The organism is Alcanivorax sp. P2S70 (assembly GCF_000475295.1).
GTDB lineage: Bacteria > Pseudomonadota > Gammaproteobacteria > Pseudomonadales > Alcanivoracaceae > Alcanivorax > Alcanivorax profundi.
Genome location: NZ_AXBZ01000034.1, coordinates 343,067 through 399,688, shown reverse-complemented (window position 1 = coordinate 399,688; position 56,622 = coordinate 343,067). Strand labels below are relative to the sequence as shown.

The window sequence follows — 56,622 nt, the reverse complement described above, 5'->3', positions numbered from 1 at the left end:
ATGGTCTGGAAACCGGTGCGCTCAAGGTTCTGCCGCTCAAAGAAGGGGTCGAGCGCTTTGTGGACTTACACCTGATCTACGCAGAGGGTCAGTATGCCGGCCAGGCCGCACGCTATCTTGGGGAACAGATTCATGCCGCCGTGGCCAAACCTTGTCCAGGCGTCACCGTTTTATGACGTCATCGCCACTATACTGAATATTCTTTCGCCTGAAGGAGAAAGCCATGCGCTTTATCGCCCCCACCCTGGGCCTGCTGGTCAGCCTGCTGCTGACAGCCTGCGTCAGCCCGGTGGTCATCGACCGCCAGAGTGACACCAATCTGGCCCATCTTCAGACTTACCGCTTCGTCAGCCAGGACGAGGACAAACCCCGTGAACTGGATGACCAGCGTGCCCGCAGTGCTTTGGCGCTGGCACTGGCTGACAAGGGGCTACACCCCGATGAAAACCAACCGGACGTGGAAGTAAAACACTTCTTCAAGCGTCAGCAACGCTTCGATGGCTCCACCCTTCAGTTCGGCTTTGGCTTCACCCGCAACAATGTCGGCCTGGGTGCCAGCACTCCAACCGAAGGTGAAATCACCGAGGAATACAAACTGGTCGTGCAGCTGATCGACCCCCAGAGCAACAATGTCCTCTGGCAAGCCACCAGCCGGGATCAGCTTTATGACGAGATGAGCAGTGCACGCCGTGAAGCGCATATTCAGCGCGCAGTACAGGACATGTTCAAGAGGTTCCCGTAATGCCATTGCGTGCGTGGTTGGCCAGCCTGTTGATGCTGGCCACGTTGGGCGCCCATGCCAGCCAGGCAAACAGCGAAAGTCGCGAAGGCGCCAGCATGGATTCCTTGCTTGCACGACTGGAGAACAGCAGCTGGGTCGCAGAAGGCCCCGCGAAGCCGCAGCGGGTGGCCTATGTGTTTACCGACATGGCCTGCCCCTATTGCGCTCAGTTGTGGGAAAACATGCAGCCACTGGTGACCGATCCCGCCAACACGCTACAGGTGCGACACATCATTGTCGGCATGATCAACCCCAAGCGCAGCTTCAGCCAGGGTGGGGCCGTGCTCGCCGCCGACAACCCGGCCGCCGCCCTGGCCCTGCATGAATCCCGTTTTGAAGCCGGCGGCATTGAACCGCTGCTACCCGTACCGGCAGCGATCCGCAGCCAGATCCACAACAATACGGGCCTGATGATCGGGCTTGGCCTTGGCGGCACGCCCACCCTCGTATTCGAAGATCGACAGGGGCAGTGGCGAGTCGCACCGGGGGTGGTCAAACCCGACGCCCTGCGCGATGAAGTGTTTCAGCTGGAAAAACCGAAGCCCTGAACCCAGGCCAACAAGCGCTGCTCCAGCCAGTAGGGATTCTCCGCGCCGACAAACCCTACATGACCACCGTGATCACTGATTTCTGCCGTCACCGCGGGGCCCAGCTCCTCACGGCGAGGCAGGGTCTCTGGCGTCATGAAAGGGTCGTCCCGATTCTGCATCAACAGGGTAGGGGTGCGTATCCCTTGCAGGCGCGGCCCCGCACTGCACTGGGCGTAGTAATGACTGGCGCCGCGAAAGCCGTAAAGCGGGGCAATAATCTGATCGTCGTACCGCCAGAACGAACGGATGCCCGACATGTTCAGGCGATACAGCCGCTTGGCTTCCGCCGGATTGACCTGATCCAGATGTCGCTTCTGGTTGTCCAGGTAACCCAGCAAGGCCTTGAGCAAATGGCCGCGATACAGTCGTGACAGGCCGCGGTCCAGCCGGTTGGCGCACAGGTCCAGGCGCAACGGGGCGCATACCGTCGCCACCCCTGCCAGGCGACCGGAATCCCGATGGATCAACCAGTTGAGCAGCCGGCTGCCCCCCAGCGACACACCAATAGCGATACGATGCCCGGTGGGATCCTGGTGGAACACATGCTCAATCACGGCGTCCACATCATCGGTTTCCCCGGCGTGATAGCACAGGGCCGTGTCATTGGGGCCCTTGGCCCCGCGGCTGTTGATTGCCACCGAACGAATACCGGCGCCAGCCAGGGTTTTCTGGATACCGCGCATGTAGTGCGAGTCACTGCAACCGGATAACCCGTGCAGCAGTATCACGGTGAGGTGCCCCGGGCCATGTCGGGGACCGGCCCAGTCCAGCAGCAGAAAATCACCATCGGCCAGATCCAACCGCTCACTGTGACGCGCCACCTCCGGCAACGACCGGCCCAACGGCCCCCACAGGGTTTGCAGGTGCGCATTGCGCAGCCACAGAGGGGGCCGGAACGCAGAACGGACAATCTCGCCCATGTTTTACTCGCTTGATAGCAGCCTGTTTGACCGGCGCTATGGTAGCCTTTTGCCTTCAGCCCTGGCACCTGTTTAACGGAGAATTCATGGCCCGCCGTTTTTTTGATGATCAGCCATTCAGTCACGCTGTTGCCACCGAGCTGGGCGCCAATGCCAGTCACCATATTGGCAAGGTGCTGCGCATGGCGGTCGGTGATGCCGTGACCCTGTTCAACGGCCAAGGCGGCGAATGGTCGGCGCAGATCACCGCCATCAGCAAAAAAAGCGTGACGGTGGAACCGCAGGTTTTCACCGCCGACAACCGCACCCCGCCCCTGAACGTGACAGTAGCCCTGCCCATGATCAAGGGCGACCGGATGGATTATGCCATCCAGAAGGCCACCGAACTGGGCGCCGCCACGATCGTGGTGCTGGACACGGAACGCTGTGAAGTGCGCCTGAAAGGCGAGCGAGCCGACAAGAAAATCGCTCACTGGCAACAGGTGGCGGTCAGCGCCTGCGAACAATGCGGCCTGAATATTCCCCCGCTCATTGAGGGGACCGTGGAGCTGAAACACTGGCTGAACGGTGACTTGCCGGACCTTCGCCTGATCGCCCACCCGGGTGAACAACCCTTTGATCCCGGGGTGCTGTCCACCACCCAAAACCTGGCACTGCTCACCGGTCCGGAAGGCGGGTTTTCGGACGACGAACTGAACGCCGCCCAGGCCGCCGGCTTTACCCCCTTCGCCCTGGGTGAGCGGGTATTGCGGGCGGAAACCGCGCCCGTGGCGCTGCTGGCGGCCCTCTGGGCCTGGCGAGGATAACCCCCGTGCGCGGGCTCACCTTGCCCATCGCCCTCGGGCTGGGTATCGGCTATTTCGCCGGGCTTTACAGCATCACCCGTGAATACCACTTTTCTCCCTTTCTGCTTGTCAGCACCGGATTGATCAGCCTGTGCACCCTGATCATCTATGGTCTGGACAAGCGCGCAGCACGACGGGAGCACCAACGCACGCCGGAAAACACCCTGCATCTACTGGCACTGTTCGGGGGCTGGCCCGGCGCACTGGTGGCACGGCCATTGTTTCGTCACAAGACCCGCAAGCAGCCCTTTGTCGGCCTCTTCTGGGGGACAACAGTGGTTAGCCTGTTAATGCTTGGCGGCCTGCTCTTTAGTTCGCCACTGGCCCCCGCCAGAGACTGGCTCGATGAGAAAGCCCTGCAGTGGCCGCTGGTCATCCAGCAGCACCTCAACACTGTTAACCGTTAGCTTCGCTAGCCAATAACCGCTTTGAATGCACCTTCTGTCACTGCAACTGGCAGACGCGCCCTCTCTGCGTGATACTGAACGAAGCGCGCTGATGGCAGATCGCCACTAGCGGGTACCCTGGCCAGGAGGCCTGGGCAGTGCAGAGAGGGAAGGCATGCGACTACCGGAAGATGTGGAAACCATCTGGCAACACCACGGCAAGCTGGCGGCGATTCGCTATTTGCATTCGGAATATCAACTAGGCTGGCGCTACGCCACCCTGTGCATCACCCGACAATCCCCCCACCTTGTTCACCTTGAGCCGCTGCTGGTTGCCAACCGTTGGCACTATCTCTCGCTCACGGGAATGTTCGCTGTTGGCATCGCTCTCGGTTACTGGCTGGACCACGCGTTCTGACCCCGCCTGCACCCTGAGGTATGATCGCAATTCATAACAACGAAACGCTCAGGGAGATTTCACATGGAACCCACCAGTCCCATTCTTGCCCCCGTCGTGACACTGGTTGCCTGGTCCATGGTCATGTGGCTGTGGATGTACCTGACCCGGTTGCCGGCCATGAAAGCCGCCAACATGACCCCCGATCCCCAGGCCCCGCGCGGGGAGCAAATGAACACCCTGCCTGCCAATGTGCGCTGGAAAGCGGATAACTATAATCACCTCATGGAACAGCCCACCGTGTTCTACGCCATTGCCCTGTCGTTGGCGATGCTGGGGCAGGGCGACGGTATCAACCTGACACTGGCCTGGACCTATGTGGGCATTCGCGTCGTGCATTCCTTGCTGCAAGCGCTGGTGAACAAGATTGAAGTGCGCTTCGTGCTGTTTTTCCTGTCGTCCCTGGCGCTGATTGGCCTGACCATCAACGCCCTTCGCACCGTGTTTTGATGCCGCTTCGGCACCCCCTGGTCTTGACCGCGATCGCCATGCTGGCCTTCGCGGCCAACTCGGTATTGTGCCGGCTGGCCCTGCACGATGGCGCCATCGATGCGGCCAGCTTTACGGCGGTGCGACTGGTTACCGGTGCACTTACCCTGGTGCTGATTCTTGGCATTCGCCAGAGCACCTGGCCGCGCCCGCTTGCCCACGGCAATCACCGCTCCGCGCTGGCGTTGTTTGTCTATGCGGCAGGGTTTTCCCTCGCCTATGTGCAGCTCGCAACAGGCACTGGCGCATTGCTGCTGTTTGGCGCCGTTCAGGCCACCATGATTGGTTATGGGCGGTATCGGGGTGAACGCCTCAATCGCTGGCAATGGGTAGGGCTTGCCCTGGCACTGGCCGGGCTATTGGTCCTGTTGCTGCCCGGCGCCACGGCGCCGCCGGTCACTGCAGCCTTGCTCATGCTGCTGGCCGGCATCGGCTGGGGTGTCTATTCGCTGCGCGGCAAGGGCGCCGCCGATGCCACAGCCGAAACCACCGGCAACTTCCTGCGCTCCTTGTCCTGGCTTGCTCCGCTGTTGATTATCGCCTGGCCGCCACACCTGCCCACCGGGGAGGGGCTGCTCTATGCCCTGTTATCCGGGGCGCTGGCCTCCGGAGCGGGGTACGCCATCTGGTATCTGGCCCTGCCTGCACTTGCCACCAGTACCGCCGCCACCGTCCAGCTTAGCGTCCCGGTTCTGGCAGCCCTCGCCGGCACCCTCTGGCTGGACGAATCCGTCACCGTCAGGCTGGTGATCGCATCAGTGGCCATTCTTGGCGGCATCGCCCTGGTGATCCGCGGTCGTCTGAGCGCCGGGGAAAACACGTAATGGCTTACGACACCGATCTGGCCGATCGCACCCGTGAGGCATTACTTGCCGTGACCGGGGCCCTTCCTGATGAAAAGCGCATGTTTGGCGGGCTTTGCTTTCTGATCGCGGGCAATATGTGTTGCGGCATCCTGGCAGAGCGGCTGATGGCCCGAGTCGGGCCGCAGGCCTATGACACACTGCTTGCCAGACCCGGTGCCGCCGAAATGGATTTCACTGGACGCCCCATGCGCGGCATGATCATGCTGGAAAGCGATGCCGTAGCGGACGAGGATGCTTTACAGGAATGGCTTGGCCACTGCTTCGCTTTCGTCCGCACCCTGCCACCGAAATAATGTCACGAGAGTTGCCATGCTGCAGATTGGTATTGTGATCTATGATGAAGCAGAAGTGCTTGATTTCGCCGGTCCCTACGAGGTGTTCGCTACCGCCGCACGGTTGTGCGGTAGCAAGCCCTGGTCGGTGTCACTGATCAGTGAACGCAAAACTGTCCGCGCCAGGGGAAGCTTCCCGGTACAAAGCCATTTCACTTTGGATAATCATCCCCCGCTTGACGTCCTGCTGGTTAGCGGAGGGGTGCATACCTGGGCAATGAACAACACCGTCTTGCTGGATTCGCTTCGCCGCGCAGCTCGCTCCGCCCAATGGATTACCTCGGTCTGTACTGGTGCTTTTATATTGGCGCAGGCAGGCTTGCTGACCCATCAGAACGTGACCACCCACTGGGAGGACATCGACGAACTTGGAACACGCTTTCCTGACTTGAGCATCAAGGAGAACGTACGCTGGGTAGAAGATGGGAACCGCATAACGTCGGCAGGAATTTCGGCAGGAATAGACATGAGCCTGCATCTGGTTGAAAAGCTGCACAGCCGTGATCTCGCACTCAACACAGCGAAACAGATGGACTACTTCTGGGAATCTTGACGGGCAGAACGGAACATCTCATCGGGAAATCGCCAACCTTGACCACGAAGAAACGTTTTATTTTTTCTTCTTTTTTCCTTTGTTTTTCTTCTCTGCTTTTTTGATTTTTTTATCTTTTTTCTTGTTCTTTTCTTTCGGTTTTTTTATTTCTTTTTTGTCATTTTCGCTTTTATTTTTTGATTTTTTCTTTTTCCCTTTCTTGTCTTTCTTGTCTTTCTTGTTGTTTTTTTCTGGGACAATAACAACATCGCTAACGGAACCATTGCCTGAATCGCCATCTGGTTTTGACAACTCAAACATGGCCATTCCAACAGAACGGAAGCGACGCACACAGTATCGGACCTGACCCAGGCTCAAGCCAGATTTTTCAGCCGCTTGCGATTGTGTCGCCCCTTGATTCAAGGCCAGCAAGGCTGCTGCTCTAGGACTGTCTTTTGACGACTTTTTTTGTAACTCAAGGCAGATGTCTTTCTGCGCATCTGTAAGCAAGGCCGCCATCATGATTTCTCCCGCTGTGAGCTTGACGTAATGCCAAACCCACACCTTAAGGGAGAAGAGAAAGAAAAAGCAAAAAAGAAATTTTTTGTCAAAAAAGTGACATCAACTCTGCTGGCTCTCCAACATGTCAGCCTGAAGAATTTCGATCCAGTAGCCATCCGGGTCCTTGATAAAGGCCAGCCCTTTCATTTTTCCGTCATCCGGTCGTTTGACAAATTCCACGTTCATTTTTTCAAACCGCTCCGCCGCCGCGTACACGTCGGGTACCGTGATGCCGATGTGTCCGAACCCCTGGGGCTGCGCATTGCCATCGTGGTAACTGAAGGCCTCATCATCTTCAGTCCCCCAGTTATGGGTCAATTCCAGCATGGCCTCGCGCGCAAAAGTAAACGTCAGGCGCTTGGCATCATCTGCAGGCACCTCACCGGCGTCTTCCTCGCTCAAGTAACCGAGAAAATACAGGCTGAATTGCATCTCCGGGAAATCAATCTTGCGCACCAGTCGCATGCCGAGCACACGGGTATAAAAATCCAGGCTGCGCTTGGGCTCCTTGATACGCAGCATGGTCTGATTAAACAGGTATTCCTGCGTCACCTCGTCCGGGTGCTCGTGCAGGCCTTCGGCTTTCTCAAAATGGCGGGACATGGGAGGCTCCTGAATGCAGAAAATGGGCACTCAGAATATCGGGATGAGGGGGACGAATTACAAGGCCCTCCGCCAAGCACCGCTGATTCGCAGGCGCCAGAGAGGGACACAAAAAACCGTTCTTTTTCTCGGAGAACGCTGTGGTCTCTGCAGGAGAGAGATTTTTTCAGGTTATCGCGCCGCCACCAAAGGAGATGTACGGCGCGAATACCCGGCGCTTCAAGGGAAGGCTCAGGCCGGGGTTTTATCTACCGTCTTGAGTACTTTCTGCAAGCCAGCGACGGCACCACCAATGTCGCTGAGACCATTGGGCAACAGCATGGTGGTGGACTCCTTGGCGACTTTTTCAAAGGCAGCCACATATTGCTCCGCAATACGCAAGCTCACGGCTTCCTGGCCGCCCTCTTCCTTGACCGCAGTCGCGACCATACGCAGACCCTTGGCCGTCGCCAACGCCACCAGCTCGATCTGCTGGGCACGGCCTTCTGCCTCGTTGATCTGCTTCATCTTTTCCCCTTCGGAGATATTGATCATCTCCTGCTTTTCCCCTTCAGAACGGTTGATCGCCGCCTGACGATCCCCTTCCGAGCGGTTGATGGCGGCCTGACGCTCGCCTTCGGACTCTGCTACCACCGCACGGCGCTCCCGCTCAGCCCGCACCTGCTTCTCCATCGCATCCTTGATGGACACCGGCAGGTTGATGTCGGCCACTTCATAACGCAGAACTTTGACACCCCAGGGCTGGGCTGCCTCATCCACAGCCTTGACCACTTCCATGTTGATTTCGCCCCGCTCTTCAAAGGTCTTGTCCAGATCAATCTTACCGATCACAGAACGCAGCGTGGTCTGGGCCAATTGCTGTGCCGCCAGCACATAATCATCAACACCGTAACTGGCCGCTTTCGGGTCGATTACCTGCAAGTACATGACACCATCAATGGACACTTCGATATTGTCTTTGGTGATGCAGCTCTGGCGGGGTACGTCCCGCACGATTTCTTTCAATGAGTGCTTGTAGGCAACCCGGTCAATAAATGGCATCAGGAAATGCAGCCCTGCATCCAGGGAGGTCTGGTATTTGCCCAGTCGCTCTACTACATACACCTCCCGTTGAGGGACGATGCGGATGATCATGAACAGCAATACCACTACGCCGACAGCGATCAATCCGGAGATAATCAAACCTTCCATAAAACGTTCCTTGTGTCGTCAAAAGGGGTCAGGAAACAGATGTTGAATTCCAGGGTTCAACGGTAAGCCACAGGCCATCGTGCTTAACGATGCGCACCATTTGCCCGGGCTTGAGGGGATGAGGGCTCTGTGCCTGCCAGCGCGCACCACGGTAGTTGACGATGCCACTGCCATCGGTAAAAGGCTCCGCCACAGTGGCTCGCTGGCCAATCAAGCCGGCACTGTCTTCATTGCCACCCTGACGCTGCTCTTTGCCCATCAGTTTGTCGCTGAGAACCCGGCGGACAAAGACCAGCAACAGCACGCTGATGAGGGCGAACAGGGTGAGTTCCCAAGTGGTGTCATCGAGCAGGCCGACAAACTTGAGACTGCCGACCAGAATGGCGGCGATACCGAAAAAAATCACCACCAGACCAGAGACGGCGAACTCAGCGATGATCAGTGCCAGACCGGCGATAATCCAGTAACTGTATTCCGGCATTCCCGTGCCCTCTTTCTCATGCTTTTGGCTGAGTAAGATAGCACGAAACAACGAGGGGTAGGAGCATTGCTGGCAGCGCGATCGCCACGGCGTTAAGCCGCGACATCAGCGCCACAGAGCGCCCACGATCAGAGTGTCGCCCTTTGAGCAAGACCAATCAGTGCTGATGGCCACCCACACCGTGGGCATGCTTGTGGGCTTTCTCTTCGTCGCTGGCATCACGGATATCGGTGATATTGACCACAAAGCGTAGCGCTTTGCCGGCAAGCGGGTGGTTGGCATCCACATCGACGGTCTTCAAGCCGACTTTCAGTACGGTCAGCATACGCGGACCTTCTTCGGTACTGACGGTGACTACCTTGCCAGGGACCAGCTTGCCCGCATGCTTGAGATACTTGCGGGAGATTCGCTGGAACAGGGTACTGTCGTATTCACCATAGGCCTCCTTGGCCTCTACGGTGACGTCGACCTGTTCGCCAACTCCCTTGCCTTCCAGAGCCTTCTCCAGCCCGGCAATGATGTTGTTATAACCATGCAGGTAGGCCATGGGCTCACCGGTTTGGTTGGAGTTTTCGATCTCGCTGCCATCTTCGGCATTGAAGAGCTGATAGTGCAGGGTAACAACCTTGCCGTTTTCGATGGTCATGGGATTCTCCAGAAAAATAAGACCGAATTACGTATCCGCGTCCGGATGCAGACCCAGGGTCTTGCGATCCACACCCTGCTCGATCTGCTTGAGCAAAGGCATGGACTGACGGTACCAGTTGCGCCGCCCCCTGGGGCTCCACTTGAAACGCTTGTAGGTCCACTGGTACTGCGCCACGTTGCGATCAATACAGCGCTGCAATGCCGCATTCATTTCCGTGAGAATCGCGGTGCAATCACTGGCCTTCTCGATATCCGGAGAATGCTCGAAATGGATATGGATATCCTTCACTCCGCCCTTGCCACGCTGGCAGGACACGATGAATACATGAGGCCGGTATCGTTGAACCAGTTTGTCGATCAGGGCAGGCGTGGGCACATCATACCCAAAGAAGGGAACGCAGGGATTACTGCGGTTACCGGGATTGTGGTCAGACAGAATACCGAGGGTACCACCCGCCTTCATTGCTGCCAGCGCCTTCTTCACGCCTTGGCTGTTGGTGGGAATCAGGACCGAGCCGGTTCGCTCCCGTGCCGCTTTGACCATGGCATCCATCAGGGTTGCGGGATGCGGCTGGTACATGATCAGGGTTTTCTCCGGGTCGGTCTTGTCACCCAGGTACAGGTTACTGATTTCCCAGCTGCCCTGGTGCAAAGACAACAGCAACACCGGCCGCTCACTGGCCGTCGCATCAAGGAACGCCTGTTCGCCATGGATATGCGTGACCCGCGCCAGGGTTTCCTCTACCGGTCGATGCCAAACATGGCTGAATTCGGTCAGGGTACGTCCAAGCTCCGCCATGCTCTTGCGCCCGATTCGCCGGGCCTCTGCCAGACTCATCTCCGGATGGGTGGCCAGCAGATTAATTAACACCACCCGGTAGGCACTGGCATACCGCAATGGCACCAGCGTGATCAAGCTTGCCATCAATGCACCAAACGCGGTGACCAGCGGCAAGGGAAGCCAGGCGAGAAAACGGACCACCAGCCACAACCGGCGCCCCTTATAGAATTTACTCATTACGCTCTTCAAATAGCAGGGTCTCACCATGCTGCGCGACCCGAAATGTTCCAGGGTTAATCTGTTGTTCTTGCAGGGCTGCTGCCAGCGCTTTTGGCGGCGCATCCATGGGCTCGTCGGTCAGTACAAAGGTCCCCCAGTGCATGGCCACAGAGTGACGAGCGCGGATTTCCTGATGAATGCGTACCGCTTCTGCTGGATTGACATGCACTGGCGACATGAACCAGCGCGGTTCATAGGCACCGATGGGCAGCAATGCCAGGTCTACCGGTCCCATTACGTCACCTATCTGCGAAAACAATGGGGCGTACCCGGTGTCGCCGGCAAAATACAATGAGAAAGCGGGAAACTCCAGACGCCAGCTGCACCACAAGCTGCGATTATTGTCACCGGGACCCCGACCACTGAAATGCTGGGCAGGCAGACAGAATGCCTCTACCTGGCCATGAAAACTGCTCTCCCACCAGCCCAGCTCAGTGACCCTTTCCACGCCCAGCTTGCGCAACCAATCGGCCACCCCACTCGGCACGAACCACTGAATATCCGCGCCATACTGGGCCTGTAAGGCCGATACCGAAGCCTTGTCCAGATGGTCGTAGTGATTATGGGACACCAGCACCGCATTGATGGGCGGTAACTGGTCAAGGCTGAGAGCCGGCGGCACAGCCCGTTTCGGACCGACAAAGGAAAAGGGTGAACAGCGCTCCGAAAATACCGGGTCGGTAAGCAAATTCCAGCCGCTGTACTGAAACAGAAACGTGGAATGGCCAATCCAGGTCAGTCTTGGAGCACTGGCCGGCTGGGCCAGCAACGCCAGGTCCGGCTCTTGTAGGGGGAAAGCCTGATGACCAGGGAAGCGGCCGCGGGTATCCCATTGCCAGCGCAGAAAATCCTTAATCCCGTGCTGCGGGGTAGGGTAAAGGTTACGAAATCGCCCCTTGGCTGGCCCCTGTTGTGCCGCCAATGCCTGCAGCCGGTCACGATCAATCATGACAGACCGGCAACCGCCCCTTCGATGGCGTCCAGATCGGGAATTACCGCCAGATCTCCACCCACCTGAATGTACATGGATTCCGCCGGACCGGTTTCCACCGGTTCTTCAACCGGGTCATCTTTACCGACCTTGAGGAGACGCGGAATCCCCTGCACGATCACTGCATAAAAAGGGATCTTGCCGGCCACTGTGTTGAGCACCGCAATCCGGGCATCCTGGCCGATGGTAATCTGGCCAGACTCATTGAGCTTTTCGAAGGAGACCAGAGGGATATTCTGGTCACGCCAGCTGAGCCAACCCAGCAGCCATTCCGGCCCCTGACCGGGACGGTCTGGTTGGCGCAAGGGAATGACCTCGGCCACGACAATGTTCGGCACCAGCCAAGGGCGCCCCTGCATGGGAATCAGCAGACTGTTGATGTCGGATGGCAAACTCGCCATAAGCATTCCTCAATGGTTCGTGCCGGTTGTTATCCCGCCTGCACGTTCAGTTCTTTTCTTACCCGCTCTACCAGTTGCAGGGCAAGTTGTTCCGGGGAGCCACTAAAGCTGACACACCCGGTTTCACGCACCGAATCCGGCTGGCTACTCACCGCACAGGTGTCGGCACTCTGAGCCCAGACCGGGCACCCCATGGCTGACAGCCTTGGCGCTGCAATGGCTCCGTCATTACCCATCCCGGAAAACAGAATGGCACCACTGGCCTGGCCAAACCCTTCACCCACATGCTGAATAACCTGGTCAATCGATGGCGCATAGGGCCCTTCCCAGGGCTGTCCTGTGGACTGGATACGACCATCATGGCGAAACTGCACTGCATACTCCACCGGGGCAATCGCCAGTTCCCCATGGCGCAGGGCTTCACCGTCTCGGCCCACTTTACAGAAAATCTTGTTGTCTCGGCCCAACACCCCGCACAGAGTATCCAGAAAACTGCCATCAATGTGCTGGGCCAGCACAAACGCCACTGGCAGATTGTCTGGCAAGCAATCGAGAAACACCTTTACGGCGGCAGGGCCACCGAGACTGGCACCCAATACCCAGACCCGCTGTGGCCTGTCCGCAGGCGCAATTGCCTGAAATTCCCGTGGGGCAGGAATTTGCTGGCGCGGTGGCTTCGCCGGAATGACATCGAGGCGCTCTTCCACTGGCGGCTTGCCGATAAAGCTGACCAACTTGGTTACCAGCCGCCGCTCCCATTTGGGATAACGGGCATCGGTACGGGCCGGGGCCTGACCATCACAAAACAGGATCGGTGCACCGGCCCGCTCAAGCAGGGTGTCCAGAAAAACCTGCCAGCGATCCTCACTGGACAGATCGACCACCCACAGATCCAGCGCACCTTCCGAAAGCCAACGCGCCTCCAGAGCATCAGGCTCCGTACTGACCACCACCTGATAACCCTGGCTTTTCACCGCGCTGGAAAGCAGGTGACCCTGCAATGTGTCGTCGGCAATCACACCGACGCGGCCGGGCGCGGTCATTCGTTATGGCTTTCCTGCAGCTCACCCAGCAGCTCACGGATGGTGTTGAGCAGTTCGTTTTCCTGGAAGGGTTTACCCATGTAGCAATTCACCCCGATATCAAACGCCCGCTCGCGGTGTTTTTCACCGGTTCGCGAGGTAATCATGATGATCGGCACATCCTTCAGGCGGCTGTCATGGCGCACATGGGTTGCCACTTCAAAACCGTCCATGCGTGGCATTTCGATATCCAGCAGCATGACATCCGGTTTGACGTCTTCCAGTTTGGCGATGGCGTCCATCCCGTCTTTGGCAGTAACCACTTCGTAGCCATTGCGCTCCAGGAGACGCGTAGTCACCTTTCTCACCGTTACCGAGTCGTCCGTTACCATCACCACTGGTGTCTCGCGGGCTGGCACCGGTTCGACATCCGGCAGCGCCGGGGTTTCTTCCACCTCGACCACCGGCAGGGTCGGTACTTGAACGTGCGCGGCACGGATCAACGAATGGATATCGAGAATGATCACAACGGAGCCATCCCCAAGGATGGTGGCACCACTGATACCGGCCACACTGGCAAGTTGCGGGCCCACGGACTTCACTACCACTTCCCGGGAGCCCACCAGGTCATCTACCACAATGGCCACCGTGTGTTCGGTGCTGCGAATCAACAGTACCGGCATGGGAGTGGTCTGGTTTTCCAGATGCGGGGCGCGGTTGCCATGGACAAAGTTGCCCAGGTAGACCAATTCGTAATCCTGGCCTACGTAGGTATACACCGGATTGTCTTCTTCAAAATAATGCTGCAGCTCGAAGGGACTGATACGCACAATGCCTTCGATCTGGTTCAGCGGAACGGCATAGGTGTCTTCCGCCGCTTTCACCATCAAGGCGCGGTTCATGGCCAGGGTGAAGGGCAGGCGGATAATGAAACGCGTGCCTTGTCCCTTGCGCGAATCAATGGTGACCGAGCCACCCATCTGCTTGATTTCGCTGGCCACCACATCCATGCCCACGCCTCGCCCGGAAATCTGTGTCACGGCGGCCGCCGTCGAGAAGCCGGCATGGAAGATAAATTGCTGGATTTCCTGATCCGAGAGCTGCGCATCCGGCGCCACCAGGCCCCGCTCGATGGCTTTATTGAGTACCGCTTCGGTATCAATCCCCTTGCCGTCATCGGACAGGGTGATCACCACCTCGCCCCCTTCTCGGCCCAGTTCCAGATTGATGCGACCGGTATCATCCTTGCCGGCAGACTGACGCCCCTCGGCGGTTTCGATACCGTGGTCCACGGCGTTACGCAGCATGTGTTCCAGTGGCGCGACCACACGCTCCATCAGCGAGCGGTCCAGTTCGCCTTCCGGGTTAAGCACATCGAAGTCCACGCGCTTGCCCACTTCACCGGAAATCTGACGCACGATACGGCGCAGACGCGGCACCAGTCGGGTAAACGGCACCATGCGCGTGCGCATGAGTTTTTCCTGCAGCTCGGTGTTGATGCGTGATTGCTGCAGCAGCAGGGTTTCGGTGTCTTTGGTGCGGTCGAGCAGGGTATTACGCAAATCCAGCAAGTCAGAGGCGGATTCCGACAACTGCTTGGTAATCTGATGCAGCTCGGAGTACTGGTCCATTTCCAGAGGATCGAAGTCCTCGTCGAATTCACCGCGGTCCACGCCCTTCTGATAGTTGGACATGATCTGCGCTTCGGTTTCTGAATCCAGGCGCCGCAGCTGCTCGTAGAGACGGTTAACGGTATTGCCCATCTCTTCAAGGTTGAAGGTGAATTCGGAAATCCCCTGTTCCACCCGGCCACGGTTAATGGAAGTCTCACCGGCCAGGTTAACCAGCGCTTCCAGCACATCCGCGCCCACCCGAACCATTTCCTGTGGCTGAGCCTGGGTCTGGCGCTGGCGGCGATCATCCGGTTTCGGTTGTTGCGGCTGCGGACTGGCAGCGGGGATCACTTCCGTGGCGGGGGCCGCTTCTGGCTCCGCCTTCACCTCTGGCAAGTCGGCGCTTCGAGCCACACTTTCCATACCGCGGCTGATTTGATCATGCCAGGCCAGCATGGGTTTGAAGTCGTCCTGGCTGGGCGCACCGGTGCGCTTGTCCAGTTCCAGCAGATAGGTTTCAAAATCGTGGCTGATATCGCCCAGCTCTTTCAGGCCAGCCAGACGCGCACCGCCTTTCAGGGTATGCAGAGCGCGTTTGAGATCATCCACAAAGTCGTTACTTTCCGGATGATCCTTCCAGCTGCTCAGGCAGCCATCAATGATTTCTGACAGCTCCTCCGATTCTTCCAGGAAAATCGCGAGAATTTCCGGGTCGGTATCCGGCTGCCAGGTTTCGCCAAGCATTACCGGCTGCGGGGAGTCCGACGCAGGCGGGGCGGTCACTTGATCAGATGTTTGCTCATCCGTGACGGGTTGCACCGGCGACTCCGGGGTGGCCGTCACGGTATCCATTGCCGGCAGGACAAACCCTGCCGGATCGGCCACATAATCATGGATCGCGACCATCAGCACATCGCCGGTTGGCAAGGCGCGATTGGCTTTCAAGGCCTCGACCATTTCGGCCAACCGATCGTGACAACGGTGGAGAAGATCAATCAGTGAGGGTTCTACCGCCAGCTGGCTCTGCGCCAAACCTTCATACAGGGTTTCCAGCTCGTGCCCCAGATCCCCCAATTCCGGGACCTCGGCCATCCGTGCGCCCCCTTTGAGGGTATGCAAGTCCCGCTGCAAAGACTGCAGTTCGATCAGGTTATCCTGCTGCTCGACCCAGGTCTCCAGGCTGGTACCCGCAGACTCAAGGATTTCATCGGCCTCTTCCAGGAAGATCTCAACCAGCTCCGGGTCACGCTCCGGTTGGGGCAGCACCGCATCCTGATGGGCATCCTCAACCACAACGGACTCGGCTGGCGGTTCAGGCGCCACATCGCTGAACCCAGGTGCACTCTCCGGCAGGCTGGCTTGCGGCACTGAAGAGGCATCAACGGTATCTATCGGTTCACCTGACATGAAGGCTCGAATATCAGCCTCCAGCTCGGGGGAACCGCCAGGGGTCCCGCCACGTTTGAGACTGTCGATCATATCCGCCAGGCGATCATGGCAGCGGTGAAGAAGCGCAAACAGGGACGCTGTTACGTTCAGTTGACCTGCGTTATAGCCCTCGTAAAGGTTTTCCAATTCGTGGGAAAGGTCACCAACCGGAGCAATCCCGGCCATCCGCGCGCCGCCTTTCAGGGTATGCAGATCGCGCTGCAGGGCACTGACATTACCGCTATCGCCGTTTTCCCACTGGTCGAGAATGTTGCTCGCCGATTCGAGAATTTCTTCCGCTTCTTCAAGGAATAACTCAACCAACTCCGGATCAAGATGAGCCTGGTACTGACTGCTTATCGCATCGGCGTCGCGAGGCATTTCCAGATTCATCGTCGCCGGATCATCACTGGCGAATTCTGTCGCTTCGGTAATTTCGTCGCCATGAGCTCCAGGCCCAGGTCCATCGTCATCGGGGCCACCCTCGTGAGAGGCTAACTCTCTCAAGGCATCAACCAGCCCGAGTTCCGCACGCACCGTTTGCCCAGCTGCCAGGCAGTCCATCATGTTCATCAGGGCATCCTGCCCCTCTGCAGCCTGCGTGTGCAGCTCTTCACTGAACGGCAAGCGGCCTTCTTCTACCGCGCTGTAGCAATCAGCCAGTGCCGCGGCCAACTCCTGAATCTCAGCGAGACCTGCTGTACTGGCACTGTTGGCCAACAGGTTGAGTTCGTCCCTCAGTCTTACCAGCTCTTCGGTCTGTTGCGGATGCTGCGCCCATTGTTCCAGCAATTGCTCAGCGTCGACGATCAGATCCATGCCTTCGGAGAGGAATACTGCAAGAATATGCGGGTCTGCCTGGCTCGCCGTCGCGCCGGAGGCATTCTCCTGACGCTGTTGCAGCAAGGCGGCTATCAGTGTTTCTGCCCCCGGCAGATGCTCCTGATGCAAACCATGGTCAAGGTTATCGGCAATCAGCTCTCCAACCTGACGCACCAGCGCCACCTGCTCATTGGTCGCCCTGCGATTGTTGCTGATCAGATCGCGCACCAACTTTTCTGCTGGCTCCGCCACTTCTGCCACCGCTTCAATCTCGGCCATACGCGCACTGCCCTTGAGCGTGTGCAGAGCACGATGGACCTCGTCGTCGACGGCATGTTCAGACAGATCGCTGTCCAGACTGAATAACCAGCGGGTTACCAATGCCAGGTTACGGCGTGCCTCGCTGGCAAAGATCTCAAGAAGAACCGGATCCTTGTCACCAATGGCCAGGGCCTGCCCGGACACGTCAGCCTTATCAGCCATGTCAGGAATATCGTCCAGGGAATCGGTGGCGGTGTAATCCGGTTCCCGTTCTGGCAAGCCCAGCTCAATGGTGTCATCAAATTCGCTCGTGACATCCCCATCATCACTGCCGAGATCAATATCAATGGCATCACCCAGCGCACCATCGTCACCGGACTCAATCGCCCAGGGATCTTGTTTGGGCGCATCGCTCACTGCGTCCTGAAAGGCAGAGACATCATCCTCAGAGAGGGAGAGATCTCCGGACTGCGTACCGTCTTCCGCGTTTTCATCAGCCGTATCGGTGGTTTCTGCGCCGGTCTGGGAGGACGCCAAATCCGTTAAAGTCAGCTCAATGTTTTCGCCACTGTCTTCACTGTCCCCGACATCTTCTGCTTGCGCGTTTTCCGCTACACCGGCATCTACCTCAGGAACAACGTCAATCTGTCCACCCGCGGCAAGCGTATCGGCGGCATCAGCGAGAGGCTGCACGTCATAGGGATCAGGCTCACGCCGGGTAAACGCCGTTACCAGCGCAGGGATCCGCTCACGTACTTGCTGTACCAGTTCAATCAAGGTCGGGGTCGGCTCAATGGTCTTGTCGATCACCCGGTTCATCATGTTTTCCACCGACCAGGCCAACTCACCTACCGTGGCGGCGCCCACCATACGGCCAGAGCCTTTCAGGGTATGGAAGGCACGGCGAAATTCCACCAGCGACTCTTCGTCGCTGGTGTTGGCGACCCAGCGGGGGAAATATTCGTCCAGGGCTTCCAGCACTTCGCTGGCTTCTTCCTGGAAAATTTCAATGATCTCATCGTCGATCAGATCATCGCTGTCATCACCGGCTTCAGAACCCTCCGCCGCGGCCGGGTCCAGGGTTGTAACCGGTTCATCCGTCTCATGACTGTCATCGACATCTGGCGCGATGGCTTCGACTACGTCGTTTTCCGCCGGGCCCTGCGGCAGGGTCAGCTCGATGGTGTCGTCCTGCTCTTCACTGACGACAGCCTCGTCATCGTCAAACGCCAGTGGTTCGCCATCCTGCTCCAACGTCTCAGAGGCACTCTCGTCACTGGCAGGTAATGCTTCCACCTCGGTAACGGCGGCGGTATCCAGTTCGATGCGCTCTACATCGACGGCATTACTATCAAATTCGGTTTCTTCTGCGAGCGGATACCCCAACGCATCCACACTGGCACGGGCCAGATGCAGAATGTCATCGGTTGTCTCGGGGTCATCACTGAGACGCTCCAGGTAATACTCGACGGATGTGATGGCATCGGCCAGCGTGTCCATGCTGCGCCAGTCCGGCTTGGGCTTGTCGCTTGCCAGCAACTGCTCTTCGATAAAGCTGACACACTGGCGCAGTATTGCGCCCGGCCGAGCAAGCTGAATCAGTTCCAGCCCTCCGCGTACCGCGTTTAAACGATCAGGAACCGGAACCAGATGCTCGGTATTCCACTGGGAAGCAATAAATTCCACAATGCCATCTTTGGCTTCTTCCAGACCTGCACGGCATTCGCGCAGCACTGCATCCATGGCCTGCCCGACGTGACCCGGCATGTCACCCAGCTCACCACCGGCCTGGCCACGACGATCACCGCCGCTGATACCTGCCAGAGTCGCTTCCACATACAGCAAGGCACCGGCAATATCCATCAAGGCTTCACGCTCAGCAGGATGCTTACCCGCGACGATGTCCTCCATGGCACGTAATTGCTCTTCTACCAGGGTGCGCGGCTGGCCCAGGCCGAGCACGGCCACCGTATCGGCCACTTGTTTCAGCGTGACGGTCTGGGGCTGCAGGGTAGAGGCATCGGTGTTGCCGTTATGAACGAATGACTCCAGTGCATCCTTGACGGTGGTCAGCTCTTCAGAAAGTGCCTGCACCACAGAGCTCATGGCCTCCGCATCCGGGCCGGTCATTCGTGCCCGTTCGGCATTGACCAGGTCGTCTGAAGGCAGGGCATCGTCAAGGCGATAACGTGCCTTGATATCGCGGATACGGGCGCTGGCGGCTTCCGCCTTGGCCACGTAATAAAGCAGGTTTTTTAGCAGATCGGTCGGCGCGGGTTGATTGAGGCTAGCAGCCCCGTCAGTCACCAGCGCACGCATGGTGCGATCGATCTGACCCAACATCATCTTGACAGAGGTACCCAGCACGATGGCGTCTTCGGACAGACCATCCACCAGCGCGTGGCTGATTGACCACAGAGGCGCCCGCGGCGCATCACCTGTCACTTGCTCCAGCTTGGTGAAAACCTTGGCCATGTAACCCAGGTTTTCGCCCATGCGATCGTTACGCAGCACCCCCAGCAGTGCAATCTGGAACATCTGGCGAATTTTTTTCGCCAGTGCCACAAAACGTGGATCATCCAGCAACGCCTGAGGTACCTGGCCCCGGCCAGTCGCCTCACTCAGGTCAGGCTTGAACAGTGCGGTTTCAGAAAGCAGGGATTCTCCACGGGCAGCACGCAGATCATTAAGCAACGGCAGCAGGACAACCGGAAGATCGCGACGATTGCTGGCCACCCGATCCAGATAGGGGGGCAGCTGCAGGATTGCCCGCATCAGGGTTTCCTGACCGTCGGCAACGTTGCCCACGCGTCCTTCGAGCAACGCCTGGGCCAGCTTTTCCATTTCTTCGGCCAGCAAGGCAGCGCCGTAGAACTCGACCATCTGCAGGGTGCCGAACACCTGATGCAGATGAGCCTGGCAAAAACGCATACGGGTGGCGTCGTCCGGGTTTTCCACGAACGCTTCCAGAGCCTGCTGCGCCTGGTTCAGGGTTTCCTGGATTTCCCCGCGAACCCAATCCAGAGCCAGATAGTCGTGACGGTCACTCATGACGTCTCCTGTCATACATCAACCTGCCTTCCTTGAGGCAGATTTCTTGTTATCTACAGCGCCGAAAGGCCAGCGTATCGGCAAAGTGCACCCGTTCCAGATCCGGATGCTGCCAGTCTGTTACTTCCCCGGGGCCCAGTATCAGCATCCCCCCGGGGGCCAGCCGCTCGGCCAACCGATTGACGATCTGCCGTTTCCGCCAGCGCCGGAAATAGATCAACATGTTCTGGCAAAAAATCAGATCCATGTTGTTCATGGGCGCATTGCCCAGATCCAGCACATTGAGCCGGGCGAAGCAGATTCGCTCCTTGAGTTGTGGCGCGACGCTGACCGTCTGACCGTTCTCGGACGGCAGAAAATATTTTTCCCGCAGGCTCGGATCCACCTGCAGGATGCGTCTTGCCGGATACTCTCCACGGCGGGCTTTCGACAGGGTTGGGAGACTGATATCCGTTGCCGTGATGCCGTAAAACAGCTTGCGGTCATTGCCGCAAAACTGCTCGTTGATCAGCATGGCAAGGGAATAGGCTTCCTCACCGGTGGAGCACCCCACGCTCCACACGTCCAGATTGGCAGCGTCAGGCTGCTCGGCCATGAAGCGCTGTACGAATTCCTCCACCAGGGCAAACGAGCCCGGGTGACGGAAAAAACTGGTTTCCTGCACGGTGAGCCTATCCACCAGTACGGACCATTCCATGGCCCGCGTTTGAGTGGTGCCCACCATCAGGTGCTCGTAATAGGTGTCGTAGTCCTCGATCCCCAACTCGCGCATTCGTATGCTCAAGCTGGTTTCAAGGAAGGTCTTGCGTTCGGTCGACAACGTCATCCCGGTACGATCTTCCAACAACGCCTGCCACAGCTGGAATTGCTCCATATCCATGGCTGGCGTGTTCTTGATCGACCAGCGATCTGTCATGGCCGCACCCATCGCAAAACCCCTTTAACCGGCATCAACCGGATCAGGAGTGCTCCGGCAGGCGGAAGCCGGCAACGGAGTTACGCATTTCCTGAGCCATCTCGGCCAGGTTACCAATGGACCGTGCGGTGGCCGTGGTACCCGCCGAGGTCTGAGAGGTAATTTCCTGGATCACGTTCATGGTGTTGGAAATGTGACCTGCTGACGCCGCCTGCTGGCGCGCCGCATTGGAAATGTTCTGGATCAGGTCAGCCAGGGTCTTGGATACGTTTTCAATTTCTTCCAGTGCCACACCCGCATCCTGCGCCAGACGAGCCCCTTTCACTACCTCGGCCGTGGTGGCCTCCATGGAGATAACCGCTTCGTTGGTATCGGTCTGAATGGTTTTTACCAGTGTCTCAATCTGCTTGGTGGCCGCGGCAGAACGTTCCGCAAGGCGCTGTACCTCATCCGCTACCACCGCGAAGCCCCGGCCGGCTTCACCAGCCATGGACGCCTGAATGGCAGCATTCAATGCGAGGATGTTGGTTTGGTCCGCAATATCGTTAATCAACGAAACGATGTCACCAATCTCCTGGGAGGATTCACCCAGACGCTTGATCCGTTTGGAGGTTTCCTGAATCTGCTCGCGGATCGTGTCCATACCATGGATGGTTGCCTGTACCACTTCGGCACCCTTGTTGGCGATGGCTACCGCCCGTTCCGCTACCGCGGCGGACTCGGCGGCATTGGCCGATACCTGGTCAATGGATACCGCCATCTCATTTACCGCCGCCGAAGCCCCGGCGATTTCCTGCGCCTGGTGCTCGGACGCCTCAGCCAGATGCATCGCCGTGGACTGGGTTTCCTGAGCCGCCGACGCGACCTGTACCGCGGTGTTGTTAATGGTCTGCACCAGGCTGCGCAGCTGGTCAATGGAGTAGTTGATGGAGTCCGCGATGGCCCCGGTGAAGTCCTCGGTTACCGTCGCCTGTACGGTAAGGTCACCGTCAGCGAGGTCACCCAGCTCATCGAGCAGACGCAGAATCGCCGCCTGGTTACGCTGGTTTTCGCTTTCCAGTTCTTCTTTCTTTTTCGCTTCCTGGCGGTTCCGTTGAGCCATGATCAGGAAGAACAGCAGCACCGCAATAGCGGCAGACATACCACCCAACGTCACCGACGGGAAGAAAGTACCGGTGGAATCTTCAAACTGGTTGTTCAGGTTAGTCGCTTCCTGAAGCAGGTCCTGCGAGCGACGGAAGATGGTGTCTGCCGCGTTACGCACCTGGAACAGCTCCGGGGCCGTTTCCAGGATCTCGTCCACGGACTGGGTAACGAATTCGTCGAACAGATCGGCCACCTCGGCCAGATAATCCAGCGCGTCCGGGTCATTGACCTGGTCAATACCCATGGCGCTGTCGCCTTCGATCATGCCATTCATGACACGGCCGAAGAGGCTGGCATCACGGCCAAAGGAATCCGCTGCAATCACCGCGCCGTCGCCACCTTCCAGCACCTTGGAGATAGAACGCACGATACGCTCGGCCAGCCAGGATTGGCGCTGCGCAAAGGCGATCTGCTCCGGGTCAGCGCCGTTCATGACCAGAATTTCCACTACGCCTTCATATTCCGCCTGAAGGGAAGGAATGGTCTGGGCCAGGGTGTCTGCCACTTCGTGCAGATCCAGAACCGGGTCTTCCCCTTTCAGAATGGTGGAGGCGTTATCGTCCACTTCATTCCACAGAGTCTCCAGCCGTTGCTGCACCTGTGGATCGGACACTTCCTTGTCTTTTACCGCGCCCCAGGCTTCCTGGAAACCTTTTCGCGATTTATCCAGCAATTCGAAGGCGTCGGCGTTGCCGGCAGCCGCTTCCAGGGCGTTCTTTGCCAGCTGCTGGGAAATTACCCGCATCTCGGAGGCCCGGGTAATATTTTCCTGGGCTTCGTTCGCAGTAGTGGCAGACAGCAGGAAGTTGATCAATGCCAATACGAGAAAAATGGCAAGACCAATATACAGTGCAATATTCAGCGAATTACCGCCGCTCGCACCCCCCCGCAGTTTGTCGAAAAATGCTCCCGGATTGAACTTCATAGTCTGGCTCCTGGCCTGGCGTTCGCTCTTCTTATGTACCCCTAGTACGCGCTGCAGCTAGCCGGTGCGGGCTACCTGCATAAAACGCGGGTCCTCTGCCAGCCGGCTAAGGCTGAAAACGGACCAGTACTCCCCTTCGCGCCGATAGGCCCCGCGCACATACCCTGTGACAGAGGGGTCGCTAACCGGCAGTGATTCCACAAACTCATCAATGGGGAAATGTTGCATCCCCAGCACCTCATCCACTGTCATCCCTGTGTAGAGGTCATCCTGGTCCAGCACCAGCAGTCTTCGCCGCCGCTCCTGTACCGGTGAACTTTTTTCCAGAAAACCGCTGAGATCCATCACGGTCATCAGCCTGCCCCGCACGTTGGCGATCCCCTTCATCCAACTTTGGGCGCCCGGTATCCGGGTGTAGGAGGGCACCGTCAGAATTTCGGAAACCTCATCCAGCGGTGCGACGTATTTCTTGCCATCAAGCACAAATCCCACGCCACTCCAGTAACTCACCGCATCCTGCTGCATGGGCAGGTCACGGGCCTGCTCACGGCAACGCTGATGGTATTCGGCAAGCTTGATATAGGGGGCTGACGCGGTTGCACTCATGGAAGGCTCCAGGTTCAGCTGTCGGCCAGCATGCGGTCGACGGTTTGCAGGAGCACATCTTCATCCACCGGCTTGGTCAGGTAATCCCGGGCGCCCTGGCGCTTGCCCCAGACTCGGTCGGTTTCCTGATCCTTGGTGGTCACGATGACGATGGGAATGTGAGCGGTATCAGCACCCTTGGTGAGCTGGCGAGTCGCCTGGAAGCCATTCAGGCCAGGCATCACTACATCCATCAGAACCAGCTCCGGCAGCTCGGAGCGCGCCATCGCCACCCCATCGGCCCCGTTGGCGGCCTCGAGCACCTCGTGGCCGTGCTTTTCCAGGATCTCCCGGAGTTTGTAGGTCTCGGTGGGAGAGTCATCCACAATCAGAATACGTGCCATCTTTTCCTCTTCCGGTTACGCGGCAATGCCGCTTAACCTGATATATGCTGACGAATTGCCCCAAGCAGCTCGTCCTTGGAGAACGGCTTGGTCAGGTATTCGTCGGAACCCACGATGCGGCCCTTGGCCTTGTCGAACAGACCGTCCTTGGAGGACAGCATGATCACCGGGGTGGACTTGAAGGCACTGTTGTTCTTGATCAGCGCGCAGGTCTGATAACCATCCAGCCGCGGCATCATGATATCCACAAAAATGATACTGGGTTTGCTGTCCGCGATTTTGGCCAAGGCATCGAAGCCATCGGTGGCGGTGATCACTTCACAACCTGCTTTTTTCAACAAGGTCTCAGCGGTACGACGAATAGTCTTGGAATCGTCGATCACCATTACCTTGAGGTCTTGGAAATTGTCAGTCATGGAAACTGCCTTTAACCGTGAACCGTAATTGGCCGCAACTTGTTGTAATTTTTGGCCTTTTTAGTAATTCGATGGGCGGGGCCTGTGGCATTATCAACCCAAGCGAAGTTTTTAACACAGATTCTACAATCAATCTATAAGGCCCTGTGAAACTTGAGAAAGCGGGCTGTTCCTGCATGCGTAGCGAACACCCTTCAGCGCTGCTAAGATTGGCCAGCCCCGTTCCCGTCCCAGTGGAGACCCCATGAGCCTGCGCATCGGCGTGGTGATGGATCCCATCGCCAAGATCAAACCCTGGAAAGACAGCACCTTTGCCATGATGCTGGAGGCCCAGCGCCGCGGCTGGTCCCTGCACTACATGGAGCCAGGCGATCTGTATGTGCGCGATGGTCGCACCTTTGCTGCCACCCGGACACTGACCGTCACTGACAATAACGACGATTGGTACCGTATGGCCGATGCCGTGAATCACGATCTGGCCGATCTGGACATTATCCTGATGCGCCAGGACCCGCCGTTCAACACGGAATACATCTACGCCACCTATCTGCTGGAGAAAGCGGAGCGCGAGGGTGTACTGGTCGTCAACCGCCCCGGCAGCGTGCGCGACAGCAACGAAAAACTGTTCGCCACCGACTTCCCGCAGTGCTGCGCCCCCACCCTGGTCAGCAGCCAGGCCGGCCTGTTGCGCGATTTTGTACGGGAATTCGGTGACACTGTGATGAAGCCGCTGGACGGCATGGGCGGCAGCAACATCTTCCGGGTGCGCAAGGACAGCCCCAATATCTCGGTAGTGATTGAGGTGCTCACCCAGCATGGCAAAACGCCGATCATGGCCCAGCGCTTCGTGCCGGAGATCACCGAGGGCGACAAGCGCATCCTGATGATCAACGGCGAGCCGGTGCCCTATGCACTGGCGCGGATCCCCAAGGAAGGCGAGCTGCGCGGCAACCTGGCCGCCGGTGGCACCGGCCAGGGCCGGGAGCTGAGCGACCGGGACCGCTGGATCTGTGAGCAGGTGGGGCCTACGCTCAAGCGCAAGGGGCTGTATTTCGTGGGTCTGGACGTGATCGGTGATTATCTCACCGAAATCAACGTCACCAGCCCCACCTGCATCCGCGAGCTGGATGCCATTTTTGATATCAATATTGCCGGGCAGCTGTTTGACACCCTGCTGGAGTTACGTGAAGGCGCCTGACGGCGCCCTTCCTGCAATCGTTCGACCTGCGTCTAAGTTCAACGCATCATCGCTTGCAGACTGACTCCCGCGACACCCAGAATAGCCGCTCGCATGATCAATAATTAAAAAGCAGTAGCGATAAGACACACTCATGGCAGCCAATTCCCCCGTCAGCGCCAACGACCGCCTCACCTTCACGGTATTTCTGGCGTTGGCCTTCCATGGCATCCTTGTTTTCGGGGTCAATTTCGCCCCGGAAAAACAGCGCGCCGCCCCCCATACCCTGGAAGTGACCCTCGCCCAGTTCCAGAGCGACAACGCCCCGGACGAAGCGGACTTTATCGCCCAGAGCAACCAGGAAGGCTCCGGTGACCAGGCCGACAAGCAGGAACTAACCACCACTGAGCAGGCCGACTTTGCCGATAACAAGCTCGAAAATGTGCAGCTCAAGGAGCAGACCACCACCGAGCAGTACCAGCGTCAGTCGCAACTGCTGGTCATTACCACCCAGCGCGACAGCGACTACAAGATCAACACCGAGCAAAAAGACAAGACAGAGAAAAAGCCGCTGAAAGTGGCCGAACAGGAAAACCTGGCGGACCTGAGCCGGGAGATCGCCAGCCTGCAAGCGCGCCTGGCCGAGCAGAAGCAGGCCTACGCCAAGCGCCCGCGCATCCGCCGCCTGACCTCGGTCTCCGCCAAAGCGCACTATGAAGCTCAGTACATCGATACCTTCCGCCGCGAAGTGGAAGCCATGGGTACCCGCCACTTCCCGCCCCAGGCCCTCAACAGCAACACCTTTGGCGCCGTGCGCCTGCTGGTGGCACTGAACAAGGACGGCAGCATCAAGGAAACCCGCGTACTCCAGTCATCCGGCCACAAGTTCCTGGACCAGGCCGCCGTGCAGAGTGTGCGCCTGGCCGCTCCCTTCGATCCGTTCAGCGCCGAAATGCGCCAGAACATGGATGTACTGGAAATCATCCGCACCTGGAAATTCGACAGTAACCGGCGGGTTTCGTCGAAGTAACAGCGGCAAGCTACAAGCTACAACACGAATTCAGGGCAGAGTTGATTGCAAGATTGGGACTCCGCGCTGCAACGATCCAAAGATCGACACATGGCGGCGGCGCGGCGCGTGCGTTTGCGGAATGGCTCCGGATGCTTTCCCGCGTTGTAGCTTGTAGCTTGAAGCTTGAAGCTTGAAGCTTGCAGCTCCTCCCCCGGCGCCGGATACTGTCCCCATGGACGAGACAACCCTGAAACACCAGTTGCTGGTGGCCATGCCGCAAATGGCCGACCCCAACTTCGAACATTCAGTAACCTATATCGTTGAGCACAGCAGCGAGGGAGCCATGGGGCTGACCCTCAACCGCCCGGTGCAGATCAGTCTCGGCGATATTCTTGCCGACATGGATATCGAGATCGAAGTGCCGCCGTCTGAACGACACCGCGTCGTGGCCGGTGGCCCAGTGCAACAGGAAGCCGGCTTCATCCTCCACGCGGCCAGCACCCATTGGCAGTCCAGCATCCTGCTCAGCGATGGCCTGATGCTCACCACCAGCCGCGACATCCTCGAAGCCATCGCCATCGGCGAAGGCCCGGAGCAGTCACTGGTGTGTCTGGGCTATGCGGGCTGGGAAGCCGGACAACTGGAACAGGAACTGGTCGAAAACGCCTGGCTCAGCACCCCCGCCAGCCGCGAACTGATCCTCGACACCCCCTTTGAACAAACCTGGCATGCTGCCGCCGCCCGTATCGGCGTCGACATGAGCCTGATTGCAACCCAGGCAGGACACAGCTAGCAGTTAATAGTGAAGAGTTAACAGTGAACAGTGACGCGAGATCGGTTTTTTCTTTTCCCGAGGCGGCAGGCCGCGGCCTTGGCGTGTGCGCGACGGACAGATTGACAAAAACACGGATCAGTCGTCGCGCAACTATTCACTATTCACGGTTAACTGCTCACTGCCCCTCATGATTTTGGCGTTTGATTACGGCACACAAAAAATCGGCGTGGCCAGCGGCAACGAACTGCTGGGTACCGCCTCGCCCCTGAAAGCCCTGCCTTGCAAGAACACCCAACCTAACTGGGATGACATCGCTGCCCTGTTGAAAGAATGGGAGCCTGAGGCGTTGGTGGTGGGCTTGCCTTTGAACATGGACGGTACTGACAGTGAATCCACTGCCCGGGCAAAGAAATTTGCCGGCCGCCTGAAGGGTCGCTTTGGCATGAAGGTCTGGTTGGTAGATGAGCGTCTCACGACTCGTGAAGCGCGCGAGCGAACCGGCATTCAAAAAGCTGATAGCCGGGTGGACTCCATGGCAGCAGTGATTATTGCCGAAGGGTTTTGGAGCGAGGGCGGCCAGCCGGTCTAGCAGTTGGCGTAGGGCGGAAATTGGCGTGAGCCAATCTCCGCCGTAGCAGAAGCCCTGTTACTTCTTGATCCCCTCCACCGAGATAATGATCTCTACGCTCTCAGAGGCCGGGCCAAGATTCTTGGTGATGCCGAAGTCGGCCAGTTTGAGTGTGGTACTGGCTTCCAGGCCCATGCGGTAACCGCCCCAGGGATCATCGCCGTAGCCAATGAGTTTGGCATCCAACGTCACCGGCTTGGTGACGCCGTGCAGGGTGAAGTCACCGGTGATTTTGGCGGTCTTGTCGCCGGTTTTTTCAATGCTGGTGCTCTGGAAGGTGGCGGTGGGGTACTTGTCCACATCCAGGAAGTCGTCACCACGCAGGTGCTTGTCACGCTCGGCGTGATTGGAATCGACACTGGCGGTCTGGATGGTGGCCTGGACACTGCTTTTTTCCGGATTGTCAGCATCCACAGTGAAGGTGCCATTGAAGTCATTGAAGCGGCCATACAACCAGCTGTAACCCAGGTGGGAAATCTTGAACATGACAAACTGGTGTGCGCCTTTCTTGTCGAACTGATAGGTGCCGCCAGGTTCAGCAAAAGCCAGGGTACTGAGCATCAGGGCGGCGGTGGCCAGGCCCGCTTTTTTCATCAGACTTACCATCATTGTGACTCTCCAGGTGATGACGGGGTTGGGTGTCGCGGCGACAGCCCCAGCATACGGCGCAGGGTATCGTCACGATCAAGAAAATGGTGTTTGAGCGCGGCCAGGGCATGCAGCCCCGCCAACACGATAAGGCTCCAGACAGCGACTTCATGAATATCGCCTGCGATGTCTTCCAGCCCGGATTGATGCCCGGTAAGGGAGGGTACCGAAAACCCGCCAAACACTGACACCGATGAACCATCCGCACTGCTGATCAGGTAACCGCTAACCATCGCCACAAATAACAACAGGTACAGGGCCCAATGGGCGAGATGAGCCAACAGGGTTTCCCAGCGCTGGTGGGTTGGCAGGGATGCCGGGGGAGGGGATAACCATCGCCAGAGCAATCGCACCAGCATGACCGCAAACAACAGAATCCCAATGCTGCGATGGATATCCGGGCCGGTGCGATACCAGGGGTCGTAGTAGCCCAGGTCCACCATCCACAGGCCCAGCGCAAACAGGCCGATCACTGTGGCGGCCACCAGCCAGTGCAGGCCAATGCTGAGCCATCCATAGCGTGTACGGTCATTGCGTATTGGCATCCTGCTTCCCTTTCCCTCACCGTCGTCCCGTCTTTGGTTGGAGCCGTTCAGACGACACAAGTTTCAACACTGTACAAAACTTACCGTGAGGGACCGGGTGACTCCCATCCCAAAAAACTGAAGGGTTTGATCGGATGGTTAGGGATGAGGGTGGCTGCGGGAGATCCTTGGGTGTCCTGCAGCCGCTCAGCTGCGGGAGATCCTTGGGTGTCCTGCAGCCGCTCACAGGCGCTAGGCGATAGAGTGGGAGCGGTCGTTCGACCGCAATGGCCACGCTCGGGCCTTTGTTCGCAGTGGAACCACCGGTCCCACCGTTCGGGAGGAAGGCTTTGCCTTTCAAAACCCGTATCTCGCAACTCGCGCCTGATCAGGCTTTATTCTTTGCACAACAGAGGCCATGCTTGTCTTTCGCCATACAAGCATGGCACCTACCGTCAGTATCGATTTTCTGGAGAGCCCCTTGAGTTGGGACGAACAACAACTACAGACACACCTCAGCAGCATGGCCGCAGCCATTGATGCCCACTTTCACGGCCGCAGCCCGTTGCTGGTAGGCATCGAATCCGGCGGCGCCTGGGTCGCCACCGCACTGAACAACAAACTGGCCAAGCCGCTGCCCATGGGCACCCTGAATCCAGCCTTCTACCGGGACGACTTCGATACACGGGGCCTGAAAGCCACAGTCACCCCCTCCAAGCTGCCCTTTGATGTGGATGGCCAGCACATTTTGCTGGTGGATGATGTGCTGATGACCGGCCGCACCATACGTGCAGCCATGAATGAACTGTTCGATTTTGGCCGCCCGGCGTCCATCAGCCTGGCAGTGCTGTTTGATATCGGCCACCGGGAATTGCCGATTCGTGCCGATATTTGTGGCGAAACTTTGGCATTGCCCCCCCATCAACGGGTAGAATTACGCGGGCCCGCCCCCCTTGTGGCGGAGATACGAGACACAATGGCCTAGGCCTGTTATCAGTTTCCTGGGCCGCCGTGTTGCGCCGTAAATAGCGCCAGGCAAGGCGCGAGGGGTGATGTTTGGTTTATCCAAATGAACGACGAGCAACACGGCATGGCGCTATTTACGGCACAACCCGAAGGGCCGGGTCCCTTTTTCCGCAATACGGTGTTGCCGTTCGCTTATGTAGAATAACTACACGGTGCTCACGGCGCCTTGTCTTGCGAAAAAACTGCCACCGGCACGGTGGCCCAGGAAACTGATAACAGGCCTCCGAATGACGCTTGCGCCATCCTCCCGCGTACAACTTACCGACGACGGTAAGCTTCGCCATTTCCTCACCACCGAGCACCTCCCCCGTCCCCTGTTGGAAGACATCCTTGATACCGCCGCCAGTTTTGTCGATGTGGGTGGACGGTCCATCAAGAAGGTGCCGCTGCTGCGCGGCAAGACCGTGGTGAATCTGTTCTTCGAATCGAGTACCCGTACCCGCAGCACCTTCGAGCTGGCTGCCCAGCGCCTGAGCGCGGACGTACTCAACCTGGACATTGCCAAGTCGGCGACCAGCAAGGGCGAAACCCTGCTCGATACCCTGCGCAATCTGGAAGCCATGGCCGCCGACATGTTCGTAGTGCGCCACCAGGATTCCGGCGCACCGTTTTTTATCGCCAACGAGGTCACCCCCAATGTGGCCGTGATCAACGCCGGCGACGGGCGCCATGCCCACCCGACCCAGGCCATGCTCGACATGTACACCATTCGTCACTACAAGGGCGGCTTTGCCGGCCTGAAGGTGGCCATTGTCGGCGATATCCTGCACTCCCGAGTGGCCCGCTCCCAGGTCCACGCCCTGAATACGCTGGGGGCCGAAGAAGTCCGCCTGATCGGCCCCAAAACCCTGTTACCCGTGGATGCCGAAGCCCTGGGCGCCACTGTTTTTACCGATATGGCCCAGGGCCTCAAAGAGGTAGATGTGGTCATCATGTTGCGCCTTCAAAAAGAGCGCATGGACTCTGCCTTGCTGCCCAGTGAAGGGGAATTCTTCCGGCTGTACGGGCTCAACAACGACAAACTGCAATTCGCCAAAGAGGACGCCATCGTGATGCACCCGGGCCCCATCAACCGGGGGGTGGAAATCGCGTCAGAGGTGGCTGACGGCCCCCGCTCGGTGATTCTCAACCAGGTCACCTTCGGGATCGCCGTGCGGATGGCGGTCATGTCCATGGCGATCAGCGGTCAGGACAGCGTGGCCGCACAAGGAGGCGCCCATGGCAGCTAAGGCCAATATCCTGATCCGCAAAGGTCGGGTGATCGACCCCGCCTCTGGTCGCGATGATGTGGCTGACCTGTTGATCGAAAACGGGCGCCTGACACGTATCGGCGCCAGTCTCGACGCCCCCGGTGCCGACATTATTGAAGCGGACGGCCATTGGGTGTTGCCAGGTCTGGTGGATGCCTGTGTGCACCTGTCGCTGCCAGGCAGTGGTCGCACTGGCGACATCGCCAGCGAAACCCGCGCTGCCGCTGCCGGTGGTATTACCCACATGGCGGCCCAGCCCGATTGCGGACCGGTCGATTCCACTGCGGTGGTGCGCCTGATTCGCGAACAGGCCGGGCAGGCGGGCTTTGCCCGCATTATGCCCATCGCGGCCATGACCCAGGGGCTGCAGGGTGAACAGCTGGCGGAAATGGCCACCCTGGCCAAGGCGGGCTGTATTGCTGCCGGTAATGCCGGGCGCCGTATTGCCAGCGCCCTGGTGCTGAAACGCTGCCTGGAATATGCCGCCACCTTCGATATGCCCGTCATGTTCCGCCCACAGGACTCGGCCCTCAGTGCCGGCGGTTGTGCCCATGAAGGGCCCGTGGCCACCCGTCTGGGGCTGCCCGGCATCCCGGCCATCGCTGAGAGCGTCGATTTGTCCCGGGATCTGCTGCTGGTGGAAGCCACCGGGGTGCGTGCGCACTTTCAACAGATTTCCAGCCGTCAGTCCCTGCGCTTGCTCCGTGAAGCCAAGCAGCAGGGCCTGCCGGTAACGGCCGATGTCAGCATTCAGCATCTGCTGCTGGACGAATCCGCACTGGAAGGCTTCAACAGCTACTGCCACGTGATCCCCCCGCTGCGCAGTGCCCAGGACCGCGAAGCCCTGCTGGAGGCAGTCGCCGACGGCACCATCGACGCCATTTGCTCTCAGCACACCCCTATCGGTTCGTCCAGCAAGGCGGCACCGTTCCCGGCAACCCGGCCTGGCATGGCTGGCGTGGATACCCTGCTGTCACTGGTGCTGGAACTGGTGGACGAGGGCAAGCTGAGCCTGACCCGGGCACTGGATGCAGTCACCGCCGCGCCGGCACGCTGCCTGGGTATTCAGGCAGGTCAGCTGGAAACCGGTCGCCCGGCCAGCCTGTGTGTGGTGGATGCGCAAAGCCGCAAGGATTATGGCGAACACTGGCTATCCGCCGGCAACAACTCGCCGTGGCGCCGCGCGGTACTGAAAGGCAATGTGAAGCTCACCGTGTGCCAGGGCAAGGTCAGCTGGCTGACCGACTGAACCGTGCGAGCGCGGCGGCCGCAAGCCGCGCTCGCCGCCACACCCGGCCTCATTCTTCCCCGGCAAGCTCCATGGGAAACCCCATCAACAGCTGCATGGTGCTGTCCGCCGAGCGGTAACGGTCTTTCATCTCCTGAAGATGGTCACGGGCCTCACCGCGCAGAAAAGGCTCTTCCAGACAGATAATCTGGTAGATGCCGTGGCGCATCAGCCCTTCGTCCAGGGCTTCATCGCTGGCCGCATCCGGGCGCAAACCGTGCACCAGCGCCGCCCAGGTGGACATGATGATCCAGGTGTTCACCATCAGCCCCTGCAGCTGTTCGTCATCGACCTCGATAATGCCACTGCTGCGCAATTCCTCGTAAATCACCGTCCCGCGAACCAGTACCGCCTGCACAAAACGGTGGTAGCTGGCGGCCAGCTGTGGGTCCGCCTGCAGGAAGTGGGACAAGTCCCGGTGAAAAAAGCGGTACTGCCACATGGCCGCCAGCAACCCTTCGAAATAGTACACCTTCACCCGCCAGCTCAGCGGTCCCTGGGGCGCTTCGAGCAGTTGCAGCAACTGCTGCTGATAGCGATCGAACAACCCCGCCACAATCACTCCCTTGTTACGGAAGTGGTAGTACAGGTTGCCCGGGCTGATGCCCAGCGCCTCGGCAATGTGATTGGTGGTCACGTTGCGTTCTCCCTGCTGGTTGAACAGGGCCAGGCTGGTTTCGAGGATACGGTCTTTAGTGCTGGTCATTATGGGCCAAAGGTCGACGTTTACAGAAGCGCTGTTGACTCTTAGAGTAATTACTCTAAAAATCGATTCAAGATTAATTTTTAGGCGGTAGCGAACCGGACTTTGCAGTGGGCTACCGGCAGCCATCTTATACAAAACAGTCACAACAATTGAACTCGGGAGGCGAAGACCATGGTCGCCGAAGTGAAAGAACTGCAGCAGAACAATACTGAAATCCAGCGCATGCAGCGCATTTTTGATGCCCAGAAGGCGGCCTACCGCCAGCATCCCTATCCCACTGCCGAACAGCGTATTGACCTGATCAGCCGCATTCGCCCCATGCTGGTGGACCACCAGGATGCCTGGGCCAATGCCATCAGCGCGGATTTCACCAACCGTGCGGTGGACGAGACCAAGCTGGCCGAGATCATGATTACCCTGGAAGGCCTGAAGTACACCACCAAGCGACTGCGCAAGTGGATGAAGCCCAGCAAGCGTCATGTCAGCGCCCTGAGCTGGCCCGGCAAGACCTGGGTGGAATACCAGCCGCTGGGTGTGGTGGGCATCATGGTGCCCTGGAACTATCCGATTCAGCTGGCCGTCGTACCGCTGATCACGGCGCTCGCCGCCGGCAACCGGGTGATGGTGAAAATGAGTGAAGCCACTCCCCGCACCGGCGCGCTGCTGGAGAAGCTGATTGGCGAATTGTTCCCGGAAGACCAGGTCGCCGTCATCAACGGTGAAGTGGACGTGGCCCAGGCCTTCTCCCAGCTGCCCTTCGACCATCTGCTGTTCACCGGCTCCACCGCGGTGGGCAAACATGTGATGCGTGCCGCCGCCAATAATCTGACGCCGGTGACCCTGGAACTGGGCGGCAAGAGCCCCTGCATCATCGGCCAGGATTTCCCCATGAAGGACGCCGCTGAACGGATTGCCTTCGGCAAGTGCCTGAACTCCGGCCAGACCTGTGTCGCCCCGGATTACATTCTGTGCCCGGAACATCGCATGGATGAATTCATCGAGGCCTGGAAAGCCCAGGTGACGCAGTCGTACCCGACCATGGTGAACAACCCGGACTTCACGGCCATCGTCAATGAGCGTCAGCACAGCCGCCTCACAGGCTACATTCAGGAGGCTCGCGAAAAAGGCGCCACGGTGATCGAGATCAACCCTGCCAACGAAGATTTCACCGGCAGCCAGAAGATCCCTCACACCATGGTGCTCAATGTCACCGATGACATGCGCATTGCCCAAGATGAGATCTTCGGCCCGCTGATGATTGTCGTGCCCTACAAGACACTCAATGAGGCCATCGAGTACGTCAACGACCGCCCCCGTCCGCTGGCGCTGTACTACTTCGACTGGAACCAGGACAACTGCGACCAGGTGCTCAAGCACACCCATTCCGGTGGCGTCTGCCTCAACGACACCATCTCGCATGTGGGCGTGGATGACATTCCGTTTGGCGGTATCGGCCCCTCCGGCATGGGGGCCTACCACGGCCCGGAAGGTTTCCAGACCTTCTCCAAGGCAAAAGGGATTTACAAGAAGGGCAAGTTCAACGCCACCAGGTTTATCCTGCCGCCTTATGGCCGGGGCATGCACAAGTTCATGTTCAAGCACATGCTGAAATAATCCTGGAGCCGACCGCAGGACACCACGTCATCCCGGCGCACCCGGGGTGACGTTTTTCACCTTGTTATTAACCGTTTATGGCTTGTTCGTCCTGTGGATTTATTCAAAGCTGGTCTCCACTACCAACACTAACAACAAACAAGAGTGCGCTATGGATCAGGGAATCAACCGTCGCGGCTTCCTCAAATTGGGCGCCTTTGGCAGCGCCATGCTCGCCACCGGCTCCGGGCTCGCCCTGCTGAGTGGCTGCGCCAGCAATGATGGCCCAGCGACGGGCTACCGCTACTTTCGTCAGCAAGACATCGAACTGCTCACCCCGTTGGTTGGCGTGGTCATGGGCCCGGCGCTGGCCGCGGTCAACGCGTCTGCCGAAGATGGCATGAAGGCCTATGACGATCTTCTGGAAGGCGCCATGCCCGGCACACGGGCGACCTTGTTCCAGTTACTGGATCTGCTGCAATTGGGCGCCGCCCGCTGGTTTCTGACCGGCACCTGGGCAAGCTTTGCCGAGCAAAGTGACGAGCAACTGCAACAGACCCTGGCCGACTGGTCAGCCAAGGAAAACAGCATTGCCCGCATGGCCCTCAAGGGCCTTACCCAGCCAATGCACATGGCCTGGTATGTGAAACCGGAGGCCGCGCGCAGCACCGGCTACCCCGGCCCGCCAAAGAAAATACTTGCCTGATTGTCTGCCAGCCAAATAACAAGGATTAGCCATGCAGGACCTCAGTTCTCTCCCGATCAAGGTGTCCGATCCGTGGAAAGACCCCGCCGCCAATGGCTGGGACGTGATCGACGGCCGAACCATTCACGACAACCGCACCCTGGAAGCCGATGTCGTCATTATCGGCAGTGGTGCCGGTGGCGGCGTCAGCGCCGAAATTCTCAGCCAGCAAGGCCTGAAGGTCATCATCGTCGAGGCCGCCCGGCTGAAAACCTCTGACCAGTTCAACATGGACGAAGGCGAGGCCTACCGCGACCTGTATCAGGAAGGCGCCATGCGTGCCACCAAGGATGCCGGCATGACCATCCTGCAGGGAAGGGCAGTGGGCGGCACCACCGTGGTCAACTGGACCAGTTCTTTCCGCACCCCTCACGAAACCCTGAATTTCTGGCGCGATCGCTACGGCGTGGACGGGCTCGACCGGGCGTCCCTGGATCCCTGGTTTGCCAAAATGGAGCAGCGCCTGAACATCGAAAAGTGGATCATGCCCCCCAACGCCAACAACGATGTGCTCAAGCGCGGTTGCGATGCCAAGGGCTGGCATGTGGATGTGATCCCCCGCAATGTGAGCGGCTGCTGGAACATCGGCTACTGCGGCATGGGCTGCCCGACCAATGCCAAGATGTCCATGCTGGTCACCACCCTTCCGGAAGCGCTCAACCAAGGCGCCACCCTGATCCACAGCGCCCAGGCACACCAGCTGGTGATTGAGGGTGACACGGTCACCGGGGTGATCGTCCATCCCCTGCAAAACGACAAACAGCCCACTGGCGCCACGGTCACCCTGAAGGCCCGTGCCGTGGTCACCGCCGGTGGCAGCATGCAGAGCCCGGCGTTGCTGTTACGCTCTGAGGCGCCGGACCCCAAGGGGCTGGTCGGCACACGGACCTTCCTGCACCCCACCAATTTTGCCTACGGCATTTACGACAAGGAAATCGCTCCTTACTACGGTGCCCCGCAATCCATGTACTCCGATGAGTTTGTCTTCAAGCATGGAGTCGATGGCCCGGCAGGCTACAAGCTGGAAATGATGCCCATGCATCCTGGCCTGAATACGGCGCTGGTCGGCGGTTACGGCATCGATGCACGACAGCAGGCGGAACAGTTGCCCAACCTGGCCGCGTCCATCGCCCTGCTTCGCGACGGCTTCCATGAAGACAGCCAGGGCGGCCGTGTAGAACTGCGGGACAATGGCGAGCCGCTGCTGGACTACCCGGTGAATGACTACCTGCTCGACGGCACCCGACGTGCCCATCTGACCATGCTGGAAATGCAGTTTGCGGCGGGCGCCAAACAGGTTCGGCCAGGGCACCACGATGCCCCGTACTACAAAAGCTGGAAGGAAGCCAAAGCCGGCATTGCCAGCCTGGACTATGCGCCCACCATTACCGGCCTGGGCAGCGCCCATGTGATGGGAGGCTTAACCATGGGTCAGGATGACAGCCACTGCACCGTTAACAGTGACGGCAGCTACAAGTACCTGAATGGCCTGTACGTCATTGATGGATCGGTGTTCCCCACCAGCCTCGGGGTTAACCCACAGCTCACCATCTACGGCATCAGTGCCCGCAACGCGACACAACTGGCGGAATCGCTGAGCGTGTGACTCGCGTTTACCGGCAAGCCCCGGAGACAACGCCCCGCGCCTTGTCTCCGGGGCCCGGCAGGCTCAGTGCCCAAAGGGCACCGCAAAGGGCCTTCACCCGACGGGACCGGCAACCCCTACCAGAACGTCACCACCGCACCCCAGATCACACCCCCAACACCGATCGGGGCCGTGAAAATCATCAGCCAGTGGCACATGAACAGCGTGTAGAGCACACCACTGATATCCACACCCGCCACGAAACAGGGCTCGGCTTCGGCGGCATCCAGCCGTGTGCCTTTCAACCGGGCAATACCACTGCCCAGCAGCGCCAACCCCAATGGGGCAAAGCCAATCACCACCAACACCGTCACCCACTGTGCTGTGCTCATGTTGTCCTCATCTCGCGATCCCCGAAAAACACACGGACAAATCCGGCGTCAATTTTGGCAGAAGATTACCTGCCCACACCCAGCCTTGCGCCGACAAACCGCACACCAACAACACAACCATGAAAAACAACGCCGGGCGCAAACGGGCCCGCCGGCCGTACACATAACGGGTCGGGCGCAACACCTTTTCTCCTGGCAGGGGGAACTGCCCGAGCCGCCAGGTGCGCCAGCTTCGTCGCCCTTCCAACAACACCACCACGACCACCAGCGAAGCGGGCAAGCCGACTAACACGCCATAGATCACCAGCGTCAATCCATTGATACCCAGGTATTCATGGCAGTGGGCAAGGGGCACAACCGCGTCGAACCAGGGCAGGAAAATTTTTGTTGTCAGCAACAATAACGGCACCGCCCAAAGCAACGTCAGCAACAGCATCCGCCAACGCTCACGCAACGTATATTGTGGCGCAAAACCCGAGGGGGGCAGATTATTCATGAATGGCCTGCCCATGCTCACGGGCCTGCTGCTCCAACCGCGCTTGCTCTTTGCCCAGCAGAGCGCTGAGCTGTCTGAGTTCGCGGATTCGCGCCTTCACGGCCGCCCGCTTGCTCGCCATCAACCTCGCCCCCTCAGCACAGTTGATACTGTCTGCCCGCAATGCATCCAGCACGTCGCGAATTTCCCGCAGGGTGAAACCCAGCCCCTTGAGTTGGGTCAACATGGCCACCCGCTCCACCGCCTTTTCCGGATAATCCCGGTAGTTATTGCCGCTGCGAGAGACCTCCTGCAGCAGTCCTTCCTTTTCGTAATAGCGAAGCGTATCCCGGCTTACACCGGTGCGAGCTTCCAACTCGGCAATTCGCATCGGACACCCTCCCTGTCTCAGTGGCTGAAGGTCGTGCTTGACCTTGGAGCTTACTCCAGCCTTTAGGGTGACAACAGACCCCACCCATCACACACTGCAAGGAGCCTGACCCAATGACCATTCTGGTTACCGGTGCCACCGGTTTTATTGGCCGCCATGTCTGCGCCACACTGACGAGCCAACAGCATCATGTCGTTGCGCTACTGCGGGACCCGACCACACAACTGCCCACACTGAAGCAACAGATCCGCCAGCTTGGGGGTGACGAACACGCACTCAGCGCCGTAAAAGGCGACCTGGACGAGACCTCGCTGGGGTTGCAGGGCCCGCTACCCGCGCTGTCCGCGATCGTACATCTGGGTGCCCGTTTTGCCTGGCAGCTGGCCATGGCAGAAGCCCGGCGCACCAACGTGGCGGGCAGCCTGGCGGTAGCGGAACTGGCCAGACAACAACAATGCCGGCTGGTGTTCATCAGTGGCTTCATGCTCGAAAACCACGCGCATCTGGCTCGATTGGGGATCGATACCCAACCTGGAGGAAAGACCGAATGGCCCAGTGTCTACACGCGGGCAGGCGGTTACGAAGCCAGCAAGCTGGAAGCGGCCATCCGGGTACGGGAGTTTGCCCGTCAACACCCGCTGGACATGGTAGAAATCCAGCCGGCGACGGTGTCAGGTCACAGCCAACGCGGTGAACTGGACCCCCAGCAACCGCTTTACCAGCTGATTGCCAACCTGCACGCCGGCCGGTTGGCGATGATCCCGGGGAGTCAACGCCACTGGTTGCCGCTGGTCTGCGTGGACGGGCTCGCCGAGCTTATCGCCCTTGCCTGTGTTGACCCACAGGCCCCTGCACGACTGCTCGCGCTGGATCCAAACACGCCATCACTGGGCGGGCTCCTGCAACACTGTGCGGCAGCACTGGGACGTAAACCGCCCCGCCACTATTTGCCGATACCACTGTTGAGAGGATTGTTACGGTTGCCAGGGTTACCGCGATTAATGAATACCTGGCCGGAAGCCTTGCACTTCATTCAGACAACCCGGTTCGATACCCGGGCCAGCAGCGACTACATGAAACAGCACGGGTTGGTGCACCCGGACACGGACGAGGTGCTGACTCTCTGCGTGCAGCACTTTTTGTGCTGCACGCAGCGCGAGCATTAGCCGTCGCGACGCAGCACAAAGAAGAAAGGCTGCTTCATGCCTTTCAGGTCCATGATGCCGAGCACGGTATTGTCATCCACCTTGCGAAAGACATCATTGATGGGCAGGTTGTCGTACACCATGGTCGCGGTGGGCTTGCCGCGGTAGGTGGTCATGCGCAGACGGGCAGCAGACTTGTTGCCGGACAGCAGGGGAATCAGGGTTTGGAACATGGACCCTGCGGCATCGGTTTTCAGGAAGGTGAGCTTGTCCAGCAGGCCGAGGCCCGGCATGGCCAGCAGCGGCTTGACGCTGGACAGCTCGCCGTTGCGTTTGCGAAACACCAGCGGGTGCACATGCTCGGTGGTGTCGAAACGCTTGCCGTGCCAATGGCAACGCTCAAGCATACCGTCCATGGGGTGGCCGGTCTCAAAACCTTCCCCTTTCCACGCCCCCAGCATGAAATCGGTCTCCACCGGCTCCAGTGCATCGAAAATCGCCAGGGCTTCCTCACTGCTTGTGCCGGTCTGTTGTGCCTGGGCAAATCCCGTCACGGCATTATCGTGTGCCATTTCACTTTGGGTGGCGGCCATGCTGAACTCCTTGGTATGCATTCACGGTTGGCTCCAACCTAGAAGCCAAACTTGGCAGACACCAGAAAAGTCAGCGAATTGTCAGGCAGGGCGGGTTACCAAAAAAACCAGAATTGACCATTACTATCATTGGCGGGCAAATAGCGGTCCGGGCGCGGAGCTCTGTGCGCCCCAGCAATGCCAGGACATCCCCCAAAAAGAGCCGCCGGCATGGGAGTGCCGGCGGTAACACGAGACAGAAAACCTACACTTACAGTTCCAGCGAATTTTCCACTTCCTGGCAGGCACGGCGGGCCAACGCCAGGTTCGACTTGTTCTTGTCCAGCACCAGGTAGATGAACAAGCCTTCCTTCGAAGACACCGGTCGGATGATGTGATACTGGGTACCCAGCGTAATCAGGATATCCTCGATTTTATCGTTCAGACCCAGGGACTTCATGGTTTTCAGCTTGGCGCGGACCACTTCTGTATTCCCGGCAGCAGCCAGCTCCAGATCCAGACCTGTTCCCTGCTGCCCCAGAACCATGCCGCTGTTGGAGTCCACAATAGCGGTACACATTGCACCATCGGGTTCCAACAAGGCCGCCATGCTGTCTTTTACATTCGCCATAATACTTCTCCTTAAGAAAGGCTTTTTCTACGTAGATTCAGGACTGGTTACCCAGTTTCTTGCTTAACTCTTCACAGCAGGTTTTGGCTCCCCAAAGAAGCTGCCCAAGCAAAGAGGCATCATTGGCCACCACGGCAAGTGCCATGGGTGGTTCAAGATTCGGTACTTTCATAACCGCCACGACGCCTTCGTCCGATTCCACGATCAGACGACTGCACTCGGAAATACCCGCCTCCTTGGCGATAGCGGAACTAATGGCGGCCAGAGAACTCCCCATGGCCGCCAGGCGGCTGGCGCTCTTTTTGTCCACCTGCAATGCAGCAACTTCGAAACCGTCACTGCTCAACAGCACCGCAGAGGTAACCCCTGGCGTACTGTTGCTGAAAATCTGTAACTGTTTTTCGGCAATACCAACCGCTGTTTTACTAATAACGGATCCTGCTTTCATGCTTCCGCCAACCCCAGTTCGTTAACTTCAATCTGACAAAGCAGTGCTTCGACCAGAAGCAGCACATCGTCTTTCCTTCTCACATCCACTGACAGAACCGGCGGATTGATGTTGCGTTCAACCAGCGCTTCGGTAATGGCATCGATGGTGAAAAAGTCATCATCAGAGAGACGCCCCACGCCAATCACCATCGGCATCCGGCCGCCTTCCCAAAAGGCATCAACAAAGGTCGACAGGTGTTCGTGAAGATCGGGATGCTGGCCATTCAGAAGCACAATGACCCCTGCGGCATTGCTGGCCAGAATTGGCCACATAAAGCGAAAACGCTCCTGACCTGGTGTGCCGTATAAACGCACTCCGCTGGCACCGGGGATATCAATATGGCCGTAATCCAGGGCGGCGGTCGTCAGCGCCTTGTCGCACTGTTCAAGATCGGTGTTGACCACATCTGTCGAGACACATTCCTGGTCACTCAGCGCCGTTATCGCCGTTGTCTTGCCTGCGCCCATGGGCCCGGTAAAAATAATTTTGAACTCGCCTTCGGTCATCGCTATGCACTCAACCCCAGTCGACTACGCAGTCCCTTGATCAGCCCGCCGAAACGGCTCCCCGCAGCCTCTGCCGAGACGCCCGGCAACGTTTGCAAATCCGCCTTGTCGTAACGCATCAGGCCGCTCATGGCACAGGCATTGATAAAACGGTCCGTGTCATCTTCCGCCGCCTGAGAAAGCGACAGCACCTGATCGCGAGTAAGCGCTTTCTTCGTCAACAAGGCACACAGGGTGAGATCAGAACGGCTTTTGGCAAGGCTGCCAAAGCTTGGCCAGCGCAATAGCTGAAAGGCGCTGTCCGCACTGATCCAGGATGAGAGCCCCGCGGGCAGATGCGGTGTTATCATCCAGCTCATGGCAAACAACGAGCACGCCACAGCACCTTCGGTAGCAGGAGCATTACAGGCCCGCAGTACCCCGGGGCGGATGTTGTGATGCATCATCCGCTTGAGCAACAACGGGTCTGCCATGAAACGACGACTGCGGGCATCCAGCCACAATTCTCCTTCATCGCTTTGCGCCACGTACCAGTGGGCTGCGGCAGGAAAATCTCCATAAAGAAGTTCATGTAGACTGTCCCAGAACTCTCCCACGTCAGCGGCTTCTGCGCCCGCCTGAATACTGGAAGGGGGCAAGTCCGTTTTCAGCGGTGTCTGAGATTGGGTGGGAGCAAGCAGACTGGCAACATCTTCAAGGACACTCAGCAGCTGCATGACACGGAAAGGATGTTGCAAGACGTGGGAGGCAGAAGGTTTGGGTTCGTTGTGGTGGTAAACCACAATCCGGGGCTTGCTGGTGTGTTCCCAGCGTCGGGTTTCATCGGTGCTTTCGTTGGCGACCATCAACACATCGGCCGCATCCGGATCGCTGAGACTCCACGAGATACCTGAGCGCCCGTCCATGATCTTCAACATGGATAAACAGGCACTGGCCGTGTCATCCCCTAAACCTACAAAACCAAGTCGCTGCTGCTTCATTGTTATTCACATCCATGGAGTGATACTTTCCTTCTGCCCTGTGGGAGCAAGCCCTTACTCCCTTCGCTCTACTTCTCTGTTCATCAGTGATCTGCTTCTCACGCTAGTCCTCCCAAACGGGATCAGGGAACCTTGGGGCGACAAGCGGCCGTTATTTGGGGATGAAGAAAGTTTCACATCAACGGATCAAAATCTGACCAATTGTGCAAGGCAAAACAACACGGAAATCGCTTAATTCTTTGTAGGATATTGCTTACAGGAAAAGCACAAAACGTGGCATTTTGTGGCCTGTTAACCAGTTTTATCGTCACATTTTTGTCATTTCCACTCGCCCCCCACCACGCCTGGGCGCCCCCCTCCGATGCGCGCATTACCCCCCGCCCAAAACGACACCCCCCCACAGACCTGCACGGCAGCCGGCGCTTGGGGTATCCTTGCGCCACGGTAATGGCGGACCTTGTCCCGCCATGGATCCTGCAGACAGAGAGGCAATTCCCCTATGACCAACCGCGTAATCTACCCCGGCACCTTCGATCCTATTACCAATGGCCACCTGGACCTGGTGGAACGGGCTGCCAAGATGTTCGATGAAGTGGTGGTCGGCATTGCTGCCAGCGAAAAGAAAGGGCCATTGTTCACCCTTGAAGAACGGGTCGAACTTACACAGCGGGTGCTGTCTCACCTGCCCAATGTCAGGGTCTGTGGCTTTTCCAAACTGCTGGCGCATTTCTGTGAAGAGCAGGGCGGCAACATCCTGCTACGGGGCTTGCGCGCCGTCAGCGACTTTGAATATGAGTTCCAGCTGGCCAATATGAACCGCCAACTGGCCCCGGATCTGGAAACCGTGTTTCTCACCCCCGCCGAACACTTGTCCTTTATTTCCAGCTCCCTGATCCGCGAGATCGCCCTGCTGGACGGGGATGTAAACAACTTTGTCCCACCGCTGGTGGCCGACGCGCTGGAAGAGAAACGCAAGGCGCGGCAGAAATAGCCGTTCAAAGTTAAAAGTTAAAAGTTCAAAAGCGCAGGCTTGGTGATTGGGCTTTGGAGCGCCTTACCCTCTCCCTTAGCGGGGGACGCGGGCAGAGCGTCCAAGAACACAAAGACCAACCCCGCGTTTCACCTTTAACCTTTTAACTTTCAACTAAGGCATAACAACAACGCCGGACACTGCTCACCAACACCGGCCTTCAAGGAGGAACCCCCATGCGCTACCTGATCCCTCTACTGCTGCTGCTCACGCTGACCGCCCAGGCCGCAGGCCCGGGCAAAAATGCCGTGGCCAGTGCGCATCCGTTAGCCACCGAGGCCGGCCTGGAGATCCTGGATCAGGGCGGCAACGCCTTTGACGCCGCCGTCGCCGTCGCCGCCGCCCTGGCGGTGGTCGAGCCCTATTCCGCGGGCATGGGCGGTGGCGGTTTCTGGCTGCTGCATCGTCAAAGCGACCAGTTCCAGACCTTTGTGGATGCCCGCGAAACCGCCCCGGGCGCCGCCTCCGCCACCATGTATCAGGACAAGGACGGCAAGGTCATGCGTGACTGGGCGGTGAATGGCCCCAGCGCCGCTGGCATTCCCGGCCAGGCGGCTGCCTTTGTGCATCTGGCCAGCCGCTATGGGCGGCTACCGCTCAGCACCACCCTGGCGCCCGCCATCACGCTGGCACGGGACGGTTTTGCCATCGACCCCCATTACCGCAAGCTGGCCGGCTACCGTGAAGAGGTGCTCAACCGGTTCCCGGACGCCGCGGCCATCTTCCTGCACAACGGCAAGGTGCCGCCCACTGGCCATGTGATCAAACAGGCTGATCTGGCCCGCGTGCTCACGGCCATTGCGGACAACGGCAAGGCCGGCTTCTATCAGGGAGACGTTGCCCGGCAACTGGTCGAGGGGGTTCAGCAGGGCGGCGGCATCTGGACACTGGATGATCTCGCCAACTACTCGGTGGTAGAGCGCACCCCCACGGTCAGCCACTTTCGGGGCGCACGCATCGTTTCGGCACCGCCACCGTCCTCCGGGGGCATTGTCATGGGCAACGCCCTCAACATCATCAGCCAGTTCAACGACGGGCATACCGGCGACATGACGCCACACATCGCCATCGAAGCCATGCGGCGAGCCTATCAGGACCGGGCCCGCTATCTGGGCGATCCCGACTTTGTGGATATGCCTGTGGACAAGCTGTTGAGCACGGAGTATGCCCGCCAGCGCGCCGCCAGCATCACTCTCGACAAGGCCACCCCCAGCAGTAGTCTGGGCAAACCGGTTGGCGTGGATGAGGGAACCCACACCACCCACCTGTCGGTACTCGACAGCGAGGGCAACCGGGTCGCCGCCACCCTCAGCATCAACTTGCCATTTGGCAGCGGTTTTGTGGCCCCCGGCACCGGCGTCCTGCTCAACAACGAAATGGATGATTTCTCCGCCAAGCCTGGCAGCCCCAATGCCTACGGTCTGGTCGGCAGCGAGGCCAATGCCATCGCACCCGGCAAACGCCCGCTGTCCTCCATGACGCCCACCTTTGTGGAGTTCGACGATCGCATTGCCATCCTCGGCACCCCCGGTGGCAGCCGCATCATTTCCATGGTCATGCTCGGTGTGCTGGAAGCGGCCAATAACCAGCCCGTCGATGATTGGGTGGGCAGGGTGCGGTATCACCATCAGTACCTGCCCGATGAAGTTCAGGCAGAACCCGCGTTTGTCGGCAGCGAGGAAGCCAAACAGCTGATGCTGCTGGGCCACAAGGTCGTCTCTACCGGCCGGGATTATGGCGATATGCATGCCATCCTGTGGCGAACCGACAGCAACGAACTGACCGCGGCAAGCGATCCCCGCGGGATCGGCCAGGCGACCGTACGGGCGCCGGCCAGCGCCCCGGACCCCTCTGACGACACCCACAAGGAAGGCAGCGCACCGTGAAGCCGGTGATTCACCTCAGCGTGTCGATCCAGTGCGCCGCACAGCAGGTGTACGACTTTGCCTCAAACCCGGCAAATCTGCCGCTCTGGGCAGCCGGCCTTACCCAGGCGGAACTGGTGCAGGACGGCGACATCTGGATTGCACAGGCCCCGTTCGGCCAGGCACGAATCCGCTTCGCTGAGCGCAATGCCTATGGGGTGATGGATCACTCGGTAGAAATGGACGACGGGCAGGTGGTGTACAACCCCCTGCGCGTGGTGCCCAATGGCGACGGCAGCGAATGCACCTTTACCCTGTTTCGCCGTGACGACATGGACGATCAGCAGTTTCAGGCAGATCACGACGCAGTGGTTGCAGATCTGCAAACCCTGAAGCGTCACCTCGAAAGCCCGTCATAAGCATGCCGGAAGCACACCGCTGACATTGCGAAAATCATGCCCCTGCCAGTGGCAAGGGGCATGCAAGTGTTATGGGTTACCTGTTATTTTTCTTTTGGCATTACCGCTCGACACGCTGCAGCAACAAATCGGTCATTTGAATACTGCCCGCGGGCGTCTGATCGAACACCAGTGACACGGCATTGACGTTGTTGAAATCGATACCTTCAAAGGCCGTCAGCGGGATATCAACACCGTTGAGCACCGTTTTACGCGAACCATCGTCATCAAAATCCCGCCCAGGCGGGTAGAACAATGCTTCGCTGTAATCCGTCGCCTGTACCGACACGCTGTTGCCATCCAGGTCTTCCATCACAATGGTGAAATCCTGTCCGCCCAGATTGTCTTCATCGCCGTGAGACACACCCACCCGCAACGACAGCACTTGATAGTCGGTGACATCCACCCCCAGCAACTCGGTACGGTAGGTCGCCGCTGCATCCCAGGTCATATAAACCTGCTCTGCGGTATTGAACGTGGGCTCGGCAACCGCGCAGCCTTCACCGGGGCGCCCATTGGTCTGGCACACCCCAAAATCGGAGAAACCGTCGAAAGTCACGTTGCCGCCCAGGTTATTGATGAAGAGGCTGGCAGCATCCAGGGTGTCATCAATGACCATGCGTTCTGCCGAAGGCGCATGGATACTCAGCAGATAGCGGTCATCACAGGGCCCTACGCCATCGGGACAAATATTACCCGGTACCGTGGTTTGGCCATTCCAGTAACTGGCAAACTCCGTTTCACCACCAACGAAGGTACGGAAAAATGACGCCATGAAGAACAGGCCATGCGCTTTCTGTACCTCACGGGTATCGCGCCCGCTGTCGGCCACCGCGGTGCCACAGTGGGGATCGGTCTGCTCGGAGTCGAGAATACTCCAGTCATCAGGGCGACTTTCAAGCTCGGCGTCTGCCCATTTGGTATTGTAGTAATTGTGGTTTGCGCCCATCGGGATCAACTGAAACTTCGGGTACATATCGTTTTGCATGGCATAACGTGAGGTATCAAAGGCAAAGTTCCCCATCAGGTCTTCCACATCGCCATCGCAGTATCCTGCCAATGCAGCGAACGCCACATTGTTCACCGTCAGGGTGTTGTAATCTGTCGGCGCCAGCGAAAACACCGCAACAATGTTATGGGGCTCGGCCTGGTCACGGTTGTACGAAACCGTCTTGTTCACACCCTCACCACCACGTGAATGCCCCATGATGCCGATGGCGCTCATGTCCAGCTTGCCCACCAGATCATCCATGCCAAACCCGCCATAGGTATTTACCGTACGGAATTCGTCCAGATGCCGAACTACCAGCTGCGCACGTTGCAAGGCGCCAGCATCGCCATTGCTGGGGCCGCTGTCGTTGGCGTTCACATAGTTTGCATCGATGGAAATCACCGCATAACCATGGCTTGCCAGGTTACGGGACAGGTACTCATAGCCGCGGTAACTGGGAATGGGATCTTCACACTCCTCATAAGGCATGCCCCAGGAGCCGCTGTAACAGGTACCATGGCGCCCATGAAGAAGCAGAACTACCGGTGCCGGCTCTGTACTGGCTTCCGGGTAATGGATGTAGCCGTGCAGCGTGCTCTGGTAGGTGTAGTCACGCTTGTCATCGTAAAGATCCATGGTGCCGAAATCGTACTCGTGCTCGGCAACCGCATAGGGACCCATCGCTGAAGGATCCGCTGCTTCACCACTAAACACGGCATCAGGTGTCGTTTTCGCCGTTGGCGTTTCATCAGCAGCCGGGTCAGAAGAGGAATCACCTCCACACCCGGCCAGCGCCAGTGTTCCAGACAATAGTAGTGACGATATGATCCCCTTCGGTGAAATGCTGTCAGGCATATTCATTGTTACCCTCTCTATCACTCGTTAATTGGCGTCCTTGGAAAAAGACGACACCAGTGAAGGCAATCCATATGCCACAAGCAGATAAGTGAGAGCGGGGTTATTCTCTTTCCTTTGAATTTCATTCACTTAAATGAACCATATTCACAAAGCATACATACTCACCGGTATGGCAGCGTTGTTTCGCAGGCACCAGCACGGTGCCCTCGCGCCTTTTATGTGCACAAAACCCTTTTAATTCATATAATTATCGCCCCATTGGCAGGCACATCGAGCGCGCCCGAAAAGTGCAAAATGTTCCGCAGGCTCCTGACAAACGCGCGGCTATCACGGTAAGGTCGCCTTAGTCTCAGGCCACTGCGGAGTCCACATGCCCTGTTTTACTGGCACACATTTACCCCTCATCCAGGCCCCCATGGCCGGGGTACAGGATTGGCGGCTGGCTGCCGCAGTCAGCGAAGCCGGAGGGCTGGGGTCGCTGCCCGCAGGCATGCTGTCTGCCGCACAGCTGGAAGAGCAGCTTGGCGCCCTGGCACAAGCCACCCGCCGCCCATGGGGAGTGAATTTTTTCTGCCATTCCGCCCCTGACAATGACCCGCAAGGCGAAGCACGTTGGGCCAGTGCCCTGGGGCCGCTTTACCAGACCTATGACGTCAACCCTGCCGACATCCCGACAGGCCCGTCCCGCAAACCCTTCGATGCCGATGCCGCCAGTCTGATCGAACAGTTTCGGCCTGCGGTGGTGAGCTTTCACTACGGCCTGCCCGCAGAAGGACTGCTGGAGCAGGTAAAGGCCTGCGGTGCGCAAGTCATCTCCAGCGCGACCACAGTGGAAGAAGCGCTATGGCTACAGCATCACGGTGCCGATGCGATCATTGCCCAGGGGCTTGAAGCGGGCGGTCACCGCGGTCATTTTCTCAGTGACGACTTGACACGGCAGCAAGGCACACTGGCGTTGGTTCCACAGGTGCGCGAGGCCGTGACGGTCCCGGTCATTGCCGCAGGGGGGATTGCCACCCCGCAAGGGGTCAATGCGGCGTTTAGTCTTGGCGCCGATGCCATTCAGGTGGGTACCGCCTATCTGCTGTGCCCGGAAGCCACCACCAAACCGGTTCACCGCGCCTGGCTGCAAAGTGATCGGGCCAGGCATACCGCACTGACCACCGCGTTTTCCGGTCGCCCAGCGCGCGGTATGGTGAATCGTTTGATGGAAGAGCTTGGCCATTTCCCGCCACAGGCGCCCGCTTTTCCGCTGGCAGGCAATGCCATCGGGCCCCTGCGGGCTGCGGCAGAAGCCGCTGGCAGTGGCGATTGCTCCCCGTTATGGGCCGGGCAGTCCGCCAGCCTGTGCCGTGAAGAAAGCGCTGCCGTTATTACCCGTTGGCTGGCCAACGGATGTCCAACCTGAACATCGCCCCGAACACCGACACGCTGCTATGGCCCGAACTAACCTTGCGACCGTATGGCCAGCGTTCAGAATCAACAGCCTCTATAGGGCCCGGTTCGGGCCAGAGCTAATGTGGAGCCAGCATGCAACGTATCGAGATTTCCAAAACCTTCCCCTTTTCCGTGGACAAGCTGTTCGACTTTCTCAGCGACCACGAAAACCTGGAGCTGATTTTCGCCCCGGCCAAGATTCAGCGTATCAAGGAAGGCAAGGACAGCCCCAACGGAGTGGGCTCCACCCGTAACATGAAAATCCTGATCGCTCCGGCCTTCCACGAAACCGTTACCCGGGTCGTGCCCAACGAACTGATCGAGTACACGATCACCAAAGGCAGTCCGCTGAAGAATCACAAGGGTGTGATGCGTTTCTCCGACACCGGTACGGGCGGCAGCCGGCTGGATTACACCATCGAGTTTGAAGGCAAACTGCCGCTGATCGGCCCGATCATCAAGGCTGGTCTGGACCAGGGCATTCGTCGTGGACTTAACAGACTGAAGCTGTAAACGGACGCCGCCTCCCGAGCTGTTGGCGCCCTGCCTGCCAGGGCGCCATCCCCTCAGCGGTCCTCGCCGGACAACAACGATTCCAGTTCTTCACGGCCCTTGCGGTTGGTTTCGACCAGCATCTCCATGTCCCCACGATGTTCGATCTGCTCTCGCAACAACCGTTCATCAAGATCCTTGAAGCTGCGTACCAGATCCAGGGCGGTAGACTCTGGCACACCCAGCTGCATCAATGTGACCCTGGCCGACAACAGAGCCGACTCAAACGTTTCACGAATCACCTGGTCTACCCCGAGTTCATGGAGGCGGTAGGCGTGATAACGGTCCCGTGCGCGCGCGACGATGGTCACCGCAGGGAAATGTTGTCGCACCAGTTCCACCGCTTTCAATGAGTCCTCCACATCATCCACCGCCAGCACCAGCACCCGGGCATGCTCGAGCCCGGCATTACGCAGCAAGTCCAGCCGGGTGACATCACCGAAGTACACCTCATTGCCGTAGCGCCGCAACAGGTCGATCTCGTCCGGGTCCGAGTCCAGCGCGGTGAACGGAATTTTGCGTCCTACCAGGATTCGCGCGGTGATCTGGCCGAAACGGCCCAGCCCGGCAATCACCACCTGTGGATGATGACTCGGCAGTGTCTCCTGCTCGAGATCCGGACGTTCACGCGAGGGGCGATCCTCACGCCACAACAACGCGACCAGCTTCAACAACAGCGGTGTTGCCGCCATGGACAATGCCACCACCAGATTCAGTTGTCCGGCCACCGCGCTATCCAGCAGGTTCAGGCTCTGCGCCTGCGTCAGCAATACAAAGGCAAATTCACCGCCCTGACAGAGCAACCCGCCAAACAACACCGTGCTACGCCAGGTCTGTTTCCGCACACGGCTGATGGCCATCAGTACCGCCGCCTTGATCACCAACAGGGTAACCAGATAAAGCACAATCTCACCGGGATGATCACGCAGCAGTCGCAGGTCCATGGTCATGCCGATGGCCAGGAAAAACAGCCCGAGCAAGAGTCCCTTGAATGGTTGGATATCCGTTTCGAGCTGTTCCCGGTAGGGCGAGTTCGCCAGCAACACACCCGCCACAAAAGCCCCCAACCCCATAGAAAGCCCCAGGTGCTCCATCAACGCCGCCGAGCCCAGCACCACCATCAAGGCGCTGGCACTCATCAGCTCCGGGTTGCGCAAGCGGGCCAGCTTTCCCAGCCACGGGTTCAGCACATAACGTCCCGCCAGTACCATTGCAATCAGGGCGGCCAGCCCGGCCAGTAATTGTGGGCTGTCGTCACCGGCCTGGGTGCCCGCCAGCACCGGCAGCAGTAGCAGAATCGGGATGACGGCCAAGTCCTGGAACAACAGAATCGAAAACGCCGACCGCCCCTGGGGGGTGCCAAGCTGATTGGTTTCCACCAGCATCTGAACCACAAAGGCCGTGGATGACAACGCCAGCGTCGCCCCAATAGCGAGACTTTGATGGGTACCAAACCCGAACAGGGTAAAGGCCCCGGCCAGCAACAACGCGCTGAACACCATCTGCGTGGCACCCAGTCCGACCAAGCGCTGCCGTTGCGCCCATAACTGTTGCGGCGCCAACTCCAGACCCACCACAAACAGCATCAACACCACACCCAATTCGGCAAAGTGCAGGACATCGGTACCACCGCTAACCAGCCCCATTCCCAGCGGTCCCACCGCAATCCCGGCTGCCAAATAGCCCAGAATGCTGCCAAGACCCAACCGCTGGAACAGCGGTAGCAAAATCAGGGTAGCGCCCAGCAACACCAGTGCCTGTGAAAAAAATCCGTCCACATTGTTCTCCCGATCATTCTGCCGTTGATGCTACCGGATTTTGGTGACAGCCGTTGTGCTATTGCGATTCGCCCATAACCACGATGCCCTCTCTGCGGCCGGCCATGAAGGTGGTCCGCTCTAGCAGGCGACCCGGTTCAGACTCACCATTAAAATGAGAACTATTGGCATTTATGATACGCTCCGGCCCACCCTGACACAGAGCCACTCAGAAAACCCAGGTATTGCTCATGCGCGCCACGCTCGTTGTCCTTCACCGCTGGTTCGGCTTATTCATTGCCGTCTTCCTGATTATTGCCGGGCTCACCGGTGCAATCATTTCCTGGGACCATGAGCTAGACGAATGGCTCAACCCCCATCTGTTCAAGAGCCAGAGTGAAGGCGAACCGCTGCCCATACTGGATTTGGTCAGGATTGTGGAAGCAGACGATCCCCGCGTCCGGGTCAGCTTCTTCCCGCTGGCGGCAGAACCTGGTCACAACGCCGAAATCTGGGTGGATGCCCTGAAAAATCCAGACACTGACAAGCGCTATGAACTGGACTACAACCACGCCTTTGTGGATCCGGTCACCGGCGAGATCGTCGGCAAGCGCGAGTGGGGCAAGATTTCCCTGCATCCGGAACACCTGATGTCATTCCTCTATAAACTCCATTATTCCCTGCACATTCCGGAATGGCGGGGTATTGATGAGTGGGGCGTGTGGTTGATGGGGGGCGTCGCGCTGGTCTGGCTGTTCGATAACTTCATTGCCATGGCTCTGACTCTGCCGCGCCGTCGACGCACCGCCAACGCCAGCGGCAAAAGCTGGATGCAGCGCTGGAAACCGGCCTGGATGATTCGCCGCGGTGCCGGGGCCTACAAACTCAACTTCGATCTACACCGGGCCGTGGGCCTGTGGGTCTTCGGACTTTTGTTGCTGCTGGCTTTTACCTCGTTCTCGCTGAACCTGTACCGGGAAGTCTTCTACCCGATCATGTCCACGATTTCCGAAACCACTCCCGGCCCCTTCATGAAACGTACCCCCACGGCCCTGCATGACCCGGTGGAGCCGGAGGTATCCTGGCCGCAACTGTTCGAGCAGGCCCGCACGGAAGCCGATAACCGTGGTTGGGATGAGCCCATTGGCGATACGTTCTATAGCGACAACTTCGCCATCTTCGGGGTGCGTTTTTATTACCCGGGCGAAGACCACGACAGTGGTGGCATGAAAGTGAAAAGCCTGTACTACGATGGCAAGAGCGCCGAGCTACTGGGCGACGAAGTGCCCTGGACCGGCACCGCCGCCGACGTCTTCAACCAGCTGCAGTTCCCGCTACATTCCGGCCGTATCGCCGGCCTGCCCGGGCGCATCATCATTTCCATCATGGGGATTGCCGTGGCCATGTTGTCGATCACCGGCGTCGTGATCTGGTGGAAGAAACGCAAGGCGAGAGCCACAAGCCGGCGGAGGAAAACTGCAGGAAGCCTCGCACGTAACTCAACACGTTAATCCCTCACGGCATCCGCCATGGAGGGCTGAGCCACGTATGCAGCGAGGGTACAGGGCATAACGGCCGGGTCACTGCCTTCAGTGACAGCCTTGATGTTCCAGCGCAACGGCTTTCCGTTTGCCCTCCTGCCGCTTTGCCGGAAGCCCCGTCTACGCTTGCCATGTCATACTTTTGCAATGGGTAAACACGGCATATAATCTCCATTAGCACTAAATTGCAGTGCAAAAAAGGATTCCTTCTCCATGGGGGGGGAGGAGATTTTTACAATGGAGAATGCACAAGCATCATGAACACAATCCCAAAAAAACTCATTTCTGTCGCTATTCTTGCGGCCACTTCACCCGCGATGGCGGGTTTCTATGTCGATCTTCAGGCAAACCAGAGCGAACTGGATCGTAGCGGCCTGGATTGGTATGCCCCTTATGGAGTAGATGGCGTAGATATTGTCGGGGCAGGGGATTATGGATACCTTGAGCCTTCTGCCGAGACCGGTTTTGCGCTAGCTGTCGGCATGGATTTGGGCAGCAACTGGACCGGTACCGTTCGTTTCAGCGACATCGATTTCAGCGAGAAAGACACCGTTTCCAGCCCAAGCCAAGAGCTTGTGGCCAGCCGGGTTCATGCGGATGATGGCGACGTTGACGAAGGTGACTGGGACTTCGGTCGCTCCGAATTCGAGCTTGAACAGGAAACCATCGAGGTAGAATTCGCCTACAACGTAAAGTTTGGCGGCGACAAGGGCCTCGTATCCCCGCTGTTTGGTCTGCGCTCCACCTCTATCGAGCAAAGCATGGACACGCTGTACGATGACACCAGCTCAACTTCTTCTGGTTCTTATGTGTCAGAGTCTGTTGATCATGATCTGCTTGGCCTCTACGTGGGCGTGGAAGGTCTGTGGAAATTCAACCGTCTGGTCGGCGTGGAAGGCCGTGTGGATATCGGCGTCATGAATGCCGACGTCTCTCGCAGCAACCGCGAGACCATTGAGGACGGCGACTCCGTTTACGTGGATACCGGTGACAACTTCACCGAAAGCGCCACCATGACCAATGCCAAACTGGGTGTGGTATTTACCGCGCTGGAGTCAGATAGCCTGAACCTGGATGTCAGCCTTGGCATGCAGTACTCCAACATCGACGGCCTGTCCGATTTCATCCATTTCCCGGATGACGTGGTAGATGGTGTGTTGGCCCGCAACCAGCAAAGCCTTGGCACCAGCGGTTACTACCTGAATGTCGGCGCCTCATTCTGATTACCCCTTTGCGGATAATCTGAAAATAAAAGCCACCGCCATTGCGGTGGCTTTTTTTATGTTTCATCCCGGATTAGCAGGAAGCGACGGCTGCTAACGAGACCTTCCCGCTGGGGGCGCGCTCGCGGCGCGATGCCATCGTTTTACTCCGCCCTGGGTGTAATGCTGGAGTAGCACAATCCCGGAATTCCGCAGTAAGGCTTTATTATTTTCCTGTTGAGCTTCCTGCGTCGCTCCTACTGCGAGTGGAAAAAAATCCACAATCAAAAAGCCCCGCTGTCGCGGGGCTGCTTGATTACCACTGGATCGGCGCTTCCGACGAACCGGGGCTGGCTTGCTGGCCGGCCGGTTGTGCAGACAGGGCCTTGGCCTGTTTGTCCGGGCGCACCCGGTCACCCACCTGGAGCGCACTGCTGGCGTCGCCTTCAATCACGGCAATACCATAATCCGGGCGAATCTCGCTAACCTTCAAGGTGGCCAGGGCTGCGCCTTCCATCTTGATGGTCATGCCGGTGTCCGGATCTTTCATTTCTCCGGCCGGACGGTACACCTTCATCAGCGCATCCTGCTCCAGACGCCCTTCACCCTGGGTGAGGAAGACCGTGCTGCCGTCTACCTTGATCACCTGAACCGGGTAGAGCACGTCCGTGGCATCTCCGGCGATGGCCCGGGCAATTTCGGGGTACATCACATCGGCAAGGCGCTCAGGATGATTACGCTCATCAATGTTCAACTGGCGGGCCACTTCGCGAATTTCCGCTTCAGACTTGTCCCACACATACAGGTCACTCCACAGTATTTCTGTCGTCGTGGTATCGATCAGACGATAACGCACCCGTACATAGGGCTCATAACCGCCCATCTTGGCACCGTAGAATTCCCGCTCGCTGTCACCAATCTGGAAATCTTCAATGGTCCCGACCAGCAACAGGTCTGCCCCTTTGCGCTGGCCCAGGCGAGCCATTTCTTCCGGGGCAATACTGCCTTCGGCAACCACGCCCAGCTCTTTGTCGATATCCGCCAGGTAGGCACGATCCAGCACCCGGAAACGGCCTGACTGGGTAAAGGCCATGGACAGGTTTTCCGCCAGATCCCGCTGTACTTCCGAGGCGGAAACCTTGACGTCGCCCAGGTCATAACTGGCGGCACGGGTATCAAAGGTCGCAATGGCAATACCGGGAAGATGAGAACGGTCCGGGCCGATGGACTTGGGACGCAAGATATCGGCCTGGATATCCGCCTGCCACATGCCATCGTCCACCTGCTTCACAGACTGCACCTGATAGGTCTTGATGTTGCCCATGGTCGGCAGTTGGGGCTCTGGCACCGAGGTTTCCTTGCCCATCCAGGTGGACACATCCCCTTGCTGCTGAATCACCCACTCGTACACATCCGTACGGAAGTTGGGATCCACCGCCAGGGTCACACCGCCTCCCTGGCGAACCGCCGCCACCAGCGCATTGGTCATGGCCTGCTCGGGGTTGTCGCCAAACCCGCGGGCCGTGACGGACACCGTTTCGGTCAGCGCATGGCTTGCCGTTGAGCATATCGCCAGCAAGAGAAACAGTGGAGCAAATAGACGTTTGAACATGTGACCTCCTTGTTCTGACGGGCGATATTCGCACCGCGGGATACCAAAGAGACCACA

At 58.5% G+C, this 56,622-nt stretch carries 58 protein-coding genes (1 of these 58 running past the window's edge); 28 read left to right on the top strand and 30 right to left on the bottom strand.

Going from position 1 to position 56,622, the window contains the following annotated elements; all coding sequences use genetic code 11:
* The 3 genes in view from Q672_RS29055 to dsbG are tightly spaced (at most 47 nt apart) and all read left to right on the top strand, a layout consistent with a single transcriptional unit that may run on beyond the window.
* Positions 1-176 carry the final stretch of a LysR family transcriptional regulator gene (locus tag Q672_RS29055; protein ID WP_022986032.1) on the top strand. The gene continues 727 nt to the left of window position 1, outside the view, so only the last 176 of its 903 coding nucleotides appear in the window; the start codon falls outside the window, past its left edge; the stop codon is at positions 174-176.
* A 47-nt stretch (positions 177-223) separates the two neighbouring features.
* On the top strand, positions 224-742 hold the full coding sequence (locus Q672_RS29050; protein ID WP_022986031.1) for a DUF4136 domain-containing protein: 519 nt from the start codon (positions 224-226) through the stop codon (positions 740-742).
* Positions 742-1,329: a thiol:disulfide interchange protein DsbG gene (dsbG, locus tag Q672_RS29045; protein ID WP_022986030.1), complete on the top strand. Its 588-nt coding sequence runs from the start codon at positions 742-744 to the stop codon at positions 1,327-1,329. Before Q672_RS29050 ends, dsbG begins: the two co-directional genes overlap by 1 nt.
* Here dsbG and Q672_RS29040 read toward each other — a convergent pair.
* Complete coding sequence (locus tag Q672_RS29040) at positions 1,305-2,291, bottom strand: YheT family hydrolase (RefSeq protein WP_022986029.1); 987 nt, start codon at positions 2,289-2,291, stop codon at positions 1,305-1,307. The two genes, dsbG and Q672_RS29040, sit on opposite strands and share 25 nt — an antisense overlap.
* A gap of 86 nt (positions 2,292-2,377) precedes the next feature.
* On the opposite strand from Q672_RS29040, the gene Q672_RS29035 reads away from it, so the two are divergent.
* From Q672_RS29035 to Q672_RS29010, 7 genes are all read left to right on the top strand, one after another.
* Positions 2,378-3,097 (top strand): 16S rRNA (uracil(1498)-N(3))-methyltransferase, encoded by a 720-nt coding sequence (locus Q672_RS29035; RefSeq protein WP_022986028.1) that lies wholly within the window; start codon positions 2,378-2,380, stop codon positions 3,095-3,097.
* 5 nt (positions 3,098-3,102) lie between these two features.
* A complete protein-coding gene (locus Q672_RS0117285; protein WP_022986027.1) occupies positions 3,103-3,543 on the top strand; it encodes a DUF1294 domain-containing protein in 441 nt (146 codons plus the stop codon).
* A 154-nt stretch (positions 3,544-3,697) separates the two neighbouring features.
* The gene (locus tag Q672_RS29030; protein ID WP_022986026.1) at positions 3,698-3,940 is read left to right on the top strand and encodes a hypothetical protein; all 243 of its coding nucleotides are present in this window, start codon (positions 3,698-3,700) and stop codon (positions 3,938-3,940) included.
* 63 nt (positions 3,941-4,003) lie between these two features.
* Positions 4,004-4,429, top strand: coding sequence for an MAPEG family protein (locus Q672_RS29025; RefSeq protein WP_022986025.1), 426 nt, complete (start codon positions 4,004-4,006; stop codon positions 4,427-4,429).
* Positions 4,429-5,292, top strand: a complete 864-nt coding sequence (locus tag Q672_RS29020) for a DMT family transporter (protein WP_022986024.1) — start codon at positions 4,429-4,431, stop codon at positions 5,290-5,292. The genes Q672_RS29025 and Q672_RS29020 overlap by 1 nt, the downstream gene beginning before the upstream one ends.
* On the top strand, positions 5,292-5,627 hold the full coding sequence (locus Q672_RS29015) for a TfoX/Sxy family protein (protein ID WP_022986023.1): 336 nt from the start codon (positions 5,292-5,294) through the stop codon (positions 5,625-5,627). Before Q672_RS29020 ends, Q672_RS29015 begins: the two co-directional genes overlap by 1 nt.
* Positions 5,628-5,643: 16 nt before the next feature.
* Positions 5,644-6,219: a DJ-1/PfpI family protein gene (locus Q672_RS29010; RefSeq protein ID WP_022986022.1), complete on the top strand. Its 576-nt coding sequence runs from the start codon at positions 5,644-5,646 to the stop codon at positions 6,217-6,219.
* Between the two features lie 57 nt (positions 6,220-6,276).
* Here Q672_RS29010 and Q672_RS34240 read toward each other — a convergent pair whose 3' ends face one another.
* From Q672_RS34240 to pilG, 15 genes are all read right to left on the bottom strand, one after another.
* Positions 6,277-6,720, bottom strand: a complete 444-nt coding sequence (locus tag Q672_RS34240) for a winged helix-turn-helix transcriptional regulator (protein WP_022986021.1) — start codon at positions 6,718-6,720, stop codon at positions 6,277-6,279.
* Positions 6,721-6,819: 99 nt separating this feature from the next.
* A complete protein-coding gene (gloA, locus tag Q672_RS29000; protein ID WP_022986020.1) occupies positions 6,820-7,362 on the bottom strand; it encodes a lactoylglutathione lyase in 543 nt (180 codons plus the stop codon).
* 231 nt (positions 7,363-7,593) lie between these two features.
* Positions 7,594-8,553 carry an SPFH domain-containing protein gene (locus Q672_RS28995; protein ID WP_022986019.1) on the bottom strand — a complete coding sequence of 320 codons (960 nt, stop codon included), beginning with the start codon at positions 8,551-8,553 and terminating at the stop codon, positions 7,594-7,596.
* Between the two features lie 28 nt (positions 8,554-8,581).
* The gene (locus Q672_RS28990) at positions 8,582-9,034 is read right to left on the bottom strand and encodes an NfeD family protein (RefSeq protein WP_022986018.1); all 453 of its coding nucleotides are present in this window, start codon (positions 9,032-9,034) and stop codon (positions 8,582-8,584) included.
* A 157-nt stretch (positions 9,035-9,191) separates the two neighbouring features.
* Positions 9,192-9,680, bottom strand: a complete 489-nt coding sequence (locus Q672_RS28985) for an FKBP-type peptidyl-prolyl cis-trans isomerase (RefSeq protein WP_022986017.1) — start codon at positions 9,678-9,680, stop codon at positions 9,192-9,194.
* A gap of 27 nt (positions 9,681-9,707) precedes the next feature.
* Positions 9,708-10,700 (bottom strand): lysophospholipid acyltransferase family protein, encoded by a 993-nt coding sequence (locus Q672_RS28980; protein ID WP_022986016.1) that lies wholly within the window; start codon positions 10,698-10,700, stop codon positions 9,708-9,710.
* Positions 10,693-11,691, bottom strand: a complete 999-nt coding sequence (locus Q672_RS28975; RefSeq protein WP_022986015.1) for an MBL fold metallo-hydrolase — start codon at positions 11,689-11,691, stop codon at positions 10,693-10,695. The genes Q672_RS28980 and Q672_RS28975 overlap by 8 nt, the downstream gene beginning before the upstream one ends.
* Positions 11,688-12,134 carry a chemotaxis protein CheW gene (locus Q672_RS28970; RefSeq protein WP_022986014.1) on the bottom strand — a complete coding sequence of 149 codons (447 nt, stop codon included), beginning with the start codon at positions 12,132-12,134 and terminating at the stop codon, positions 11,688-11,690. The genes Q672_RS28975 and Q672_RS28970 overlap by 4 nt, the downstream gene beginning before the upstream one ends.
* Before the next feature lie 29 nt (positions 12,135-12,163).
* On the bottom strand, positions 12,164-13,177 hold the full coding sequence (locus Q672_RS28965) for a chemotaxis protein CheB (protein WP_022986013.1): 1,014 nt from the start codon (positions 13,175-13,177) through the stop codon (positions 12,164-12,166).
* Entirely contained in the window at positions 13,174-20,331 is a 7,158-nt protein-coding gene (locus Q672_RS28960; protein WP_022986012.1) for an Hpt domain-containing protein, read from the bottom strand. The genes Q672_RS28965 and Q672_RS28960 overlap by 4 nt, the downstream gene beginning before the upstream one ends.
* A gap of 49 nt (positions 20,332-20,380) precedes the next feature.
* Entirely contained in the window at positions 20,381-21,259 is an 879-nt protein-coding gene (locus Q672_RS28955) for a CheR family methyltransferase (protein ID WP_022986011.1), read from the bottom strand.
* A 31-nt stretch (positions 21,260-21,290) separates the two neighbouring features.
* Positions 21,291-23,318, bottom strand: a complete 2,028-nt coding sequence (locus tag Q672_RS28950) for a methyl-accepting chemotaxis protein (RefSeq protein ID WP_022986010.1) — start codon at positions 23,316-23,318, stop codon at positions 21,291-21,293.
* Positions 23,319-23,375: 57 nt separating this feature from the next.
* Positions 23,376-23,924 (bottom strand): chemotaxis protein CheW, encoded by a 549-nt coding sequence (locus tag Q672_RS28945; RefSeq protein WP_022986009.1) that lies wholly within the window; start codon positions 23,922-23,924, stop codon positions 23,376-23,378.
* Positions 23,925-23,938: 14 nt separating this feature from the next.
* Positions 23,939-24,307 carry a twitching motility response regulator PilH gene (gene pilH / locus Q672_RS28940; protein ID WP_022986008.1) on the bottom strand — a complete coding sequence of 123 codons (369 nt, stop codon included), beginning with the start codon at positions 24,305-24,307 and terminating at the stop codon, positions 23,939-23,941.
* 32 nt (positions 24,308-24,339) lie between these two features.
* Entirely contained in the window at positions 24,340-24,723 is a 384-nt protein-coding gene (gene pilG / locus Q672_RS28935) for a twitching motility response regulator PilG (RefSeq protein WP_022986007.1), read from the bottom strand.
* Between the two features lie 244 nt (positions 24,724-24,967).
* Between pilG and gshB the strand changes: the two genes are divergently transcribed.
* The 4 genes from gshB (at position 24,968) to ruvX (ending at position 28,276) form a co-directional block, all read left to right on the top strand.
* A complete protein-coding gene (gene gshB, locus Q672_RS28930; protein ID WP_022986006.1) occupies positions 24,968-25,921 on the top strand; it encodes a glutathione synthase in 954 nt (317 codons plus the stop codon).
* 133 nt (positions 25,922-26,054) lie between these two features.
* A complete protein-coding gene (locus tag Q672_RS28925; RefSeq protein ID WP_022986005.1) occupies positions 26,055-26,930 on the top strand; it encodes an energy transducer TonB in 876 nt (291 codons plus the stop codon).
* Positions 26,931-27,144: 214 nt separating this feature from the next.
* Positions 27,145-27,705 carry a YqgE/AlgH family protein gene (locus tag Q672_RS28920; protein ID WP_022986004.1) on the top strand — a complete coding sequence of 187 codons (561 nt, stop codon included), beginning with the start codon at positions 27,145-27,147 and terminating at the stop codon, positions 27,703-27,705.
* 169 nt (positions 27,706-27,874) lie between these two features.
* The gene (gene ruvX, locus Q672_RS28915) at positions 27,875-28,276 is read left to right on the top strand and encodes a Holliday junction resolvase RuvX (protein ID WP_031226711.1); all 402 of its coding nucleotides are present in this window, start codon (positions 27,875-27,877) and stop codon (positions 28,274-28,276) included.
* A gap of 57 nt (positions 28,277-28,333) precedes the next feature.
* Here ruvX and Q672_RS28910 read toward each other — a convergent pair whose 3' ends face one another.
* Both Q672_RS28910 and Q672_RS28905 read right to left on the bottom strand, forming a co-directional pair.
* Positions 28,334-28,921, bottom strand: a complete 588-nt coding sequence (locus tag Q672_RS28910; RefSeq protein ID WP_233552456.1) for a YceI family protein — start codon at positions 28,919-28,921, stop codon at positions 28,334-28,336.
* Positions 28,921-29,508 carry a cytochrome b gene (locus Q672_RS28905; RefSeq protein ID WP_022986001.1) on the bottom strand — a complete coding sequence of 196 codons (588 nt, stop codon included), beginning with the start codon at positions 29,506-29,508 and terminating at the stop codon, positions 28,921-28,923. The genes Q672_RS28910 and Q672_RS28905 overlap by 1 nt, the downstream gene beginning before the upstream one ends.
* 397 nt (positions 29,509-29,905) lie before the next feature.
* On the opposite strand from Q672_RS28905, the gene pyrR reads away from it, so the two are divergent.
* From pyrR to Q672_RS28890, 3 genes are all read left to right on the top strand, one after another.
* Positions 29,906-30,472, top strand: a complete 567-nt coding sequence (pyrR, locus tag Q672_RS28900) for a bifunctional pyr operon transcriptional regulator/uracil phosphoribosyltransferase PyrR (protein ID WP_119917913.1) — start codon at positions 29,906-29,908, stop codon at positions 30,470-30,472.
* Positions 30,473-30,740: 268 nt separating this feature from the next.
* On the top strand, positions 30,741-31,742 hold the full coding sequence (locus Q672_RS28895) for an aspartate carbamoyltransferase catalytic subunit (RefSeq protein ID WP_022985999.1): 1,002 nt from the start codon (positions 30,741-30,743) through the stop codon (positions 31,740-31,742).
* Positions 31,732-33,012: a dihydroorotase gene (locus Q672_RS28890; protein WP_022985998.1), complete on the top strand. Its 1,281-nt coding sequence runs from the start codon at positions 31,732-31,734 to the stop codon at positions 33,010-33,012. The genes Q672_RS28895 and Q672_RS28890 overlap by 11 nt, the downstream gene beginning before the upstream one ends.
* Before the next feature lie 49 nt (positions 33,013-33,061).
* Here Q672_RS28890 and Q672_RS28885 read toward each other — a convergent pair whose 3' ends face one another.
* Positions 33,062-33,757 (bottom strand): TetR/AcrR family transcriptional regulator, encoded by a 696-nt coding sequence (locus tag Q672_RS28885; protein ID WP_022985997.1) that lies wholly within the window; start codon positions 33,755-33,757, stop codon positions 33,062-33,064.
* 171 nt (positions 33,758-33,928) lie between these two features.
* On the opposite strand from Q672_RS28885, the gene Q672_RS28880 reads away from it, so the two are divergent.
* From Q672_RS28880 to Q672_RS28870, 3 genes are all read left to right on the top strand, one after another.
* Positions 33,929-35,371, top strand: a complete 1,443-nt coding sequence (locus Q672_RS28880; RefSeq protein WP_022985996.1) for a coniferyl aldehyde dehydrogenase — start codon at positions 33,929-33,931, stop codon at positions 35,369-35,371.
* 151 nt (positions 35,372-35,522) lie between these two features.
* Positions 35,523-36,056, top strand: a complete 534-nt coding sequence (locus Q672_RS28875) for a hypothetical protein (RefSeq protein WP_022985995.1) — start codon at positions 35,523-35,525, stop codon at positions 36,054-36,056.
* 31 nt (positions 36,057-36,087) lie between these two features.
* Complete coding sequence (locus Q672_RS28870; protein ID WP_022985994.1) at positions 36,088-37,701, top strand: GMC family oxidoreductase N-terminal domain-containing protein; 1,614 nt, start codon at positions 36,088-36,090, stop codon at positions 37,699-37,701.
* 116 nt (positions 37,702-37,817) lie between these two features.
* Here Q672_RS28870 and Q672_RS28865 read toward each other — a convergent pair whose 3' ends face one another.
* Genes Q672_RS28865 through Q672_RS28860 form a run of 3 tightly spaced genes read right to left on the bottom strand, consistent with a single transcriptional unit; the run spans position 37,818 to position 38,938 of the window.
* On the bottom strand, positions 37,818-38,072 hold the full coding sequence (locus Q672_RS28865; protein ID WP_022985993.1) for a hypothetical protein: 255 nt from the start codon (positions 38,070-38,072) through the stop codon (positions 37,818-37,820).
* A 7-nt stretch (positions 38,073-38,079) separates the two neighbouring features.
* Entirely contained in the window at positions 38,080-38,568 is a 489-nt protein-coding gene (locus Q672_RS0117280) for a hypothetical protein (protein ID WP_035482308.1), read from the bottom strand.
* On the bottom strand, positions 38,561-38,938 hold the full coding sequence (locus Q672_RS28860; RefSeq protein ID WP_022985991.1) for a MerR family transcriptional regulator: 378 nt from the start codon (positions 38,936-38,938) through the stop codon (positions 38,561-38,563). The genes Q672_RS0117280 and Q672_RS28860 overlap by 8 nt, the downstream gene beginning before the upstream one ends.
* 113 nt (positions 38,939-39,051) lie before the next feature.
* On the opposite strand from Q672_RS28860, the gene Q672_RS28855 reads away from it, so the two are divergent.
* Entirely contained in the window at positions 39,052-40,104 is a 1,053-nt protein-coding gene (locus Q672_RS28855) for an NAD-dependent epimerase/dehydratase family protein (RefSeq protein ID WP_022985990.1), read from the top strand.
* Here Q672_RS28855 and Q672_RS28850 read toward each other — a convergent pair.
* From Q672_RS28850 to Q672_RS28830, 5 genes are all read right to left on the bottom strand, one after another.
* Positions 40,101-40,676 (bottom strand): DUF4334 domain-containing protein, encoded by a 576-nt coding sequence (locus tag Q672_RS28850; RefSeq protein ID WP_022985989.1) that lies wholly within the window; start codon positions 40,674-40,676, stop codon positions 40,101-40,103. The genes Q672_RS28855 and Q672_RS28850 overlap by 4 nt on opposite strands.
* A gap of 250 nt (positions 40,677-40,926) precedes the next feature.
* Entirely contained in the window at positions 40,927-41,286 is a 360-nt protein-coding gene (locus Q672_RS28845) for a hypothetical protein (protein WP_022985988.1), read from the bottom strand.
* Positions 41,287-41,323: 37 nt separating this feature from the next.
* Entirely contained in the window at positions 41,324-41,734 is a 411-nt protein-coding gene (locus Q672_RS28840) for a roadblock/LC7 domain-containing protein (protein WP_022985987.1), read from the bottom strand.
* Positions 41,731-42,282, bottom strand: coding sequence for a GTP-binding protein (locus Q672_RS28835; protein WP_022985986.1), 552 nt, complete (start codon positions 42,280-42,282; stop codon positions 41,731-41,733). Before Q672_RS28835 ends, Q672_RS28840 begins: the two co-directional genes overlap by 4 nt.
* A gap of 2 nt (positions 42,283-42,284) precedes the next feature.
* On the bottom strand, positions 42,285-43,262 hold the full coding sequence (locus tag Q672_RS28830; RefSeq protein WP_022985985.1) for a hypothetical protein: 978 nt from the start codon (positions 43,260-43,262) through the stop codon (positions 42,285-42,287).
* Positions 43,263-43,761: 499 nt separating this feature from the next.
* On the opposite strand from Q672_RS28830, the gene coaD reads away from it, so the two are divergent.
* The 3 genes from coaD to Q672_RS28815 all read left to right on the top strand — a co-directional run bounded on the left by coaD (position 43,762) and on the right by Q672_RS28815 (position 46,576).
* Positions 43,762-44,253: a pantetheine-phosphate adenylyltransferase gene (gene coaD, locus Q672_RS28825; protein WP_022985984.1), complete on the top strand. Its 492-nt coding sequence runs from the start codon at positions 43,762-43,764 to the stop codon at positions 44,251-44,253.
* A gap of 215 nt (positions 44,254-44,468) precedes the next feature.
* Entirely contained in the window at positions 44,469-46,178 is a 1,710-nt protein-coding gene (gene ggt / locus Q672_RS28820) for a gamma-glutamyltransferase (protein ID WP_022985983.1), read from the top strand.
* The gene (locus Q672_RS28815; protein WP_022985982.1) at positions 46,175-46,576 is read left to right on the top strand and encodes an SRPBCC family protein; all 402 of its coding nucleotides are present in this window, start codon (positions 46,175-46,177) and stop codon (positions 46,574-46,576) included. The genes ggt and Q672_RS28815 overlap by 4 nt, the downstream gene beginning before the upstream one ends.
* A gap of 100 nt (positions 46,577-46,676) precedes the next feature.
* Here Q672_RS28815 and Q672_RS28810 read toward each other — a convergent pair whose 3' ends face one another.
* Entirely contained in the window at positions 46,677-48,467 is a 1,791-nt protein-coding gene (locus Q672_RS28810) for an alpha/beta hydrolase family protein (protein ID WP_235047199.1), read from the bottom strand.
* A 367-nt stretch (positions 48,468-48,834) separates the two neighbouring features.
* On the opposite strand from Q672_RS28810, the gene Q672_RS28805 reads away from it, so the two are divergent.
* Both Q672_RS28805 and Q672_RS28800 read left to right on the top strand, forming a co-directional pair.
* Positions 48,835-49,872 (top strand): NAD(P)H-dependent flavin oxidoreductase, encoded by a 1,038-nt coding sequence (locus tag Q672_RS28805; RefSeq protein WP_022985980.1) that lies wholly within the window; start codon positions 48,835-48,837, stop codon positions 49,870-49,872.
* Between the two features lie 122 nt (positions 49,873-49,994).
* Positions 49,995-50,414, top strand: coding sequence for an SRPBCC family protein (locus Q672_RS28800; RefSeq protein WP_022985979.1), 420 nt, complete (start codon positions 49,995-49,997; stop codon positions 50,412-50,414).
* Between the two features lie 53 nt (positions 50,415-50,467).
* On the opposite strand, the gene Q672_RS28795 is transcribed toward Q672_RS28800, so the two are convergent.
* Entirely contained in the window at positions 50,468-52,231 is a 1,764-nt protein-coding gene (locus Q672_RS28795; RefSeq protein ID WP_022985978.1) for a monovalent cation:proton antiporter-2 (CPA2) family protein, read from the bottom strand.
* A 230-nt stretch (positions 52,232-52,461) separates the two neighbouring features.
* On the opposite strand from Q672_RS28795, the gene Q672_RS28790 reads away from it, so the two are divergent.
* Together Q672_RS28790 and Q672_RS28785 are read left to right on the top strand one after the other, a co-directional pair.
* Positions 52,462-53,721 carry a PepSY-associated TM helix domain-containing protein gene (locus Q672_RS28790; RefSeq protein ID WP_022985977.1) on the top strand — a complete coding sequence of 420 codons (1,260 nt, stop codon included), beginning with the start codon at positions 52,462-52,464 and terminating at the stop codon, positions 53,719-53,721.
* Between the two features lie 287 nt (positions 53,722-54,008).
* Entirely contained in the window at positions 54,009-54,974 is a 966-nt protein-coding gene (locus tag Q672_RS28785; protein ID WP_022985976.1) for an Lpg1974 family pore-forming outer membrane protein, read from the top strand.
* Positions 54,975-55,269: 295 nt separating this feature from the next.
* On the opposite strand, the gene Q672_RS28780 is transcribed toward Q672_RS28785, so the two are convergent.
* On the bottom strand, positions 55,270-56,565 hold the full coding sequence (locus tag Q672_RS28780) for a CsgG/HfaB family protein (RefSeq protein WP_022985975.1): 1,296 nt from the start codon (positions 56,563-56,565) through the stop codon (positions 55,270-55,272).
* Positions 56,566-56,622: the final 57 nt, after the last annotated feature.

Coding starts and splice junctions, on each gene's coding strand:
- Q672_RS29050 (WP_022986031.1), top strand. CDS start 224: ATGCGCTTTATCGCCCCCACCCTGGGCCTGCTGGTCAGCCTGCTGCTG.
- dsbG (WP_022986030.1), top strand. CDS start 742: ATGCCATTGCGTGCGTGGTTGGCCAGCCTGTTGATGCTGGCCACGTTG.
- Q672_RS29040 (WP_022986029.1), bottom strand. CDS start 2,291: ATGGGCGAGATTGTCCGTTCTGCGTTCCGGCCCCCTCTGTGGCTGCGC.
- Q672_RS29035 (WP_022986028.1), top strand. CDS start 2,378: ATGGCCCGCCGTTTTTTTGATGATCAGCCATTCAGTCACGCTGTTGCC.
- Q672_RS29030 (WP_022986026.1), top strand. CDS start 3,698: ATGCGACTACCGGAAGATGTGGAAACCATCTGGCAACACCACGGCAAG.
- Q672_RS29025 (WP_022986025.1), top strand. CDS start 4,004: ATGGAACCCACCAGTCCCATTCTTGCCCCCGTCGTGACACTGGTTGCC.
- Q672_RS29020 (WP_022986024.1), top strand. CDS start 4,429: ATGCCGCTTCGGCACCCCCTGGTCTTGACCGCGATCGCCATGCTGGCC.
- Q672_RS29015 (WP_022986023.1), top strand. CDS start 5,292: ATGGCTTACGACACCGATCTGGCCGATCGCACCCGTGAGGCATTACTT.
- Q672_RS29010 (WP_022986022.1), top strand. CDS start 5,644: ATGCTGCAGATTGGTATTGTGATCTATGATGAAGCAGAAGTGCTTGAT.
- Q672_RS34240 (WP_022986021.1), bottom strand. CDS start 6,720: ATGATGGCGGCCTTGCTTACAGATGCGCAGAAAGACATCTGCCTTGAG.
- gloA (WP_022986020.1), bottom strand. CDS start 7,362: ATGTCCCGCCATTTTGAGAAAGCCGAAGGCCTGCACGAGCACCCGGAC.
- Q672_RS28995 (WP_022986019.1), bottom strand. CDS start 8,553: ATGGAAGGTTTGATTATCTCCGGATTGATCGCTGTCGGCGTAGTGGTA.
- Q672_RS28990 (WP_022986018.1), bottom strand. CDS start 9,034: ATGCCGGAATACAGTTACTGGATTATCGCCGGTCTGGCACTGATCATC.
- Q672_RS28985 (WP_022986017.1), bottom strand. CDS start 9,680: ATGACCATCGAAAACGGCAAGGTTGTTACCCTGCACTATCAGCTCTTC.
- Q672_RS28980 (WP_022986016.1), bottom strand. CDS start 10,700: ATGAGTAAATTCTATAAGGGGCGCCGGTTGTGGCTGGTGGTCCGTTTT.
- Q672_RS28975 (WP_022986015.1), bottom strand. CDS start 11,691: ATGATTGATCGTGACCGGCTGCAGGCATTGGCGGCACAACAGGGGCCA.
- Q672_RS28970 (WP_022986014.1), bottom strand. CDS start 12,134: ATGGCGAGTTTGCCATCCGACATCAACAGTCTGCTGATTCCCATGCAG.
- Q672_RS28965 (WP_022986013.1), bottom strand. CDS start 13,177: ATGACCGCGCCCGGCCGCGTCGGTGTGATTGCCGACGACACATTGCAG.
- Q672_RS28960 (WP_022986012.1), bottom strand. CDS start 20,331: ATGAGTGACCGTCACGACTATCTGGCTCTGGATTGGGTTCGCGGGGAA.
- Q672_RS28955 (WP_022986011.1), bottom strand. CDS start 21,259: ATGGGTGCGGCCATGACAGATCGCTGGTCGATCAAGAACACGCCAGCC.
- Q672_RS28950 (WP_022986010.1), bottom strand. CDS start 23,318: ATGAAGTTCAATCCGGGAGCATTTTTCGACAAACTGCGGGGGGGTGCG.
- Q672_RS28945 (WP_022986009.1), bottom strand. CDS start 23,924: ATGAGTGCAACCGCGTCAGCCCCCTATATCAAGCTTGCCGAATACCAT.
- pilH (WP_022986008.1), bottom strand. CDS start 24,307: ATGGCACGTATTCTGATTGTGGATGACTCTCCCACCGAGACCTACAAA.
- pilG (WP_022986007.1), bottom strand. CDS start 24,723: ATGACTGACAATTTCCAAGACCTCAAGGTAATGGTGATCGACGATTCC.
- gshB (WP_022986006.1), top strand. CDS start 24,968: ATGAGCCTGCGCATCGGCGTGGTGATGGATCCCATCGCCAAGATCAAA.
- Q672_RS28925 (WP_022986005.1), top strand. CDS start 26,055: ATGGCAGCCAATTCCCCCGTCAGCGCCAACGACCGCCTCACCTTCACG.
- Q672_RS28920 (WP_022986004.1), top strand. CDS start 27,145: ATGGACGAGACAACCCTGAAACACCAGTTGCTGGTGGCCATGCCGCAA.
- ruvX (WP_031226711.1), top strand. CDS start 27,875: ATGATTTTGGCGTTTGATTACGGCACACAAAAAATCGGCGTGGCCAGC.
- Q672_RS28910 (WP_233552456.1), bottom strand. CDS start 28,921: ATGGTAAGTCTGATGAAAAAAGCGGGCCTGGCCACCGCCGCCCTGATG.
- Q672_RS28905 (WP_022986001.1), bottom strand. CDS start 29,508: ATGCCAATACGCAATGACCGTACACGCTATGGATGGCTCAGCATTGGC.
- pyrR (WP_119917913.1), top strand. CDS start 29,906: ATGCTTGTCTTTCGCCATACAAGCATGGCACCTACCGTCAGTATCGAT.
- Q672_RS28895 (WP_022985999.1), top strand. CDS start 30,741: ATGACGCTTGCGCCATCCTCCCGCGTACAACTTACCGACGACGGTAAG.
- Q672_RS28890 (WP_022985998.1), top strand. CDS start 31,732: ATGGCAGCTAAGGCCAATATCCTGATCCGCAAAGGTCGGGTGATCGAC.
- Q672_RS28885 (WP_022985997.1), bottom strand. CDS start 33,757: ATGACCAGCACTAAAGACCGTATCCTCGAAACCAGCCTGGCCCTGTTC.
- Q672_RS28880 (WP_022985996.1), top strand. CDS start 33,929: ATGGTCGCCGAAGTGAAAGAACTGCAGCAGAACAATACTGAAATCCAG.
- Q672_RS28875 (WP_022985995.1), top strand. CDS start 35,523: ATGGATCAGGGAATCAACCGTCGCGGCTTCCTCAAATTGGGCGCCTTT.
- Q672_RS28870 (WP_022985994.1), top strand. CDS start 36,088: ATGCAGGACCTCAGTTCTCTCCCGATCAAGGTGTCCGATCCGTGGAAA.
- Q672_RS28865 (WP_022985993.1), bottom strand. CDS start 38,072: ATGAGCACAGCACAGTGGGTGACGGTGTTGGTGGTGATTGGCTTTGCC.
- Q672_RS0117280 (WP_035482308.1), bottom strand. CDS start 38,568: ATGAATAATCTGCCCCCCTCGGGTTTTGCGCCACAATATACGTTGCGT.
- Q672_RS28860 (WP_022985991.1), bottom strand. CDS start 38,938: ATGCGAATTGCCGAGTTGGAAGCTCGCACCGGTGTAAGCCGGGATACG.
- Q672_RS28855 (WP_022985990.1), top strand. CDS start 39,052: ATGACCATTCTGGTTACCGGTGCCACCGGTTTTATTGGCCGCCATGTC.
- Q672_RS28850 (WP_022985989.1), bottom strand. CDS start 40,676: ATGGCCGCCACCCAAAGTGAAATGGCACACGATAATGCCGTGACGGGA.
- Q672_RS28845 (WP_022985988.1), bottom strand. CDS start 41,286: ATGGCGAATGTAAAAGACAGCATGGCGGCCTTGTTGGAACCCGATGGT.
- Q672_RS28840 (WP_022985987.1), bottom strand. CDS start 41,734: ATGAAAGCAGGATCCGTTATTAGTAAAACAGCGGTTGGTATTGCCGAA.
- Q672_RS28835 (WP_022985986.1), bottom strand. CDS start 42,282: ATGACCGAAGGCGAGTTCAAAATTATTTTTACCGGGCCCATGGGCGCA.
- Q672_RS28830 (WP_022985985.1), bottom strand. CDS start 43,262: ATGAAGCAGCAGCGACTTGGTTTTGTAGGTTTAGGGGATGACACGGCC.
- coaD (WP_022985984.1), top strand. CDS start 43,762: ATGACCAACCGCGTAATCTACCCCGGCACCTTCGATCCTATTACCAAT.
- ggt (WP_022985983.1), top strand. CDS start 44,469: ATGCGCTACCTGATCCCTCTACTGCTGCTGCTCACGCTGACCGCCCAG.
- Q672_RS28810 (WP_235047199.1), bottom strand. CDS start 48,467: ATGAATATGCCTGACAGCATTTCACCGAAGGGGATCATATCGTCACTA.
- Q672_RS28805 (WP_022985980.1), top strand. CDS start 48,835: ATGCCCTGTTTTACTGGCACACATTTACCCCTCATCCAGGCCCCCATG.
- Q672_RS28800 (WP_022985979.1), top strand. CDS start 49,995: ATGCAACGTATCGAGATTTCCAAAACCTTCCCCTTTTCCGTGGACAAG.
- Q672_RS28790 (WP_022985977.1), top strand. CDS start 52,462: ATGCGCGCCACGCTCGTTGTCCTTCACCGCTGGTTCGGCTTATTCATT.
- Q672_RS28785 (WP_022985976.1), top strand. CDS start 54,009: ATGAACACAATCCCAAAAAAACTCATTTCTGTCGCTATTCTTGCGGCC.
- Q672_RS28780 (WP_022985975.1), bottom strand. CDS start 56,565: ATGTTCAAACGTCTATTTGCTCCACTGTTTCTCTTGCTGGCGATATGC.